The 55,678-nt window shown below is 69.6% G+C and carries 52 protein-coding genes (1 of these 52 cut by a window edge); 23 read left to right on the top strand and 29 right to left on the bottom strand.

The window, feature by feature from the left end:
• The coding region (locus ACX93N_RS11795) for a DUF3080 family protein (protein ID WP_459428624.1) at positions 1-886 on the bottom strand (886 nt) is incomplete at its 3' end.
• Between the two features lie 22 nt (positions 887-908).
• Positions 909-1,538 carry a glutathione S-transferase family protein gene (locus tag ACX93N_RS11800; protein WP_459428625.1) on the bottom strand — a complete coding sequence of 210 codons (630 nt, stop codon included), beginning with the start codon at positions 1,536-1,538 and terminating at the stop codon, positions 909-911.
• 196 nt (positions 1,539-1,734) lie between these two features.
• On the opposite strand from ACX93N_RS11800, the gene ACX93N_RS11805 reads away from it, so the two are divergent.
• Complete coding sequence (locus ACX93N_RS11805) at positions 1,735-2,184, top strand: c-type cytochrome (protein ID WP_459428626.1); 450 nt, start codon at positions 1,735-1,737, stop codon at positions 2,182-2,184.
• 34 nt (positions 2,185-2,218) lie between these two features.
• Here ACX93N_RS11805 and ACX93N_RS11810 read toward each other — a convergent pair whose 3' ends face one another.
• From ACX93N_RS11810 to ACX93N_RS11820, 3 genes are all read right to left on the bottom strand, one after another.
• On the bottom strand, positions 2,219-4,207 hold the full coding sequence (locus ACX93N_RS11810) for a UvrD-helicase domain-containing protein (protein ID WP_459428627.1): 1,989 nt from the start codon (positions 4,205-4,207) through the stop codon (positions 2,219-2,221).
• 67 nt (positions 4,208-4,274) lie between these two features.
• Positions 4,275-5,762: a YifB family Mg chelatase-like AAA ATPase gene (locus ACX93N_RS11815; RefSeq protein ID WP_459428628.1), complete on the bottom strand. Its 1,488-nt coding sequence runs from the start codon at positions 5,760-5,762 to the stop codon at positions 4,275-4,277.
• 61 nt (positions 5,763-5,823) lie between these two features.
• Positions 5,824-6,087: an accessory factor UbiK family protein gene (locus ACX93N_RS11820; RefSeq protein WP_459428629.1), complete on the bottom strand. Its 264-nt coding sequence runs from the start codon at positions 6,085-6,087 to the stop codon at positions 5,824-5,826.
• 357 nt (positions 6,088-6,444) lie between these two features.
• On the opposite strand from ACX93N_RS11820, the gene glnK reads away from it, so the two are divergent.
• The 3 genes from glnK to ACX93N_RS11835 all read left to right on the top strand — a co-directional run bounded on the left by glnK (position 6,445) and on the right by ACX93N_RS11835 (position 8,631).
• On the top strand, positions 6,445-6,783 hold the full coding sequence (gene glnK / locus ACX93N_RS11825) for a P-II family nitrogen regulator (protein WP_459428630.1): 339 nt from the start codon (positions 6,445-6,447) through the stop codon (positions 6,781-6,783).
• Positions 6,784-6,820: 37 nt separating this feature from the next.
• Entirely contained in the window at positions 6,821-8,059 is a 1,239-nt protein-coding gene (gene amt / locus ACX93N_RS11830) for an ammonium transporter (RefSeq protein WP_459428631.1), read from the top strand.
• Between the two features lie 233 nt (positions 8,060-8,292).
• A complete protein-coding gene (locus tag ACX93N_RS11835; RefSeq protein ID WP_459428632.1) occupies positions 8,293-8,631 on the top strand; it encodes a P-II family nitrogen regulator in 339 nt (112 codons plus the stop codon).
• 22 nt (positions 8,632-8,653) lie between these two features.
• On the opposite strand, the gene ACX93N_RS11840 is transcribed toward ACX93N_RS11835, so the two are convergent.
• The 6 genes from ACX93N_RS11840 to argH all read right to left on the bottom strand — a co-directional run bounded on the left by ACX93N_RS11840 (position 8,654) and on the right by argH (position 14,714).
• Positions 8,654-9,355 carry an HAD family hydrolase gene (locus tag ACX93N_RS11840; protein ID WP_459428633.1) on the bottom strand — a complete coding sequence of 234 codons (702 nt, stop codon included), beginning with the start codon at positions 9,353-9,355 and terminating at the stop codon, positions 8,654-8,656.
• A complete protein-coding gene (gene xerC / locus ACX93N_RS11845) occupies positions 9,352-10,299 on the bottom strand; it encodes a tyrosine recombinase XerC (RefSeq protein WP_459428634.1) in 948 nt (315 codons plus the stop codon). The genes ACX93N_RS11840 and xerC overlap by 4 nt, the downstream gene beginning before the upstream one ends.
• 4 nt (positions 10,300-10,303) lie before the next feature.
• Positions 10,304-11,017 (bottom strand): DUF484 family protein, encoded by a 714-nt coding sequence (locus ACX93N_RS11850; protein WP_459428635.1) that lies wholly within the window; start codon positions 11,015-11,017, stop codon positions 10,304-10,306.
• Positions 11,018-11,034: 17 nt separating this feature from the next.
• Positions 11,035-11,865: a diaminopimelate epimerase gene (gene dapF, locus ACX93N_RS11855; RefSeq protein WP_459428636.1), complete on the bottom strand. Its 831-nt coding sequence runs from the start codon at positions 11,863-11,865 to the stop codon at positions 11,035-11,037.
• A gap of 8 nt (positions 11,866-11,873) precedes the next feature.
• Positions 11,874-13,124 carry a diaminopimelate decarboxylase gene (gene lysA, locus ACX93N_RS11860; protein ID WP_459428637.1) on the bottom strand — a complete coding sequence of 417 codons (1,251 nt, stop codon included), beginning with the start codon at positions 13,122-13,124 and terminating at the stop codon, positions 11,874-11,876.
• A 180-nt stretch (positions 13,125-13,304) separates the two neighbouring features.
• Positions 13,305-14,714, bottom strand: coding sequence for an argininosuccinate lyase (argH, locus tag ACX93N_RS11865; protein ID WP_459428638.1), 1,410 nt, complete (start codon positions 14,712-14,714; stop codon positions 13,305-13,307).
• Between the two features lie 118 nt (positions 14,715-14,832).
• Here argH and ACX93N_RS11870 point away from each other — a divergent pair, with 118 nt between their 5' ends.
• Genes ACX93N_RS11870 through ACX93N_RS11900 form a run of 7 tightly spaced genes read left to right on the top strand, consistent with a single transcriptional unit; the run spans position 14,833 to position 22,854 of the window.
• The gene (locus tag ACX93N_RS11870) at positions 14,833-15,894 is read left to right on the top strand and encodes a sensor histidine kinase (protein ID WP_459428639.1); all 1,062 of its coding nucleotides are present in this window, start codon (positions 14,833-14,835) and stop codon (positions 15,892-15,894) included.
• Positions 15,891-16,610: a LytR/AlgR family response regulator transcription factor gene (locus ACX93N_RS11875; protein ID WP_459428640.1), complete on the top strand. Its 720-nt coding sequence runs from the start codon at positions 15,891-15,893 to the stop codon at positions 16,608-16,610. Before ACX93N_RS11870 ends, ACX93N_RS11875 begins: the two co-directional genes overlap by 4 nt.
• A gap of 55 nt (positions 16,611-16,665) precedes the next feature.
• Positions 16,666-17,601, top strand: a complete 936-nt coding sequence (gene hemC / locus ACX93N_RS11880; RefSeq protein WP_459428641.1) for a hydroxymethylbilane synthase — start codon at positions 16,666-16,668, stop codon at positions 17,599-17,601.
• Entirely contained in the window at positions 17,598-18,386 is a 789-nt protein-coding gene (locus ACX93N_RS11885; protein ID WP_459428642.1) for a uroporphyrinogen-III synthase, read from the top strand. Before hemC ends, ACX93N_RS11885 begins: the two co-directional genes overlap by 4 nt.
• Positions 18,383-19,762 carry a uroporphyrinogen-III C-methyltransferase gene (locus tag ACX93N_RS11890; RefSeq protein ID WP_459428643.1) on the top strand — a complete coding sequence of 460 codons (1,380 nt, stop codon included), beginning with the start codon at positions 18,383-18,385 and terminating at the stop codon, positions 19,760-19,762. The genes ACX93N_RS11885 and ACX93N_RS11890 overlap by 4 nt, the downstream gene beginning before the upstream one ends.
• Entirely contained in the window at positions 19,762-21,057 is a 1,296-nt protein-coding gene (locus tag ACX93N_RS11895) for a heme biosynthesis HemY N-terminal domain-containing protein (protein ID WP_459428644.1), read from the top strand. The genes ACX93N_RS11890 and ACX93N_RS11895 overlap by 1 nt, the downstream gene beginning before the upstream one ends.
• 21 nt (positions 21,058-21,078) lie before the next feature.
• Positions 21,079-22,854 carry an O-linked N-acetylglucosamine transferase family protein gene (locus tag ACX93N_RS11900; protein ID WP_459428645.1) on the top strand — a complete coding sequence of 592 codons (1,776 nt, stop codon included), beginning with the start codon at positions 21,079-21,081 and terminating at the stop codon, positions 22,852-22,854.
• Between the two features lie 14 nt (positions 22,855-22,868).
• Here the strand turns inward: ACX93N_RS11900 and ubiD are convergent, their stop codons facing one another.
• The 3 genes from ubiD to trxA all read right to left on the bottom strand — a co-directional run bounded on the left by ubiD (position 22,869) and on the right by trxA (position 26,252).
• Positions 22,869-24,353: a 4-hydroxy-3-polyprenylbenzoate decarboxylase gene (gene ubiD / locus ACX93N_RS11905; protein WP_459428646.1), complete on the bottom strand. Its 1,485-nt coding sequence runs from the start codon at positions 24,351-24,353 to the stop codon at positions 22,869-22,871.
• A gap of 92 nt (positions 24,354-24,445) precedes the next feature.
• A complete protein-coding gene (gene rho / locus ACX93N_RS11910; protein ID WP_459428647.1) occupies positions 24,446-25,714 on the bottom strand; it encodes a transcription termination factor Rho in 1,269 nt (422 codons plus the stop codon).
• A 211-nt stretch (positions 25,715-25,925) separates the two neighbouring features.
• Entirely contained in the window at positions 25,926-26,252 is a 327-nt protein-coding gene (trxA, locus tag ACX93N_RS11915; protein ID WP_350037615.1) for a thioredoxin TrxA, read from the bottom strand.
• An 85-nt stretch (positions 26,253-26,337) separates the two neighbouring features.
• Between trxA and ACX93N_RS11920 the strand changes: the two genes are divergently transcribed.
• Positions 26,338-26,589 (top strand): GIY-YIG nuclease family protein, encoded by a 252-nt coding sequence (locus ACX93N_RS11920; protein WP_459428648.1) that lies wholly within the window; start codon positions 26,338-26,340, stop codon positions 26,587-26,589.
• On the opposite strand, the gene ACX93N_RS11925 is transcribed toward ACX93N_RS11920, so the two are convergent.
• Positions 26,543-28,486: an ABC-F family ATP-binding cassette domain-containing protein gene (locus ACX93N_RS11925; protein WP_459428649.1), complete on the bottom strand. Its 1,944-nt coding sequence runs from the start codon at positions 28,484-28,486 to the stop codon at positions 26,543-26,545. The two genes, ACX93N_RS11920 and ACX93N_RS11925, sit on opposite strands and share 47 nt — an antisense overlap.
• A 115-nt stretch (positions 28,487-28,601) precedes the next feature.
• Between ACX93N_RS11925 and ACX93N_RS11930 the strand changes: the two genes are divergently transcribed.
• Positions 28,602-29,084 (top strand): TIGR02444 family protein, encoded by a 483-nt coding sequence (locus ACX93N_RS11930; RefSeq protein ID WP_459428650.1) that lies wholly within the window; start codon positions 28,602-28,604, stop codon positions 29,082-29,084.
• A 94-nt stretch (positions 29,085-29,178) separates the two neighbouring features.
• Positions 29,179-29,952 (top strand): FKBP-type peptidyl-prolyl cis-trans isomerase, encoded by a 774-nt coding sequence (locus tag ACX93N_RS11935; protein ID WP_459428651.1) that lies wholly within the window; start codon positions 29,179-29,181, stop codon positions 29,950-29,952.
• Positions 29,953-30,003: 51 nt separating this feature from the next.
• On the opposite strand, the gene ACX93N_RS11940 is transcribed toward ACX93N_RS11935, so the two are convergent.
• The 7 genes from ACX93N_RS11940 to moaA all read right to left on the bottom strand — a co-directional run bounded on the left by ACX93N_RS11940 (position 30,004) and on the right by moaA (position 38,055).
• Entirely contained in the window at positions 30,004-30,498 is a 495-nt protein-coding gene (locus ACX93N_RS11940; protein WP_459428652.1) for a disulfide bond formation protein B, read from the bottom strand.
• A 37-nt stretch (positions 30,499-30,535) separates the two neighbouring features.
• Positions 30,536-32,119 carry a glutamate--cysteine ligase gene (gshA, locus tag ACX93N_RS11945; protein WP_459428653.1) on the bottom strand — a complete coding sequence of 528 codons (1,584 nt, stop codon included), beginning with the start codon at positions 32,117-32,119 and terminating at the stop codon, positions 30,536-30,538.
• 86 nt (positions 32,120-32,205) lie between these two features.
• Positions 32,206-32,589 (bottom strand): PilZ domain-containing protein, encoded by a 384-nt coding sequence (locus ACX93N_RS11950; protein ID WP_459428654.1) that lies wholly within the window; start codon positions 32,587-32,589, stop codon positions 32,206-32,208.
• Positions 32,590-32,615: 26 nt separating this feature from the next.
• Positions 32,616-34,640 carry a DUF1631 family protein gene (locus ACX93N_RS11955; protein ID WP_459428655.1) on the bottom strand — a complete coding sequence of 675 codons (2,025 nt, stop codon included), beginning with the start codon at positions 34,638-34,640 and terminating at the stop codon, positions 32,616-32,618.
• Positions 34,641-34,659: 19 nt separating this feature from the next.
• Positions 34,660-36,081 carry a VWA domain-containing protein gene (locus tag ACX93N_RS11960; protein WP_459428656.1) on the bottom strand — a complete coding sequence of 474 codons (1,422 nt, stop codon included), beginning with the start codon at positions 36,079-36,081 and terminating at the stop codon, positions 34,660-34,662.
• Between the two features lie 6 nt (positions 36,082-36,087).
• The gene (locus ACX93N_RS11965) at positions 36,088-37,023 is read right to left on the bottom strand and encodes an AAA family ATPase (protein ID WP_459428657.1); all 936 of its coding nucleotides are present in this window, start codon (positions 37,021-37,023) and stop codon (positions 36,088-36,090) included.
• 21 nt (positions 37,024-37,044) lie between these two features.
• On the bottom strand, positions 37,045-38,055 hold the full coding sequence (gene moaA / locus ACX93N_RS11970) for a GTP 3',8-cyclase MoaA (protein ID WP_459428658.1): 1,011 nt from the start codon (positions 38,053-38,055) through the stop codon (positions 37,045-37,047).
• Between the two features lie 145 nt (positions 38,056-38,200).
• Between moaA and ACX93N_RS11975 the strand changes: the two genes are divergently transcribed.
• Together ACX93N_RS11975 and ACX93N_RS11980 are read left to right on the top strand one after the other, a co-directional pair.
• The gene (locus tag ACX93N_RS11975; RefSeq protein ID WP_459428659.1) at positions 38,201-39,580 is read left to right on the top strand and encodes an SLC13 family permease; all 1,380 of its coding nucleotides are present in this window, start codon (positions 38,201-38,203) and stop codon (positions 39,578-39,580) included.
• Positions 39,581-39,642: 62 nt separating this feature from the next.
• Positions 39,643-40,272, top strand: coding sequence for a paraquat-inducible protein A (locus ACX93N_RS11980; RefSeq protein WP_459428660.1), 630 nt, complete (start codon positions 39,643-39,645; stop codon positions 40,270-40,272).
• Here ACX93N_RS11980 and ACX93N_RS11985 read toward each other — a convergent pair.
• On the bottom strand, positions 40,269-40,748 hold the full coding sequence (locus ACX93N_RS11985) for a redoxin family protein (RefSeq protein ID WP_459428661.1): 480 nt from the start codon (positions 40,746-40,748) through the stop codon (positions 40,269-40,271). The genes ACX93N_RS11980 and ACX93N_RS11985 overlap by 4 nt on opposite strands.
• Positions 40,749-40,813: 65 nt before the next feature.
• On the opposite strand from ACX93N_RS11985, the gene ACX93N_RS11990 reads away from it, so the two are divergent.
• Positions 40,814-41,464: a class I SAM-dependent methyltransferase gene (locus ACX93N_RS11990; RefSeq protein WP_459428662.1), complete on the top strand. Its 651-nt coding sequence runs from the start codon at positions 40,814-40,816 to the stop codon at positions 41,462-41,464.
• Positions 41,465-41,472: 8 nt separating this feature from the next.
• On the opposite strand, the gene ACX93N_RS11995 is transcribed toward ACX93N_RS11990, so the two are convergent.
• The 5 genes from ACX93N_RS11995 to hslO form a co-directional block, all read right to left on the bottom strand.
• The gene (locus ACX93N_RS11995; RefSeq protein WP_459428663.1) at positions 41,473-42,135 is read right to left on the bottom strand and encodes a TetR/AcrR family transcriptional regulator; all 663 of its coding nucleotides are present in this window, start codon (positions 42,133-42,135) and stop codon (positions 41,473-41,475) included.
• A 16-nt stretch (positions 42,136-42,151) separates the two neighbouring features.
• Positions 42,152-42,628: a phasin family protein gene (locus ACX93N_RS12000; RefSeq protein WP_459428664.1), complete on the bottom strand. Its 477-nt coding sequence runs from the start codon at positions 42,626-42,628 to the stop codon at positions 42,152-42,154.
• A gap of 140 nt (positions 42,629-42,768) precedes the next feature.
• Positions 42,769-43,290 (bottom strand): hypothetical protein, encoded by a 522-nt coding sequence (locus ACX93N_RS12005; protein WP_459428665.1) that lies wholly within the window; start codon positions 43,288-43,290, stop codon positions 42,769-42,771.
• Positions 43,291-43,479: 189 nt separating this feature from the next.
• Positions 43,480-45,039: a phosphoenolpyruvate carboxykinase gene (locus ACX93N_RS12010; protein ID WP_459428666.1), complete on the bottom strand. Its 1,560-nt coding sequence runs from the start codon at positions 45,037-45,039 to the stop codon at positions 43,480-43,482.
• Between the two features lie 126 nt (positions 45,040-45,165).
• Positions 45,166-46,053, bottom strand: coding sequence for an Hsp33 family molecular chaperone HslO (gene hslO / locus ACX93N_RS12015; RefSeq protein WP_459428667.1), 888 nt, complete (start codon positions 46,051-46,053; stop codon positions 45,166-45,168).
• Between hslO and ACX93N_RS12020 the strand changes: the two genes are divergently transcribed.
• The 6 genes from ACX93N_RS12020 to ACX93N_RS12045 all read left to right on the top strand — a co-directional run bounded on the left by ACX93N_RS12020 (position 46,052) and on the right by ACX93N_RS12045 (position 55,038).
• Positions 46,052-47,017: a DMT family transporter gene (locus ACX93N_RS12020; RefSeq protein WP_459428668.1), complete on the top strand. Its 966-nt coding sequence runs from the start codon at positions 46,052-46,054 to the stop codon at positions 47,015-47,017. The two genes, hslO and ACX93N_RS12020, sit on opposite strands and share 2 nt — an antisense overlap.
• 54 nt (positions 47,018-47,071) lie before the next feature.
• Positions 47,072-49,774, top strand: coding sequence for a LuxR C-terminal-related transcriptional regulator (locus ACX93N_RS12025; protein WP_459428669.1), 2,703 nt, complete (start codon positions 47,072-47,074; stop codon positions 49,772-49,774).
• Positions 49,775-49,896: 122 nt separating this feature from the next.
• Positions 49,897-51,435, top strand: a complete 1,539-nt coding sequence (locus tag ACX93N_RS12030; protein WP_459428670.1) for a hydantoinase/oxoprolinase N-terminal domain-containing protein — start codon at positions 49,897-49,899, stop codon at positions 51,433-51,435.
• Positions 51,436-51,446: 11 nt separating this feature from the next.
• A complete protein-coding gene (locus tag ACX93N_RS12035) occupies positions 51,447-52,556 on the top strand; it encodes a DUF917 domain-containing protein (protein WP_459428671.1) in 1,110 nt (369 codons plus the stop codon).
• Positions 52,557-52,558: 2 nt separating this feature from the next.
• A complete protein-coding gene (locus ACX93N_RS12040) occupies positions 52,559-54,676 on the top strand; it encodes a TonB-dependent receptor (protein WP_459428672.1) in 2,118 nt (705 codons plus the stop codon).
• A gap of 83 nt (positions 54,677-54,759) precedes the next feature.
• Positions 54,760-55,038 (top strand): polyhydroxyalkanoic acid system family protein, encoded by a 279-nt coding sequence (locus tag ACX93N_RS12045; RefSeq protein WP_459428673.1) that lies wholly within the window; start codon positions 54,760-54,762, stop codon positions 55,036-55,038.
• Here the strand turns inward: ACX93N_RS12045 and ACX93N_RS12050 are convergent.
• Positions 55,031-55,678: the 3' portion of a patatin-like phospholipase family protein gene (locus ACX93N_RS12050; RefSeq protein WP_459428674.1), read on the bottom strand. 426 nt of this gene lie beyond the right edge of the window; the window shows 648 of its 1,074 coding nt (coding positions 427-1,074); its start codon lies beyond the right edge, outside the window; it ends in the stop codon at positions 55,031-55,033. The two genes, ACX93N_RS12045 and ACX93N_RS12050, sit on opposite strands and share 8 nt — an antisense overlap.

Raw genomic sequence — 55,678 nt, forward strand, 5'->3', positions numbered from 1 at the left:
CCAGCCCTGGTCCGCCGCCGTCGATCGTCGGCGGCAGCAGCTGCTGCCGCCGACGATCGACGGCGGCGGACCAGGGCTGGACGCCGCCGACGAAGAACTTGCGCACGACCGTGCGCAGCACGTCCACTTCCCCGGGCACCAGGCCGCCCGCGCAGAGCGGGCCCCCGGCTGCCCGCCGCGCCAGCACCCCGTCGGCGCGGGCGAGGGCCCCCTGCTGCAGGGTCAGCGCGGCAAGCAGCGCACCGCCATCGCCCCTTGCGACCGTGGACAGGAGCAGCTCGAAGCGCTCGTTGTCCGCCCGGTAGTCGCCGGACAGCCAGCGGGCCGCGAGGGCATCGATCGCCCGGAGGGCAGTCACCGGCTCGCTGCTGGTCTGCGCCGGGTAGTCGCCAAGGGTCGCCGGGGCCCGCCAGAAGGAACGGAACTCCTCGCTGCCGAGCGTGGCGTTGAAGATGCGCGCGGGCAGCTGCTCGCGCTTGCCGGCCGCCGCCCGGTCCAGGGTCGACGCCAGCTCGTCCCGGCCCTCGTCACGCAGCTGCTCGCTGCAGGCGGGGGCGAGGCGGAGGAACTCGAGTTCGAGCAACAGGCGCTGCGACGGTGCGGCAAGCCGCCCGAGGCTGCTGTTGCGCTTGCCCACAGTCACCTGCAGTGCACAGCCGCGCAAGGCCAGGAAATCGAGCGCGCCGATACTGTCCCGCGGTACCTCGACCTGTACCGCCCCCACCCGCGGGGGGCGCAGGGGGCCGCTGTCGCGGGCTGCGGGCGCCGCGCTGTCGAGGGCTCCCTCGAGGCGATTCACGTAGCGCTCGAGGTCGTCACCGGGGCCGCGGCTGCAGGCGCCGAGTATCGCGGCCAGCAGGAGCGCTGCGAGTACCCGGCGGGCCACGGTCTACCGGCCCCGGGGGACCTCAACCCTCGACGCCGAGGGCCTCGCGGATGCGGGCCAGCCAGCTGTGGAGGTGAGCGCAGCTCTCCGGCACCGCCTCCTTGATCCAGCCGGCAAATTCTATGGCCACGAGCAGGTCGATGTCCGCCAGGGTGACGCTGTTGCCCACGAGGAAATCCCGGCCGGCGAGGATCTTGTCCAGCGCCGGCCAGCTCTGCGCCAGCCGCTGCCGGCCGCGTTCGCAGAGCGCCGGGATCTGCGTCACCTTGAACGGGCCCGGCAGCGCGCGGTCCTCGAAGGCCGGGCTGCCGTTGCGCAAGGTCTCCGCGATGGCCATGAATACGCCGACGAACAGGTGGTGATCCCAGGACAGCACCTGCGCCCGGGCCAGGGGGCCGGCGCCGAAGAGCGGCTTGTCCGGGTGCAGCGCCTCAAGGTAGTCACAGATGCCGATCACCTCGGTCATCACCGTACCGTCCTCCAGTACCAGGGCCGGGACCGTGCCCGCCGGGTTGATGCCGCGGTAGCTCTCGCCCAGCTGTTCGCCCTTCATCAGATCGACCTGGGTGGTCGGGAGCTCGATGCCCTTGTAGGCGAGGAAGAGGGTCAGGCGGCGGGGGTTCGGGGCCGGATCGAAGGTGTAGAGGTGCATGCGGTGACTCCCTCGGGGGATGGATCGGGCCTGTAATGTAGCAGCCCCCGCAGGGCATGTCCTGCAGGCGCCCTGCGAGAGCCCTGCAGGAGGGCCGCAGGCGTTCTGAGCGCGTTCCGAACGGGTCTCGCGCGAGTTTCCGGCCGGCGGTCGAGTGGCTATAATGCGCGCCGATTAACAGGGAGGACACACCGTGTTGAAACAGATTTTTGTGGCGGCCGCGGCCGGCAGCCTGGCCCTGTCGGCCATGGCCGTTGACCTGACCGAAGAGCAGCGTGCCGAGATCGCCAAGCGGCTGGAGCCCGTCGGCTCCGTGTGCCTCCAGGGCGACAGCAGCTGCGTGAAGCAGGCCGGCGGTGCCGGTGCGGCAGCCGGTGGCGATGCGATGGCGGCGGCCACGGTGGACGGTGAGTCCGTCTACAACCAGGCCTGCGCGGCCTGCCACGGCACCGGTGCCGGCGGCGCACCGATGGTGGGCGATGTCGAGCAGTGGGCGCCGCGCATCGCCAAGGGCATGGAGGCGCTGCACAGCAGCGGTGTCAAGGGCGTCGCCGGTACGGCCATGATGGCCAAGGGTGGCCGCGCCGACCTGTCCGACGAGCAGGTGGTCGCCGCCGTCGACTACATGGTCGAGAACAGCCAGTAAGCCCCTCTCCCGGGCCGGCGGTCGCCGGCCCGGCTCAGTTGAACAGCGCCTGTAGCGAGGCCAGGGTTTCCTGGCCGCGCTCGCTGTTTTTCTTTGCGTCTGCGTCCGTTCCGCCCACCCGCTCGAGGTCGCCCTGGGGCAGCTCGTCGAGGAAGCGGCTCGGTGTCGTGTCGATCTTTTCGCCGTACTGGCGCCGCTGGCGCGCCCAGGTCAGCGTGAGCGTCTCCCGGGCGCGGGTGATGCCCACGTAGGCGAGGCGCCGCTCCTCCTCGATGGCGCCGTCGTCGAGGCTGTTGCGGTGCGGCAGCAGGCCCTCCTCCATGCCGATGAGAAACACGTGGGGGAATTCGAGCCCCTTGGCCGCGTGCAGCGTCATCAGCTGTACCGCGTCGCCGCTGGCGCGCTCTTCCTCCTGCTGTTCCATAAGATCGCGCAGCACCAGCTGGCCGACCGCGTCTTCCAGAGACCGGTTCTCCCGGCGCATGAGCTCGCCGAGGCTGTCCACCAGGAACCAGACGTTGCGCATGCGGCGCTCGGCGACCGCCTCGTCGGAACTCTGCTTCACCAGCCAGTCCTCGTAGCGGATTTCCCTGAGCAGCGTGCGCAGGGCGTCGGTGCCGCCGCCCTCGCGGGCTGCGCGCCGGGCCTTTCCGAGCAGGGTGGTGAAGGCGCGCAGCCGCTCGGCGGTCGCCGCCGGCAGCCCCTCGCCCTCGCAGGCGCGCGCCAGGCTGCTGCCTGAGGCCGCCGCGGCCCGCCCCAGCGCCGCCAGGGTTGTCGCGCCGAGGCCCCGCCGCGGCGTGTTGGCGGCGCGCAGGAAGGCGTTGTCGTCGTCCGGGTTCAGCAGGAGCCGCAGGTAGGCCATCACGTCCTTGATCTCGTTGCGCGCAAAGAAGGAGGTGCCGCCGCTCAACTGGTAGGGCACCTGCTGGCGCTGCAGCACCAGCTCGAGGAGCCGGGCCTGGTGGTTGCCGCGGTAGAGGATCGCGTAGTCGCCCCAGCGCGTGCGCCGGCGCAGCCGATGGTCGAGGATCTCGGCGACCACCTGTTCCGCTTCCGCGTCCTCATCGGCGCACTGCATGACCCGCAGTGGTTCGCCGGGGCCCAGTTCGCTCCAGAGGGACTTCTCATGCAGGTGCGGGTTATTGGCGATGAGCGTGTTGGCCGCGTGCAGGATGCGCGTGCGCGAGCGGTAGTTCTGCTCGAGCTTGATGACCCGGAGGGCCGGAAAGTCCCGGCCCAGCTGGCCCAGGTTTTCCGGGCGGGCGCCGCGCCAGGCGTAGATGGACTGGTCATCGTCGCCTACGGCGGTGAGCGCGCCGCGCGGGTCTACGAGCTGGCGCACCAGCAGGTACTGCGCTTCGTTGGTGTCCTGGTACTCGTCCACGAGCAGGTAATGCACCCGCTCCTGCCAGCGCTGCCGCGTTTCCGCGCAGCGCCCGAGCAGCTGCGTGGGCAGTGCCAGCAGGTCGTCGAAGTCCACCGCGTTGAAGGTGCGCAGCGCCTCGTCGTAGCGCTCGTAGGCGCGCGCTGCGAGCAGTGCCGCGGCGTCCTCTGCCCCGCTCACGGCAGTAGCGGGGGCGACCCCCGCGTTTTTCCACTGGCTGATGCGCTGCATGACCGCCGGGGCCTGGTCCGCCGCGCGGCCCCGTTCGCCGGCGAGGAGGTCCCGGAGCAGGGCGAGGCTGTCGAGGTTGTCCATGATGGAGAAGCCGCGCCGCAACCCGGCCCGGCCCGGTTCCGTGCGAAGAATGCGCAGGCCCAGCTGGTGGAAGGTGCTGATGGCAAGGCCCTCGGCCTGCTCCCGGGGCAGCAGCCGGCCCAGGCGCTCGCGCATCTCCCGGGCGGCCTTGTTGGTAAAGGTCACTGCCGCGACGCGGTCCGGGCGCAGACCACAGTCACGCACGAGGTAGGCGACCTTGCGGGTGATGACGCTGGTCTTGCCGCTGCCGGCGCCGGCGAGGACGAGGAGCGGGCCGTCGATGTAGCGAACGGCTTCGCGTTGCGGGGCGTTCAGGTCGTTCATCGCAGGGGCCGTGGCGGTCGGGGCGCGTAGCGTGTCACGAAGGCGGCTGCAGGGAAACCGCGAGCAGTCACTCTGTCGTCGGCTGCCGGTAACCCAGCGCCTCCACGAGCTGAGCCCGTCCGGGTGCGGTTGCCCCGGCGAGGTCCCCCAGGGTCAGCGCGACGCGCAGGCAGCGTTTCAGGGCCCGCGGTGACAGGCCGAGGCGCTCGGTCGCCTGTGCGAGCAGCTCGCGGCTGGCGTCGTCGAGGGGGCAGTAGTGGGCGAGCGTCTCGTCGTCCAGCTCGGCGTTGCAGCGGCCCTGCCGCGTGCGCTGCCGATTTCGCGCCGCGCGCACGCGTTCGCGCACCGCCGCACTGCCCTCGCCGCGGGCAGTCCGCGCGAGGAGATCGCGCGGTGGCGGCCGCGGCACGGGCACGTGCAGGTCGATGCGATCGAGGAGCGGCCCGGAGACCCGCTGCCGGTAGCGGCTGACCTGCTCCGGCGTGCAGCGGCAGGCGTGATCCGGATCCCCGTCATAGCCGCAGGGGCAGGGATTCATCGCCGCGACCAGCTGGAAGCGCGCCGGGAAGCTGACCCGGTGCCGGGCCCGCGCAAGGGAGATGCGTCCGGCCTCCAGCGGCTCGCGGAGCATGTCCAGCGCGTGGCGGCCGAACTCCGGTAGTTCGTCGAGGAAAAGCACGCCGCCGTGGGCGAGGGAGATCTCCCCGGGTCGGGGCACGCTGCCGCCGCCCACGAGCGCTGCGGCCGTCGCGCTGTGGTGGGGCGCGCGAAAGGGCCGCTCGGGCACGCTGCCCTGGCCTGCGAGGCTGTGCAGCGCGAGGCTCTCGAGCGCGAGGCGGGGTTCGGGTGGCGGCAGGAGGCCCGGCAGGCGGCTGGCGAGCATGGTCTTGCCCGTACCCGGCGGGCCGGTGAACAGAAGGTGGTGGCCCCCGGCGGCGGCGATCTCGAGCGCGCGCCGTGCGCCGGGCTGGCCGACCACGTCGGCGAGGTCCGGGGCGGGCAGGGGCGCGGCGGCAGCGGCCGCCGTGGCCTGCTCGAGGGGGCGGGTGCCGCGGAGCCCCGCGCAGAGCGAGAGCAGGTCCGGGGCGCCGAAGACCCGGCTGCCGGGTACACGCGCCGCCTCGCCGGCCGCGGCACCCGGCAGGGCCAGGCGGCGGCCGGCGTCGGCGGCTGCGATGCTGACCGGCACCACGCCGGGTACCGGCCGCAGCCCGCCGTCCAGGGCCAGTTCGCCGATGAACTCCCAGGCCCCGAGGCCCTCTGCCGGCAGCTGGCCGGAGGCGGCGAGGATGCCGAGGGCGATGGGCAGGTCGAAGCGGCTGCCCCCCTTGGGCAGGTCAGCCGGGGCGAGGTTGACGGTAATACGCCGCTCCGGGAAGGCGAAGCAGCTGCTGAGGAGGGCGCTGCGCACCCGGTCGCGGCTCTCGCGCACCGCGGTCTCGGGCATGCCGACGACCTGGAAGACAGGCAGCCCGTTTGCCAGGTGGGTCTCGACGCGCACCAGCGGGGCATCCAGCCCGGCGCTCGCGCGGCTGTAGATCATGGCGTAGTCCATCGCTCGTCCCTGAGCTGCTACGTTGCTGTGGGTCGCAGCGGCGTGCGGGCCGCCGGCCGCTTCAACCCCGGTTTTTCTCCAGCGCCTCCAGCTGTTCCAGCAGGTCGGCGAGTTCCGCCTCCAGCGCCTGCACCCGGGCCCGGGTGCGCGCCAGCTGCGCCGCCTGGGCATCGAATTCCTCGCGGCTGACCACGTCGAGGCGCGCCAGCGCGGACTGGAGCAGGAGTTTCGCGTTGCGGTCCACCTCCCCGCGAAGCCCCTCGGCCCCGACGAGCTCGTTGACCTGCTGGATGACCTCGCCGATCGGTGGTGGTTTCAGCGCCATGGGGTGCCCCCTGGTTTCACGGAGCCAGTGTAGTGGATCGCGACGGTCGGGCCCAGCGCTGCCACATGCACTATTTCAGTGCGCCGCATTCTTATGGTGCGTCGGCCCCGGCAGGTTGGCGTCGCAGGACGGCCCCGGGACCGCCCCTTTTTCTGTAACACATTGTTAGAACGATAAAAAATATTCACTGGCATACGCTCTGCTACGTCGCGGGCAGGAATCGCCAGCCGCTACCGGCCTGGCACGGTAAGCCGGCTGCGACTGCGGCGATCCGGGCGCTGTCGCGGACAGCGCCTCCTGCGAGGACACAGAACACGGGGCGCCGGTGCAGCGCCGCCAGGACATCGGGAGAGTTACATGAAACTGATCACGGCTGTGGTGAAGCCCTTCAAGCTGGACGACGTGCGCGAGGCGCTGTCGGAGATCGGCGTGCAGGGCATCACCGTTACGGAAGTCAAGGGATTCGGTCGCCAGAAAGGCCATACGGAGCTCTACCGGGGTGCGGAATACGTGGTGGATTTCCTGCCCAAGGTGAAGATCGAGGTCGCCGTCGGCGAGAGCCTCTTCGAGCAGACGATCGAGGCGATCACCAAGGCGGCCAACACCGGCAAGATCGGCGACGGCAAGGTGTTCGTCTCCCCCCTCGAGCAGGTTATTCGGATTCGCACCGGCGAGACCGGTGAAGAAGCCATCTGAACCCGCTTAACAGGACGTCGAGACGAGAGTGAATCCCATGGAAAACGATATCTTTCAACTGCAGTACGCGCTGGACACGTTTTACTTCCTGGTGTGCGGGGCGCTCGTGATGTGGATGGCTGCCGGCTTCTCCATGCTCGAGGCCGGCCTCGTGCGAGCCAAGAACACGACGGAAATTCTCACCAAGAACGTCGCGCTCTACGCGATCGCCTGCATCATGTACATGGTCTGCGGTTACGCGATCATGTATGGCGGCGACATCTTCCTGTCGACGATAGCCGGTGACGGGGTGGCCGGGGCGGACGAGCCCGCCACTTATGCGCCGTCGGCGGATTTCTTCTTCCAGGTAGTCTTCGTGGCCACGGCCATGTCCATCGTCTCCGGCGCGGTTGCCGAGCGTATGAAGCTCTGGGCCTTCCTCGCCTTCGCGGTGGTCATGACCGGCTTCATCTACCCCATGGAGGGCAGCTGGACCTGGGGCGGCAACCCCGTTTTCGGCCTTTATGCGCTCGGCGACCTCGGCTTCCTCGACTTCGCGGGGTCAGGGATCGTTCACATGGCCGGTGCGGCGGCAGCCCTGGCGGGCGTGCTGCTCCTCGGGCCGCGCAAGGGCAAGTACGGCGCCGACGGCAGCGTCAACGCCATCCCGGGCGCCAACCTGCCGCTGGCGACGCTGGGCACCTTCATCCTCTGGATGGGCTGGTTCGGCTTCAATGGCGGCTCGGTGCTGGCCACGGCCAGCGTCGAGAGCGCCAATGCCGTCGCGGTGGTGTTCATGAACACCAACACGGCGGCCGCCGGCGGCCTCGTCGCCGCGCTGCTGACCGCGCGCCTGATGTTCTGCAAGGCCGATCTCACCATGGCGCTGAACGGCGCCCTGGCCGGCCTCGTTGCCATCACTGCCGGGCCGGATACGCCGAGCGCGCTGCAGGCGACGATCTTCGGCGCGATCGGCGGCGTCCTGGTCGTGTTCTCGATCATCACCCTGGACAAGCTGCACATCGACGACCCGGTCGGTGCAATCTCCGTCCACGGCGTGGTCGGCCTGCTGGGCCTGCTCCTGGTGCCGGTCACCAACGGCGAGAACTCCAGCTTCACCGGGCAGCTCATCGGTGCCGCCACGATCTTCTTCTGGGTCTTCATCACCAGCCTGATCGTGTTCTTCGTGATCAAGATGGTGCTGGGCATCCGCGTCGGCGAAGAGGAAGAGTACGAAGGGGTGGATCTCGGCGAGTGCGGCCTCGAGGCCTACCCGGAGTTCGTCACCCAGAAATAGCACAAGCTTGCGGGCGCATTGAAAAATGCGTTTTTAGGGGGCCCCCGGGCCCCCTTTTTTTTGTCCGTGGCGACTGAGAGCAGTATCCCGCACCTGCCCCGGCCCCACGCGATGAACCTTTTTCCTCATCGCCCCGGAATCGTACGATCGGGTTTGTCATCTGTGCTTTTGTCCTTGCCACCCGCCCCCTTGCCTTCCTATCATCGCGGTTCAATCCCCGGAGACGCGCGACCATGAAGCTTGTTACCGCGATCATCAAACCCTTCAAGATGGACGACGTGCGCGCCGCCCTGTCCGATATCGGCGTGCAGGGCATCACCGTCACCGAGGTCAAGGGCTTCGGCCGCCAGCGCGGCCACACGGAGCTCTACCGGGGCGCCGAGTACGTGGTGGATTTCCTGCCGAAGCTGAAGCTCGAGATCGCGGTGGCCGAGGGTCAGCTCGACGCTATCATCGAGGCGATCATCAAGGCGGTCAACATCGGCAAGATCGGTGATGGCAAGATCTTCGTCACGGACCTCGAGCAGGTCATCCGCATCCGCACCGGGGAGACGGGCGAAGAAGCCGTCTGAGCCCCGCTATCCGCCGGCCCCGCTAGAGGGCCGCCAGCGCCGCCGGCAGTTCCGTAAGCTGCTTGACCGTCGCATCGGGACCGGCGCCCTGCGCGGGATCCCAGGGTGCGGCGCCCGGGTTGAACCACACCGTCTTCAGGCCCGCCTCCCGTGCCCCGGCCACGTCGTGGGCGGGGGAGTCGCCCACGTGGGCGATGGCCGTCGCCTCGACCCCCGCACGTTCGATGGCCGCCCGGAAGAGATCGGGCGCCGGCTTGCTGGCGCCGACCTCCTCGGCGAGGAAGGCGAAGTCGAAGTAGTCCCCGGCGTCGGTCCTGTAGATGTCGGCGTTGCCATTGGTCAGCGCGCCGATGCGGTAGTGGCGGGCAAGCTGCTCGATCACCGCCAGCGCCTCTTCGTACAGCTCCACCTTGTGCCGTTCGGCCAGGAAGGCGGTGAAGGCAGCCTCGGCGCCGGACCGCGCCTCCCGCTCGCCGTAGCCCGCCTCTCGCTGCAGCTCGTAGAGGAACTGCCGGCGCATGTCGCTCACGTGGTGCGCGAGCCGCGGCTCGCGGCGCAGCAGGGCCCGCTTGCGTTCGAGGAGAGCGTGGTCGTCAAGGCCGGCGAGGGCGCCGGGGCGGTGTCGCTCCAGCCAGGCGCGCTGGGCGGCTTCGGCGCGCAGGAGTGCGGGCTCGACGTCCCAGAGCGTGTTGTCCAGGTCGAAGGTGACCACGGCAACGGTCATTCGTCGTCTCCGCCCGCCCGGTCTCCCCGGCGACGGGCCCGGGGGTGGGCGGCATCGTAGACCTTTGCGAGGTGCTGGAAGTCCAGGTGGGTATAGATCTGGGTCGTGCCGATGTTGGCGTGCCCCAGCAGTTCCTGTACGGCGCGCAGGTCGCCGCTGGACTCGAGGAGGTGGCTGGCAAAGGAGTGCCGCAGCATGTGCGGGTGCACGTCCTGGCGCATGCCGCTGCGCCGGCCCTGCAGCCGCAACCGGGCCTGGATGTTGCGAAGGCTGATGCGACGGCCCCGGCTGCTGGTGAACAGGGCGCGGCTGCCATCCGCATCCGCCTGCAGCGAGGGACGGACCCGCAGCCAGGCCTCCAGCGCGTCGAGTGCGACGGTTCCCACGGGGACGGTGCGGGTCTTGCGGCCCTTGCCGGTTACCGTGACCAGGCGCTGCTGCCGGTCGAGATCATCGACGTCGAGGGCGACGAGTTCCGCTAGGCGCAGGCCCGAGGAGTAGAACAGCTCGGCGATGGCGCGATCGCGGACCGCCAGCGGTGAGCTGTCGTCGAAGGCGAGATACTGCTGCAGCTGGTCCGGGTCCAGGGTGCGCGGCAGCCTGCGCGCGCGCCGGGGCGCCTGCACGGCGGCCGCCGGGTTGCGCGGGTGCCCGGCCTCGCGGCCGAGGTAGTTGAACAGCGAGCGGGCGGCCGAGAGGGCGCGCTGGATACTGCCACCGGCGAGGCCGCGGCGGTGCAGGCCGCCGACCCAGTGGCGGATATGCGCCTCCTGAACCTTTTCGGGGTGGTAGATGCCCTGCCCCCCGAGCGCGTCGCCCAGGCCGGTAAGGTCGCGGGCGTAAGCGGCGACGGTATGCGGCGACAGCTGGCGCACTTCGCGCAGGTAGGTCAGAAACTCGTCCACCGCCGTGGCGAAATCCACGGCCTCCCGCGCGGCGCTCACGGCCTCAGGCGTCCGCTGCCGGCGCCCCCTCGCGCTCGAGGCGGGCGAGGATGCGGCCGATCACCGCGGCGAGGTGTTCGAGGAAGAGGGTCCCCATCTGGCTGTGGTAGCGCTTGGCGTCGTCGCTGCCGACGGCGACGAGGCCCCGGTCGCCGTCGAAGTCGAGGGGGGCGAGGGCCGCGGAGCCGGCACCGCGCGCGCCGGGGAACAGGTAGCCGAACTCCTCGGCGCGCAGCGCCCCGCAGGCGGGCTTGCCGCCGCGCAGGAGACTGCCCAGGTGCGCCTCCACGGCCCGGCGCTCGGCACAGCGGCAGGCGCCTTGCGCGGGCCCCTTGCCGTAGACCACCAGGGCCGCGTGGGGCGCGTCGAAATGCTCGCTCATGCCCTGCTCGAAGCGGGACAGCAGCTCTGGCAGGTCCCCGGCCTCGAGGAGCGAAAGCACCAGGGCGCGGGTACCCCCGTAGAGGGCCTCGTTTTCCCGCGCGGCCTCGGTGAGTTCCTTGAGGCGGTGGCGCAGGTCGACGTTGCGTTCGCGCAGCACGCTGACCTGGCGCTCGACGAGCGAGACCGCGTCGCCACTCCCGTGGGGGATGTGCAGGGTGCGCAGGAGTTCCGGGTGGCGCTGGAAGAAATCGGGGTTGTCGAGCAGGTAGTCGCGGAGCTGCGACTCGTCCGGTACCGCCTCGGCGGCGCTCTGCCGCGGGTTCTGTGCTGCCATGCGCTGCGTCCTCGCCGCTAGAGTCGGATCGTGCCCTCGAAGGCTATGGCCGTCGGGCCGCTGAGCAGGACGGGCTCGCCTTCGCCGGCCCAGCTGACTGAAAGCTTACCGCCGGGCAGGTGGACTGTCACCTGCGGGTCCAGCCAGCCCTGGAGCCGGCCCCAGACCACGGCGGCGCAGGCGCCGGAGCCGCAGGCCAGGGTCTCGCCGGCGCCGCGCTCGTAGACCCGGAGGCGCACGCTGCCGCGGTCCACCACCTCCAGGAAGCCGGTATTCGCACGCTCCGGGAAAGCCGGGTGCCCCTCGATGGCGGGGCCGAGGCGTTCCAGGTCGCAATGGGCCACGTCGTCGACGTGCAGCACCGCGTGCGGATTGCCCATGGAGAGGGCGCCGACGCGGACGGTCTCACCGTCCAGGGGGAGCTCGTAGCTGAGCGCGCGGGCCTCGCGGTCCAGGGGGATCTCGGCCGGCTCCAGCCGCGGCGCCCCCATGTTCACTTCCACCCGGTGCTTGTCGAGGACGCGCAGCGTCATAAGCCCGCCCCGGGTCTCGACAGTGATCTGCCGCTTGGCAGTCAGCTTGCGGTGGCGCACGAAACGGGCAAAGCAGCGCGCACCGTTCCCGCACTGGCCGGCCTCGCTGCCGTCGGCATTGAAGATGCGGTAGCGGAAGTCCACGTCCGGGCGCCCGGGGGGCTCGGCAATGAGCACCTGGTCACAGCCGACGCCGCGGCGCCGGTCCGCGAGGCGGCGCAGGTCCCGGGGCTTCAGCTGCAGATGCTGGGTCACCCCGTCGAGGACGACGAAGTCGTTGCCGATCCCGTGCATCTTGGTAAAGCGGATCGCCACGGCGAAGCTCAGGCGGGCAGGCGGCGCTCGCCGCGCAGGAGGTCGTCGATGGATTCGCGCTCGCGCACCACGTGCCAGCGCTCACCATCGACGAGGACCTCGGCGGCGCGGGGGCGGGTGTTGTAGTTCGAGCTCATGACGAAACCGTAGGCGCCGGCGCCGTGAACCGCCAGCAGGCTGCCGGGCCGGAGCGACAGCTCGCGGCCCCGGCCGAGGAAGTCCGCGGTCTCGCAGACCGGGCCGACCACGTCCCAGTGCCCGGTCTCGCCGCCGGCGCGATCGTCCACGGGCTCGATGTTCACCCAGGCTTCGTAGAGCGCCGGGCGGATGAAGTCGTTCATGGCCGCGTCGACGAGGGCGAAATTGTGCCAGGCGGAGTGCTTGAGATAGTTCACGGTGGTCAGCAGCACACCGGCATTGGCGACGATGGAGCGGCCCGGCTCGAAGACCAGCTCGAGGTCGCGTTCGCCCACGGCACGGCGCAGCGCGGCGATGTATGCCGCGATCGCCGGCGGCTGCTCATCGCGGTAGCGCACGCCGAGGCCGCCGCCGACGTCGAGATGGCGAAGGGTGATGCCCTCGTCGGCGAGCTGGTCCACCAGCTCGAGCATGCGTGCCACCGCGTCGAGGAAGGGGCCTGTGCTGGTGAGCTGTGAGCCGATATGGCAGTCCATGCCGACGATCCGCAGCCCGGCGCAGTCCGCCGCCCGGCGGTAGACGGCCAGGGCGCCGTCGCTGTCGATGCCGAACTTGTTTTCCTTGAGCCCGGTCGAAATATAGGGGTGGGTCTCGGCGTCAACGTCCGGATTCACCCGTACGGAAACGGGGGCGACGACGCCGTGCGCGCGGGCCACGCTGTCGAGCAGCTCGAGTTCCGCCGGCGATTCCACGTTGAAGCAGCGGATGCCGAGCTCCAGGGCGCGGGCCATTTCCCCGGCCTGCTTGCCGACCCCGGAAAAGACCACCTTGCCCGGGTCGCCGCCGGCGGCCACCACGCGCTCGAGCTCTCCGCCGCTGACGATGTCGAATCCCGCGCCCCGGCGGGCGAGGAGGTCCAGCACGGCGAGGTTCGAGTTCGCCTTCACCGCGTAGCAGACGAGGTGGCGGCAGCCGTCGAGGGCGGCGTGGTAGGCATCGAGCGCCGTCTCCATGGCGGCGCGCGAATAGACATAGCAGGGCGTGCCTTCGGCGCCGGCGATGGCCGCCAGCGGTACCCCCTCGGCCCAGAGCTCACCATCCCGGCGCGGGAAAGCGGTCACGAGCGCGCCTCCACCGCATCCTCGGCGGGCGGTGCCGGGTAGAGGGGGCCCAGCTGGCCGCAGCCGCTTCCGAGGGCGAGCGCCGCAAGGAGCAGGGCGCGGGAGAGGCATTTCACGATGGTCACTTCCGGAAACGTCAAACGGCGCAGTATAGCGCCGCGCCCGGAGGGGTGCGAAGGGCTAGCGGGCCTCGATGCGTGCGAGGGCGCGCTCGGCGGCGGCACGGACCTGCGCCGGGGCGGTGCCGCCGACGTGTTCCCGTGCGGCGACGGAGCCTTCGAGCGTGAGCACCGCGAAGACGTCGTCGTCGATGCTCGTGGAGAAGCGGCGCAGCGTCTCGAGGTCCATCTCGGCGAGATCCCTGCCGGTCTCCAGCCCGTGGGCCACGGCCTTGCCCACGACTTCGTGGGCGTCGCGGAAAGGCAGGCCCCGGCGCACCAGGTAATCGGCGAGGTCCGTCGCGGTGGCGAAGCCGCGCAGGGCCGCCTCGCGCATGGCGGAGGCATTGGGCTCGATCGCCGGCACCATGTCGGCGAAGGCGCGCAGGGCGTCGAGGACTGTGTCCACGGAGTCGAACAGCGGCTCCTTGTCCTCCTGGTTGTCCTTGTTGTAGGCGAGTGGCTGGCTCTTCATGAGCGTGAGCAGCGCGACCAGGTTGCCGTTGGTGCGGCCGGTCTTGCCACGCACCAGCTCGGGGACATCCGGGTTCTTCTTCTGCGGCATGATGGAGGAGCCGGTGCAGAAGCGGTCCGGAAGACGCACGAAGTCGAACTGCGCGGACGTCCAGAGCACGAGTTCCTCCGCCATCCGTGACAGGTGGGTCATGAGCAGTGCGGCGAAGGCGCAGAACTCGATGGCGAAGTCCCGGTCCGAGACGGCGTCCAGGGAGTTCTCGCAGGGGCTGTCGAAGCCGAGGGCCGCGGCCGTCTGCGCCCGGTCCAGGGGAAAGGTGGTTCCGGCCAGGGCCGCCGCGCCGAGGGGGCACTGGTTCAGCCGCGCCCGGCAGTCGCGGAGCCGGCCATAATCGCGTTCGAGCATCTCGTTCCACGCCAGCAGGTGGTGGCCGAAGGTGACCGGCTGGGCCGCCTGCAGGTGCGTGAAACCGGGCATGATGGTGTCGGCGTGGCTGCGGGCGAGGCCGATGGTGCCGCGCTGGAGCCGGCCCAGCTCGCTGGCGATGCGGTCGATGGCCCCGCGCAGCCACAGGCGGATGTCCGTGGCGACCTGGTCGTTCCGCGAGCGCCCGGTATGCAGGCGCTTCCCGGCGGGGCCGACAAGCTCGGTCAGCCGCGCCTCGATGTTCATGTGCACGTCTTCCAGGCGCTCGGACCAGGGGAAGTCCCCGGACTCGATCTCGGCGGCGACCTGGTCCAGGCCTCCCGCGATGCGCGCGTGGTCGTCGGCGCTGAGCACGCCGCGGTCCCGGAGCATGGCCGCGTGGGCACGGGAGCCGGCGATATCCTCCTGTGCGAGGCGCCGATCAAAGGCCACGGAGGCGGTAAAACGCTGCACGAAGGCATCGGTCGCCTCGCTGAAGCGTCCTCCCCAGACATTGCTCGTGCCGCCGTCGCCGTTGTCGTCGCTGCTCATGCCTTCGCCCCTGTTCCCATGCCTGCCTGCGCCCCGCCGCTGCCGGTGGCCGCCCCCTGCCTTGTCCGCCGCTGGCGGGCGTGCAAGTATAACAGCGCCGTTTCACCGGGAGCCGGCGATGCTGCGACGCGAGCCGCCGGGCGCGGCTGGGCCGCTGCCCGAAGACGATTTCTTCCTGCCCGACCTGTGCGCGCCACGGGCCGTCTTCTTTGCGGTACTCCTCGCGGAGTTGCTGGTGCTGGTTCACTACCTGGCCGACAGCGTGCCCGGGCCCTTCGACTGGCAGGGGCTCGGCCCGGCGTCTCTCTTCGTGCAGTGGTGCGTGCTGCTGTCGTCCGCGCTTCTCTGCCTGCTGCGCCCGCTCCTTGCCCGCCTCCGGCTGCCGCTCGTCACCCTCGCCGCCCTCGCCGTGGTCGCCACGGTGACGGCAGTGAGCAGCGGCCTGGCCCGTCTCGCCTACCCGCCCATGCTGGCCGCGGTCCAGGCCCCGGGCTGGATCCTCCGCAACGTGCTTGTGGCGGTGCTCCTGGCCGGCATTGTCCTGCGCTACTTCTACCTGCAGCAACAGCTCGTGCGGCAGCAGCGCGCGGGGCTGCAGGCGCGCCTGGCCTCCCTGCGCTCCCGCATCCAGCCTCATTTCCTGTTCAACACCCTCAACAGTATCGCCAGCCTCATCGCTGCCCGGCCCGGCGCTGCGGAAAGCGCCGTCGAGGACCTCGCGGAGCTTCTGCGCGCGAGCCTGCGCGAGGACGAGCAGGAGACGACGGTCGCCGAGGAGGTCGCGCTGTGCGAGCGCTACCTGGCCATCGAGGCCCTGCGCCTGGGTGACCGGCTCACCGTGGAGTGGGCCGTGGACGACGGCGCCCGCGGCGCGCGGCTGCCGACCCTGCTGCTGCAGCCACTGCTCGAGAATGCGGTCAATCACGGCATCGCCCGGTTGCCCGAGGGCGGCTGTATCCGTGTCGTGATCGAGGCGCGGGACGGCGAGCTGCGCCTGTCCGTGGTGAACCCGGTACCCGGGCATGGACCGGAGGCTGCCGGTTCCGGCGAGCAGCTGGCCCTGGACAACATCCGCCAGCGGCTTGCGGCGCTGTACCCGGGACGGCACCGGTTCCGCGCCGCACCGGCGGGTGACAGCTACGCCGTGGCCGTGCGGCTGCCGCTGGGCCGGCCGCCGTGAGGATCCTGGTCGTCGATGACGAGCCCCTGGCCCGGGAGCGGCTGCAGCGGCTCCTCGCGCGCCTGCGACCGGATGCGGCCGTGAGCGAGGCCAGTGACGGTGAGAGCGCCCTGCGGGCGGTGCAGGCGACGCCGCCGGATGTGGTGCTGCTGGACATCCGCATGCCCGGCACCGACGGTCTCGCGGTCGCGGAACGGCTTGCCGCCATGGCGCAGCCGCCGGCCGTGGTTTTCTGCACCGCCTACGACGCCTACGCCCTCGACGCGCTCCGCCACGCCGCGGCCGGCTACCTCCTGAAGCCGGTGCGCGAAGCGGAGCTCGCGCAGGCCCTGGCCGCCGCCGGACGGGTCAACCGCGCGCAGCTTGCCGCGCTGCGCGGCGACGAGGGGCGGCGGGAACTGGTGAGCAGCGGCCAGGACGGCATGCGGACTCTGCCCGTCGCTGCGGTGCGCTGCCTGCTGGCGGAGCATAAGTACGTGGTCGCCTACAGCCCCCGGGGTCCGCTGGTGCTGGACGAGACCCTGAAGGACCTCGAGCGGGAGTTTCCCCGGCGCTTCGTGCGCGTGCACCGCGGCGCCCTGGTGGCCCTGGCGCACGTCACCCGCCTCGCCCGCTGCGACGGCGGCTGGGTCGTGGAGCTCGACGGTGTCGACCAGCGGCCCGCGGTGAGCCGGCGGCACCTGGGGGCGTTCCGGGAGCGGCTCGCGGCGCGCTGACCCCCGGGGCGGTCGCTGGTATGATGGCGCCGCTTTCAGACACCGGGGGAACCACATGGGCCAGACAGTCACCATCGCGACCCGCGAGAGCGCCCTGGCGCTGTGGCAGGCGGAATACGTGCGCGATGCGCTCACGGCGGCGCATCCGGGCCTCACCGTCGAGCTTCTCGGCATGACGTCCCGCGGCGACCAGATTCTCGACGTGCCCCTCGCCAAGGTCGGTGGCAAGGGCCTGTTCGTGAAGGAACTGGAGACGGCCCTCCTCGACCGCAGCGCCGACATCGCCGTGCATTCCATGAAGGATGTGCCCATGGAATTCCCCGAGGGGCTCGGCCTCGGCGTCATCTGTGAGCGGGAAGAGCCCACCGATGCCTTCGTCAGCAACCGCTACGAGCGCGTCGAGGAGCTGCCGCCGGGCTCGGTGGTCGGCACTTCCAGCCTGCGCCGGGAGTGCCAGCTGCGCGCGCGGCGGCCCGACCTCACGGTGCGCTTCCTGCGCGGCAACGTGCAGACGCGGCTGCGCAAGCTCGATGACGGCGAGTACGACGCGATCATCCTTGCCAGCGCCGGCCTGCTGCGCCTTGGTCTCGGCGAGCGCATCCGCAATCACATTCCCGTAGCTGACTCCCTGCCTGCCGGTGGCCAGGGCGCCGTGGGCATAGAACTTCGCAGCGATGACAGCGCCACGCTCGAACTCCTGGGGCCGCTGCATCACGGGGCCACCGCCGAGCGCGTCTTGGCCGAGCGGGCCCTGAACCGGCGCCTGCAGGGGGGCTGCGAGGTGCCCATTGCCGCCTACGCAGAGCACGTGGATGGTGGCAGTGCGCTCTGGCTCCGCGGCCTTGTGGGGCGTCCCGACGGCACCACGGTACTGCGCGCCGAGGGCCGGGCGCCGGTGGCCGAGGCAGAGGCGCTCGGCATCGCCGTGGCAGAGGACCTCCTCGGCCAGGGCGCCGAGGCGATCCTCGCCGAGGTCTACAATCGCCAGTGACCGGCGGTTCCTATGCGCCGGCGGTCCTGGTAACGCGACCGGACGGTCAGGCCGACAGCCTCTGCGAGCGGCTCGAGGCGGCGGGCTTCGCGGTCACCCGCCAGCCGCTCCTGGCCCTGGAGCCAGTGGCCCGGCTGGCGCCGGCGCAACGCCGGCTGATACAGGACCTCGATCGCTTCCAGCACTGCATTTTCATCAGCCGCAACGCCGTGCGCTTCGGCCTCGAGCTGTTCTTTGACTACTGGCCGCAGTGGCCCGTGGGCGTGGCCTGCTACGCGGTGGGCGACAGTACCGCGGCTGCACTCCGCGAGGCCGGCCTGGCGGTGCGCACGCCCGGCGCCGACATGACCAGCGAGGGGCTCCTCGCATTGCCGGAACTGGCCGCCGTGCAAGGGGAGCGTGTGCTCATCGTCAAGGGGGAGGGGGGGCGGCAGGCCCTGCGTGAGACGCTAGGCTCCCGCGGCGCCGAGGTGGACGAACTGGCCTGCTACCGGCGGGTGGCGCCGGCCATCGACGGGGCAGCACTCGCGGACCGGCTGGCGCGGGATGCCGTGCGCCTGATACTCATTTCCAGTGGTGAAGCGCTCGCTAACCTGACGGCGTTGCTTAAGCCACGCGAAACGCATAAGTTAGCGGACATTGCGCTGGTCGTACCGTCGGCGCGGGTGGCGGAGGAAGCCGTCGCCGCTGGCTGGCAGCAACCGGTGGTCGCGGCCAACGCAGCAGATGACGCCATGCTGGCCGCGGCACAGCGCTGGCGGTCGGCCCTGGGGGAACGCGAGTGACGAAAGACGACGACCGCGCCGACGACAGCGCGGAACAGCAGGACAGCAGCGGCGGGACAGGTACACCCGCCGCGGTCGATGCCGGCAGCGAAGACCGGGCCGCGGCGGGCGAGGGCCCTGCAGCCGCGGCGCAAGGCGCAGGGAGCCAAGCAAGCGCTACCGGGGCGGCGGGTGCAGGAAGCGGCAACGGCAGCTCCGCGCCAGCCTCCGAAGCGCCCCGGCCGGAGCCTGCCGGCAATCCCCTCATCCCGAAACTCGCCCTGGCCATCGCCGTGCTGGCCGCCGGCGCCGCGTTCTGGGGCCTGCTCGACGGGCAGCGCCGCGACAGCGACGTGCTCCAGCGGCTCACCGGGCTGGAGGCCGTCTCGGGCCGCGAGAGCGCGACCCTCGAACAGCTCAACGCCGCCCTCGAGCGCCAGGTGGAACTGGCCGTCAAGGCCTCGGAGACACAGCTGCGCGGCGAACGCCAGGCCGCCGACGACGAACTCCGCGACCGGCTGGCGGAGGTTGCCGAGGAGGCCCGGGACGCCCGCAGCGGGCAGACGGAGACCGCAAAAGCGGTCGCCGGCCTGCGCGACACGATGGCCGGGCGCTTCGAGCGTCTCGACAGCCAGCTCGCGCGCCAGCGCAGCCAGCTGGAGGAGTTCCAGCAGGTCAGTGCCGGCGACCGCGACAGCTGGCTGCTCGCCGAGACCAACTATCTTCTGCGGCTCGCCAACCAGCGCCTGGTCATGACCGGCGACACTGCTTCCGCCGAAGCGCTGCTGCGCAGCGCCGACGGCGTGCTGCGCGAGCTCGACGACCCCTCGCTCCACGGCGTGCGCGAGGCCATCGCCGAGGACCTCGCCGCGGTGCGCGCGGTACCGAAGCTCGACCGGCAGGGCGCCTACCTGCGTCTCGCCGCCCTCATCGACCGCATCGACAGCCTCGAGGTCTTCGACACGCCTTCCCTGCCGGAGGGCGACGCCCCGCCGCCGGCCGAGGGCGACTGGCAGAGCCGGCTTCGCCAGGGCTACGAGCGCGCCCTTGCCAAGCTGTCTGACTACGTCGTGGTGCGCCGCCGCGACGAGCCAGTAGAGGTCCTCATGGACCCGCAGTGGGAGCGGCTGGTGCGCCAGAACCTGCGCATGCTGCTGGAGCAGGCCCAGGTGGCGCTGCTTTCCGGCAACGGCCGCCTCTACCGGGAGAGCGTGGAGCGCGCCACGGGCTGGGTGCGCGAGTTCGAGGCCAGCGATCCCGACGGCGCCGCTGCCATGGTCGGCGAGCTCGAGGATCTCGCCGGTGAGCGTGTGAGTGTCGACGTGCCCGACGCGACCGGCAGCCTGGCCGCCATGCAGTCCGTGCTCGCCGCGCGCGCGGGCCGGAGCGGCGACTGATGCGCAGCTTCTTCCTGCTCGCGCTGATCGCCCTGCTGCTGGGCGTGGGCCTGGTGGCGATGATCGAGAGCGAGCCGGGCTACCTGCTCCTCGCCTTCGGCGACTACACGGTGGAGTCGAGCCTCTGGGTCGGCCTCCTGCTGATCGCAGTGCTGGTCCTGGTGCTCTATGCGGTCGTCGGTACCATCGCCCGCCTGCTGGCAAGCCCCGGCACGGTCCGTTTCTGGGCGACGGCGCGGCAGCGCCGCCAGGCGGCACGGCTGACGAATCGTGGCCTGATCAGCTATATCGAGGGCGACTGGCGCAAATCCCGGCGCCAGCTGCAGCGCGGCGCCAGGCACAGTGCCTCGCCGGTCTTCAATCACCTGATGGCCGCCCGCGCCAGCTTCCAGCTCGACGACCCGGAGCAGATGCGGAGCGACCTCGAGGCGGCGCTGCGGGAGGACATCCAGTCCGCCGTGGCCGTGGACCTGACCCAGGCGGAGCTCGCCCTGCAGGGCGGCAAGTTCGACCGTGCCCTGACCTGCCTCGAGCGCGTGGCCCGGCGCAGCAACAGTCCGCAGGTCTCGCGGCTGCGCTGCAGGGCGCTGCTCGGCCTCGGCGACTGGGAAGGCCTCGCCGACCTGCTGCCGGTGCTGCGGCGGCAGGGTGCACTGCCGGACAAGGAACTTGCCCGCCTCGAGCGTGAATGTCACCTGCGGCTCCTCGAAGGTGCGGCCCTCGACCTCGGTGATGACACGGCCGCTGCCCTCAAGCTCACCTGGCGGCGCGTGCCGCCGGCGCTGCAGCAGGATGAATCACTGCTGCATCGCTACGTGGAATTGCTGGAGAAAGTCGGCGCCAAAGACGAGGCCGCGAAGCTCATCACGCGCACCCTGAAGAAACGCTGGGACCCGGAACTCGTCAACCGCTATGGGCGTCTCGCGCTGGAGAAAGGCAAGCGCCAGCTCACCCAGGCGGAACACTGGCTGGGCAAGCACGGCGACGATCCGCAGCTGTTTCTCTGTCTCGGCCGCCTCGCCGCCCGTCAGCAGGACTGGCAGCGCGCGCGCCAGTACTTCGAGCGCAGCATCCAGGCCGGCCCCACGGAGGAGGCCTGCGCGGAACTCGGCCGGCTGCTGCTGGCGAGCGGCGAGACGGGCCTCGCCGCGCAGTACTTCAACACGGGCATTACCCTGCAGGGCGATGCCCTGCCGGAACTGCCGCTTCCCGATGCCGTTGACGGGGAGGACCTCGTTCCCGAGGAGCGCCGCCTGGATGGCGAGGGGAGTGAACGGGCGGGCCGCGACGCCTGATCGCCGGGCCTGCGCGACACGATGCACACCGGCCGCAACGACCCCTGCCCGTGCGGCAGCGGCAGGAAGTACAAGAAGTGCTGCCTTGCCCGCGAAACCGCCGCCCCGGCGGCTGCGAGCCAGGTTGCGCCCCGGCGGGAGGATCCGGTAGCGGCGGCGAAGCAGGCGCTGGCCCGGGGGCAGCTGGACCGCGCGCGGGAACTCCTGGCGAAGGAGCTGACGCGGCGCAGGGTCCCCGCGGCAACCTGGTCCCTCGCCGGCGGTATCGAGCTGCAGGCGAAGGCCTTCGCCAGGGCGAGAGACTATTTCGGCAGGGCCCTGGCACTGGCGCCGGACAACGCGAGCTACCGCTACAACCACGCGACGGCACTGGCCCTCGCCGGCGAGCGCGAGGCGGCGGCGAAAGCGCTGAAGCAGGTCGTCCGGGCCCGCCCCGACCTCTACCAGGCCTACAACAACCTCGCCAACGTCCTCCGGGACCTCGGCCGTCCCGACGAAGCGCTCGGCTACTACCTGGAAGCGCTGGACTTCAACCTGCGTCAGCCCACGGGCCTCAGCCACCTGCTCTTTTCGCTACACCAGTTTGCCTTCGAGGATGACGACAGGCTCTTTGAGTTGCACTGCCGTGTCGGCGAGCGCCTCACCGCGCTGGCGCCGGGAGGTGCCGCACAGTGGCGGCCGACGGCACCCCGGGCCGATGGCCGGATCCGCATCGGCTACCTGTCGCCGCGCTTCTCGCGCACGATCGTCGGCTACTTTTTCAAGCCGCTGCTTGACGCGCAGGACCGGGACCGGTTCGACGTCTACCTCTACAGTGCCACCCGCGAGGAGGACGACCTGACGGCCTGGTTCCGCGAGCGCGCGGACGGCTGGCGCGATGTGTCCCGGCTGAGCGATCGCGAGCTCTGCCGCCGGGTGGCGGATGACGAGATCGACATACTCATCGATCTCGCGGGCCACGCGCCGGAGAACCGCCTGGTCGCGCTGGCGGCCAAGCCGGCGCCGGTGCAGGTCTCCATGCTGGATTACTTCGACACGACGGGCGTGCCGGCGATCGACTACCTGGTGACCGATCGCGTGTCGACGCCGCCGGAGAGCCCCCAGCGCTTCACCGAGTCGTGCCTGGTGCTGGACCAGCCGCGGCTGGTCTACGAGGCGCCGGCCTATGCGCCGCCGGTCACGGTGCGCCCGGCGACGGCAGGGGAGCTGGTGTTCGGTTCCTTCAACCGCCACGAGAAAACCAGCACGGCGGTCGTCGAAGCCTGGTCCGCACTGCTCCGTGCGGTACCTTCCGCGCGCCTGCTGCTGAAAAACCGGGCCTATGCGGAAGCGGAGCTTCGCGACAGCTTTCTGTCGCGTTTCACCGAACGCGGTATCGCCCCCGAGCGCATCGAGTTCCGCCCGGCGTCGCCCCATGCCGGGATGCTGGCCGAGTACGCCGACATGGATATCGCCCTGGACACTTTCCCCTACAACGGTGGCCTGACCACCTGCGAGGCGCTGTGGATGGGCACGCCGGTGCTCACGCTGGAAGGCAGCCGTATCATCAGCCGCCAGTCCTCTGCCATGCTGCAGAGTGTCGGCCTCGATGACTTCGTTGCGCGCACGCAGGAGGAATTCGTGAGCAAGGGTGCCTGGTGGGCGGCCCATCGCGACGGCCTCGTTACGCTGCGCGCAGGGCTGCGGGAGCGCATGGCCGCCTCGCCGCTCACGGACGGGGCAGCCTATACACGGGCGCTGGAGCAGAAGCTGTGCGAGGCCCTGGCGCGCTACTACGACGCCGCCGCGGAAGGCTGATCCGGACCGCTCCCCTAGAGCCCCAACTGGTCCCAGATTGCGTCGACGCGCGCCCGGGTAGCGTCGTCCATGCGTATCGGCTCGCCCCATTCCCGGTCCGTTTCACCGGGCCACTTGTTGGTCGCGTCGAGCCCGACCTTGGAGCCGAGGCCGGCAACCGGTGAGGCGAAGTCGAGGTAGTCGATCGGCGTGTTGTCGACGAAGGTGCAGTCGCGGCGCGGGTCCATGCGCGTGGTGATCGCCCAGATCACGTCCTGCCAGTTGCGCGCGTCGACATCATCGTCGGTGACGACGATGAACTTGGTGTACATGAACTGGCGCAGGAAGGACCAGATACCGAGCATCACCCGCTTGGCGTGGCCCGGGTATTCCTTGCGCATGGTCACTACCGCCATGCGGTAGGAGCAGCCTTCCGGCGGCAGGTAGAAGTCGACGATCTCCGGGAACTGCTTTTTCAGCAGGGGGACGAAGACCTCGTTGAGAGCCACGCCCAGAATGGCCGGCTCGTCCGGCGGGCGGCCCGTGTAGGTGCTGTGGTAGATCGGCGCCTCGCGGCTTGTGATCGCCTCCACGGTGAACACGGGGAAGCGGTCGACCTCGTTGTAGTAGCCCGTATGGTCGCCGAAGGGACCCTCGTCCGCCAGCTCGCCCGGCTCGAGGTGGCCCTCGAGGACGAACTCGGCACTCGCCGGGACCTGCAGGCCGTGCTCGCGGCAGAGCGGCGTCACGCACTCGGCAAGCTCCGTCTTGCCGCCGCGCAGGAGGCCCGCAAAGGCGTACTCGGAAAGCGTATCGGGCACCGGTGTCACGGCGCCGAGGGTGGTGGCCGGGTCCGCGCCCAGGGCGATGGCCACGGGGTAGCGCTTCCCCGGGTGCTGCTGCTGCCAGTCGCGGTAGTCGAGGGCCCCGCCGCGGTGCGAGAGCCAGCGCATGATCAGCTTGTTCCGCCCGATGAGCTGCATGCGATAGATGCCGAGATTCTGCCGTTTCTTCTGTGGCCCCCGGGTAATGACCAGGGGCCAGGTGACGAGCGGGCCGGCATCGCCGGGCCAGCAGGTCTGGATGGGCAGCGCGTAGAGATCGACGGCGTCGCCCGAGCGCACGTGCGCCTGGCACGGCGGATTGCGCACGACCTTCGGCCCCATGGCCATGACTTTCTTAAGCAGCGGCGCCTTGTCGATGGCGTCGCGGAAACTTTCCGGCGGGTCGGGCTGGCGCAGGTAGGCGAGCAGCTCGCCGATCTCGCGCAGGGCGTTGACGTCGTCGGCGCCCATGCCGAGGGCGACCCGGCGCTCCGTGCCGAAAAGATTGGCCAGCACGGGCACGGAAGACCCCTTCGGGTTGGTGAACAGGAGCGCGGGCCCGCCGCTGCGAAGCGTCCGGTCGGCGATCTCGGTCATTTCCAGGCGGGGGTCGACCTCCAGGTCGATGCGCTTCAGCTCACCCTGTTTTTCCAGGGCGTCGATAAAATCGCGCAGGTCTGCGTAGCGTGCGGCCATGGGCTGTCCTTCGCCGGGGGGCCGGAATTATAGCAGCGCCGCTGTCGCGACGGAGGGTCCCGAGCCGGACGGTTCGCTGTCCGCCGCGGGGGCTACTTCCGGCGCATGGACAGGAAGAATTCCTCGTTGGTCTTCGTGTCCTTGAGCTTGTCGATGAGGAACTCGATGGCGGGGAGGTCTTCCATGCCGTGGAGCAGTTTGCGCAGGATCCACATGCGCTGCAGTTCCTCTTCACCGGTGAGCAGTTCCTCCCGACGGGTGCCGGAGCGGCGGATGTTGATGGCCGGGTAGACACGCTTTTCGGCGATCTTGCGGTCCAGGTGCAGCTCCATGTTGCCTGTGCCCTTGAACTCCTCGTAGATCACCTCGTCCATCTTCGAGCCGGTGTCGATGAGGGCGGTGGCGAGGATGGACAGGCTGCCGCCCTCCTCGATGTTCCGGGCCGCGCCGAAGAAGCGCTTCGGCCGCTCCAGGGCGTGCGCGTCGACGCCGCCGGTGAGCACCTTGCCGGAGCTCGGGATAACCGTGTTGTAGGCGCGGGCGAGGCGGGTGATGGAGTCGAGGAGAATGACCACGTCGCGCTTGTGCTCGACGAGGCGCTTGGCTTTCTCGATGACCATGTCGGCTACCTGCACGTGGCGGGCCGGTGGTTCGTCGAAGGTGGAGGCGACCACCTCGGCGCCGCGCACACCGACGGAGCGCTGCATCTCGGTGACTTCCTCGGGACGCTCGTCGATGAGCAGCACGATGATGTAGCACTCGGGGTTATTGCTCATGATGGCCTGCGCCATGCTTTGCATCATGATCGTCTTGCCGGCCTTGGGCGGTGCCACGAGCAGGCCGCGCTGGCCCTTGCCGATCGGGGCGACGAGGTCGATGATGCGGCCGGTGAGGTCCTCGGTGCTGCCGTTGCCTTTCTCGAGCATCAGCCGCTCCGTCGGGAACAGCGGCGTCAGGTTCTCGAACAGGATCTTGCTCTTGGAGTTTTCCGGCCGGTTGAAGTTGACCTCGCCGATCTTGAGCAGCGCGAAGTAGCGCTCGCTGTCCTTGGGAGGGCGGATCTTGCCGGTGATCGTGTCGCCGGTGCGCAGGTTGAAACGGCGGATCTGGCTCGGGGAGACATAGATGTCGTCCGGGCCCGCGAGGTAGGAGCTGTCCGCCGAGCGCAGGAAGCCGAAACCGTCCTGGAGAATTTCCAGCACCCCGTCGCCGTAGATGTCCTCACCGCTCTTGGCGTGCTTCTTGAGGATGGAAAAGATGATGTCCTGCTTGCGGGACCGGGCCATGTTCTCGAGGCCGATGCCCTGGGCGATATCGATGAGGTCTTGGGTCGATTTGGTCTTCAGGTCGGTCAGGTTCATAGATTTGTTCTGGGGTGTGATTCGAGAGGGAAAGGATGCGTCGCGCGGGCAGCTGGGGGTGCGCCACGGGCACCCGGGTATCGGAGAAGCCGGTCGGGTTACGGGGTTATTATCGTTGCGCAGAGGTGCGCGACGAAAATGAATCTAGCACGGTGGGGTGGGGGCGTCTACCGGTTTTTTCCGCACCGGCCGCCGCCCCACGGGAAGGGCTTCAGAGCGCCTCTTCGATGAACTCGACGAGCTGCGTCTTGGACAGCGCGCCGACCTTCGTGGCCTCCGCGGCGCCGTTCTTGAACAGGATCAGCGTGGGGATGCCGCGGATGCCGAACTTCGGCGGAATCTCCGGGTTCGAATCCACGTCGACCTTGCACACCTTGAGGCGCCCGGCGTATTCGCTCGCGACTTCGTCGAGGATCGGCGCAATCATCTTGCAGGGGCCGCACCATTCGGCCCAGAAGTCGACGATCACCGGCACGTCGGCGCCGAGGACGTCCTGATCGAAACTGGCATCGGTCACGTGTACGATGTTCTCACTCATTGGGGTCTCCAGCTGGTAGGGGTATCGGGCAGAGGTGGCTGACGGGGCTAATGCTAACACCGGGCCGGCCAGCGACCAATCCGCAGTGGCAGCGTGGTGCGTCTACGTACTGCGCTGCGCCGACGGTTCACTTTACACGGGCGTGACCCGGGACCTGGCCCGGCGCCTGCGCCAGCACAACGGGGAAATCGCCGGCGGGCCGCGCTACACCCGCGGCCGGCGGCCGGTGGTGGTTGCCTGGAGCACCGTCGCCTCTTCGCGCAGCGAGGCCCAGCGGCAGGAGGCCCGCATCAAGCGCTGGCCGCGCCGGGCGAAGCTTCGCCTTCTTCGGCGCTGAACGCCGTCGCTGCCGCTTCCAGGGCCGCCTCCGCCTCCAGCCACGCCTCTTCCAGCGCCTCGGTCTCGCCGCGCAGTTCGCCTTCGCGGCGCAGCAGCGCCGTGAGCTCATCACCGGCTTCTGCAGCGTAGAGCGTTTCGTCGGCGAGCCTGCCCTGCACCGCTGCGAGTTCCTTCCCGCTGCGCTCGAGCGCACGCTCCAGTCGCTCCACTTCCCGCTGCAGCGGGCGAAGCCGCTCCCGCCGCGCCGCGGCTGCCTGCCGCCGGCTGCGACGGTCGTCGCCGGACGCGGCCGATGCCCGGTCGACACGCTCGCGGGCGGCCGGCCCCGCGTCGGCGAGGACCGCCGCCTCGTAGCCGGCGAGATCGCCGTCGTAGTCATGCACGGTTCCGTCCGCTACCAGCCAGAGCCGGTCCACGGTGGCGCGCAGGAGGTGACGGTCGTGGCTGACCAGCAGCACGGTGCCGTCGTAGCCCTGCAGAGCCTCGGCCAGTGCCTCGCGCATGGCGAGGTCGAGGTGGTTCGTGGGCTCATCGAGGACCAGCAGGTTCGGCGCCTGCCAGAGCACGAGAGCGAGGGCGAGGCGGGCTTTTTCACCGCCGGAAAAGGGTGCGATGGGTGCGGTGGCGCGGTCACCGCGAAAGTCGAAGCCGCCGAGGAAATCGAGGATTTCCTGTTCCCGGGCCTCCGGGGTAGCGCGCTGCAGGTGCTGCGCCGGGCTCGCCGCGAGGTCGAGGACTTCCAGCTGCTGCTGGTCGTAGTAACCGAGCCGGCAGCGGTCGGAGGCCTTGCGGTCACCGGCAAGCAGGGGCAGGCGGCCGACCAGCGCCTTGAGCAGGGTGCTCTTGCCGGCACCGTTGCGGCCGAGGAGCCCGACGCGGTCCCCCGGGGCGAGGCGCAGGGTCACGCCGTCCAGGACGGCCCGGTCGCCGTGGCCGAGGCGGGCCCGGTCGAGGGCGAGGGCCGGGTCGGTGAGGGGGGGCGCCGGCGGGAACCGGAAACGGAAGGGCGTATCGACGTGCGCGGCCGCCACCTGCTCCATGCGCTCCAGCGCCTTCAGCCGCGACTGCGCCTGCCGTGCCTTGCTGGCCTTGGCCCGAAAGCGGCGCACGAAAGCCTCTATCTCCGCTGCGCGCCGCTGCTGGCGTTCCTGCTTTGCCTGTTCCGTGGCCAGGCGCTCGGCGCGCTGGCGTTCGAAATCGCTGTAGCCGCCGCGGTAGGCTTCGAGGCTGCCGCCGGCGAGGTGGAGCACGCGGTTGCAGGTGGCGTCGATGAAGTCCCGGTCGTGGGAGATGAGCAGGAGAGTGCCGTCGTAGTCTGCCAGCCAGCCCTGGAGCCAGAGACTGGCATCGAGGTCGAGGTGGTTCGTCGGCTCGTCGAGGAGCAGCAGGTCGGACGGGGTCATCAACGCCCGGGCGAGGTTGAGCCGGATGCGCCAGCCGCCGGAAAAGGCGGCCACCGGCCGATCGCCGTCCCCGGGGGCGAAGCCGAGGCCGCGCAGCAGCCGTTCGACGCGGGCGTCGGCGCTGTAGCCGCCGCAGTCCTGCAGCGCCGCATGAGTCGCCGCGGCGCCGTCGAAGTCGCCGGCCGCCTCTTGGCTGCGCAGGCGGTTGCAGAGGTCGGCAAGCCCGGCGTCGCCGGCGAGGACATAGTCCGACGCCGGCTGGTGGCTGGCCTCGACTTCCTGCGCCATGTGCGCCAGGCGCAGTCCGGCGAGACCGTCGACCTCGCCGCTGTCGGCACCGAGCTCGCCGAGAAGGAGGGCAAAGAGGCTGCTCTTGCCGCTGCCGTTCGCCCCTATCAGCGCAATGCGCTCGCCGCGGGTGAGCGTTGCCCGGGCCCGGTCCAGGAGCAGGCGGTCGCCGCGGCGCAGGGAAAGTTCACGTAAGATCACCATGGGGGCAGCATTCTACTGGGCGAGCACCCCGGGGGGCGAGCGGGGGCAGCAGCGGACCAGGCCCGGCAATTAGCCCCCCCCCGAGCAGGCCGGGTAGACAGCTAGGGCACGACGCATGACCGATGACAGCGGACACGGGACACTCTGGGCCGGCATCACGGCGCTCTATGGCGAGCCGGGGGTGGCAGAGGCCTGTCTCGTCGCGCAGGATGAGGCGGGTGCCGATGTGCTGCTGCTCCTCGCCGCCGCCCTGATGGCCCGCCGGGGCGTGAGCCTCGACGGTGCCGGCCCTGCCCTGGCCGCCGCCGTGGAACCCTGGCGTTCCGAGGTGGTGCGTCCGCTCCGCGCCCTGCGCCGGCGCTGGCGCGGCCTCGACGGCGTCGAACCGCTCCGCGAGCGCCTGAAGGCCCTCGAGCTCGAGGCCGAGCGCGCGCAGTTCGAGCGCCTGGCGCCGCGCCTGGCCGGCTCCCCTGCCGAGCCCGGTGCCAGGCTCCTGCGTGAGAACCTCGCAGCCGTTGAACCCATGCTCTCCGCCGGCAGTCTCGATGCGCTGGCGGCTGCGTTGGCGCGGGGGTGGCGACCGGCCCCCGGCGGGTAGTACCATGCGGCGCAGTAGCGTCGGCGCGAACCGCGCCCGCAGGGCTCCCGCGCGCCGGCACCCGTTTCCCCCCGCAAACGATGGAAAGCACGCTATGAAAAGATTCGTCACGCCCGTGGCCGCGGTTGCCCTCGTCCTCGGCCTGCAGGCCTGCAACCAGCAGCAGTCCGGCGGCAGCGACAGCACCGCGGGCAGCGAGCCGGTGGCCCTCGATACGCCGACCAAGCGCCTGAGCTACGGCGTCGCTCTCGGCCTCGGCCGCAACATGAAGAACGACGGCATGGAGATGGACATCGACGCGTTCACTCTCGGCCTTCGCGATGCCTTCAGCGGTGCCGAGCAGCGGCTCACGCCGGAAGAGATCCAGGCCGAGATGGTGGCCTTCCAGGAGAAACTCCAGGCCGAGCAGGAAGCGAACCAGCAGGCGCTGGCCACGGCCAACGCCGAGGCGGCCGAGATCTTCCTCGCCGAGAACGGCGCGCGCGAGGAAGTCACCGTCACCGAGAGCGGTCTGCAGTACGAGGTTATCGAGGCCGGGGACGGCCCCGTCCCCGGCGCGGACGACAGTGTCGAGGTGCACTACCGCGGCACGCTGCTCGATGGCACGGAGTTCGACTCCTCCTACAAGCGCGGACAGCCCGTGACCTTCGGCGTCGACCAGGTCATCGCCGGCTGGACGGAAGCGCTGCAGCTCATGCCCGTCGGTTCGAAGTGGAAGCTCTACATCCCGCCGGAGCTGGCCTATGGTGCCGGCGGCGCGGGTAACGTGATCGGGCCGAACGCGGCGCTCACCTTCGAGGTCGAGCTCCTGTCCATGCCGAGCCAGGCCGAGGAAGCGGCCGCTGAGGACGCAGCGGCCGAGGGTTGATACCCGCGACGGCCAGGGCCGTTCCACCCGCCCCACCCGGGGCGGGTTCCCTCAGCGTCGCAGCAGCTGCCAGAGGCTGAGCAGGCAAAGCACGAGAAACCCCGCCAGCGTCTGCTCCGGGATGCTGAGGCCGAGAAAGGACCAGACCGTTTCCGCGCAGTTGCCGTCCCCCATCATGATCACCGAGAAGGCCTCCGAGAGGGGCAGCGTATCGAGCAGGTAGCCGAGGCTCGGGCCACAGGCCGGCACCTGGTCTTCAGGCAGGTGCTGCAGCCAGACATGGCGCCCGGCGACGGCCGCGCCGCCGCCCGCGGCGAGAACGCAGAGGCCGGCGTAAATGCGGCGTCCCGTGATGCCGGGGTTGTGAAGCGCCGCCAGCAGCGCGAACAGTCCGGTGAGTATCATGAAGCCGCGCTGGGTGACGCAGAGCGGGCAGGGGGCGAGCCCGAGGTGCTGCTGGAGGAAGAGCACGGCGAACAGCATTGCCCCCACGGTGCCGAGGAACAGCAGGAAGAATACCGGGCGGGGGGACGTGAGCGCAGGCATGGGGCGGTTTACCTCCCGTGGTTATGCTGAAGGGCCACTAGAGCGCCTGGTACTGCTCGTAATAGGCCGCGAGATAGCTGGCGAAGTCCAGCGTATCAGCCGCCTCCAGCTCCCGCTGGGCGGCCAGGGAGCGTTGGCTCTCCGTCTCGAGAGCCGCGAGGGCCGCCTGGCCCGGCGCCCGCTCGCGAAAATGCCGGGCCCAGCGCTCGCTGTAGCGCAGACCGAAGCGGTAGAAGGGCAGCCCGTCGCGGGACATCTCCGCGAGCATGCGCGCCGAAGGCGTGGCTTCCGGGTCATGAACCTTCGCTTCCTGCGCCGCCACGGCGTCACGGTAGCCGCCATCACCCTGGGCGCCATCGAGGAGCGCGGCGGAGCGCGCCACGCCCTGCAGGCGTTCCCCGGCCAGGGCCGAGAGCGGCCGGCGGTCGCCCGCGCTGGCCAGGGTCAGCCCCGGTTCACGGCCCCGGTCGACCACCGTCGCGAGGTTTTCGTCGAGCAGGGCCTGCTCCGCCGGCGAGCAGGGCGGGCTGTCTTCCACCAGGCAGTGCAGCAGGAACGCATCGAGGAAGCGGATCGTCTCCTCGTCGAGCCCCAGGGGCAGAAAGGGGTTGACGTCGAGACAGCGAACCTCGATGTACTCGATGCCGCCGCGGCGCAGGGCGGTCAGCGCTGTCTCGCCGGAGGCCGCAACGCGCTTCGGGCGGATGGTGCTGTAGAACTCGTTCTCGATCTGCAGCAGGCTGTTGTTGAGCTGCTGGTACTCCCCGCCCTCGCCGCTCGGGAACTGCGCATAGTCCGGGTGCGGGGTGAGAATCGCGTTCTTCAGCGTCTGCAGGTAGCTGTCGAGATCGTTGTAGCAGACCGCCAGGCCGCGCTGCGCCTCGCTGTTATAGCCGAGGCCGCCCATGCGCAGGGAGGTGGCGTGCGGCCGGTAGAGCGTGTTGCCTTCCGGGTCCATGGGCGCGAGGCCGTGCCCCTGGCGTCCGCGGAGGAAGCTCGCGCACACCGCCGGTGAGGCACCGAAGAGGTAAATGAGGAGCCAGGACCAGCGGTGGAAGTTGCGGATGAGGCCCAGGTAGCGCCCGGTGATGTAGTCCTGCCGGGTACCGGGCGCGCCATCGTCCCGCCACGCAGCTTCCCAGAAGGCCTCGGGGGGAGAGAAGTTGTAATGGATCCCGGCGATGGCCTGCATCATGCGGCCGTAGCGGTGGCCGAGACCGAGGCGGTAGACCGTCTTCATGCGCGCCACGTTGGAGCTGCCGTAGCGGGCAACGGGGATGCCGGCGTCGCCGCTGACGATGCACGGCATGCTGAGGGCCCAGAGCCGCTCCTCGCCCAGTTCGCGGTAGACGAAGCTGTGGATGTCCGCGAGCGTTCCGAGGGTCTCATCGATGCCCGTGCTCACGGGGGTAATGAACTCCAGGAGCGCTTCCGAGTAGTCCGTGGTAATGCTGCCGTGGGTCAGGGCGGAGCCGAGCCCCGGAGGATGCGGGGTCTGTGCGAGGGTGCCCTCCGGGCTGATGCGCAGGCTCTCTTTCTCGACGCCGCGCCGGATTCCCGTGAGCAGCGACGGCGTCCCGGCCGCCAGCCGCTCGAGCTGTGTCTGCCAGTGCGATGTCACAGGGTATCCTTTGCCGCGGGCCTCGAGGGAACGCGGGAGTTTAGCGGCGAAGGGAGAGCGAGTACAGGACGGGACACGGGCCTGGCTCAGCCATCCTCCGGCACGTCGATGTACTCGAGGGCCGCTTCCCACTGGGGGATGTCAGAGCCCGCCGCTTCGAGAATCTCGAAGCCGGCGATCCAGCTGCCCGGGCGGTCCTTCTCGCGCATGCGCCAGCGTACCTGGCCGACGAGGTAGAACGGGTCCGCTTCCCCGGGGATGTCCACGCCCACCTGCAGGATCGCGCCGACCGTTACCCGCTGGTCCAACTGCACCCGCAGTCCGCGCCGCGAGACCTCCAGCGTATGGCAGCGCACGACCTTGCCCGGGCCGACGGCCCCGGGTGGTGGCGACTCGATCTCGATGAAGACCGTGCTGGCCAGCGGTAGCCGGCAGTAGCGGCGCATGTTCCTGCCCTGCTCATCAGCCATGGCGCATCCTCCCGCCCCCAGCCCGGTCAGTCATCGCGGCGCTCCCGGGCCCGCTGCACCTCGTCGCGGAAGTAGCTGCGGGTCTCGAGGATATCCACCAGCCCCTCGTCGATGAGGGCCAGCAGTTCGGCACGGCTCAGCTCGCGCAGGGCGATGCCCCGGCGGTTCACGAAGATGTAGTTGTCGCGGCGCGGGTCATAGACCGCGAGCTTGGCCATGATCGGGGTCTCGCCGTCGTGGAAGCCGAGCCACGCCCCCATGGGCACGTCCATTTCCGGCCCCGGCGGTGCGCGCAGGGGGCGCTCCGGTGTCGCCGGCTGCCGGTGGGGAGCCGGGGCGATCGTGCGCTGCTCCAGCGCGGCCGCCTCTCTTCCCGGGCCGCGCTCGCTTCCGGCCAGCTCCAGTTCCGGGGACAGCGCGGTGCGTTCGACGTCTGCTGCCCGGGTGTAGGCCGTCGGCGCCGGTGCCTCCCGGGGCTCCGGCTCCGGCTTCGGTGCCCGCTCCGGCTTCGGTGCCGGCTCGCGCTCCTCCTCCCGGGGTTGCGGCGGCGGGGGTGGCTCCCGACCGGCGGGGGGCGGCGCATCCGGTGCCGCTCCCGGGCCGGTGGATGCCGGAGCCGGCTTCCCGGCTGCGCGGCCTTCGTCCGCGGCGGCCGCGGTGCCGGGCACCGGCTCCTGCCCGGGGCCGGGACCCGTTTCCGGGGCTCTCCCGGGCTCGGGCGGCCGGTACCCCGGCTCCACGAGCGCGCGCAGCTTGTGATGGTCGTCGATGCCCGCCGCGTGGCTCAGGGAAAGACTGAACGTGTCTTCTGCCGGCAGGGGCCGGACACTGCCGTCGCGCAGTTGCTCGATGAAGGCGGCCCGGTCGAGGTCCATGGCCTTCAGCCCGACCGCGTTGGTGAACAGCAGGTGCCGCCCGTCCTCGAGCTGCAGCGACAGCTGCGCGCGCAGCTCGCCGTCATCGTCCTGGAGCAGGTACCACTGCCCGGTATCCAGGCTGGCGGCGGCGTCGCTGGCGTCGCTGCTCTCCTGGTCGCCGGGTACGGGCAGCGGGCGGATGTGGGTAAGGCCGAGGTCCTGGCCGTGGCTCATGCGCAGGTGCACGTACTCCACGAGGCCGATCGCATCGTCGGCGGCCGCGCTGTCGTGTTGCAGGCTCAGGAGCCAGTGGCGGAGTTCATTGGAGAGTCGGCGCAGCGCGTCGCTGCTCTGATCTGCGCCGGCCGATGCGGGCTGGACCGACCGCATGAGCTGCTCGGTGACGCGGCTGATCTCCCGCCACTCCTGCGAGTTCGTGCTGTGGCGCAGCGCGACCAGCTGCAGGCTTTCGTACCAGGGGCCCTTGAGGAACTCGCCGATTGCCGTTGGCAGTTCGCAGCTGGCAAGGCCGCGGTTGATCAGGCCCGCCGCTTCGCGCCGCGCCTGCCGCGTGCGGGCCGCGGCCTGTTCTGTCTCCTCGAGGCGGTGGATCATGCGCGCGGCGCGCTCCTGGTCCCGGCGGGCGGCGGCTTCGAGTTCCTCGGTCACGGCGGCGAAGTCCGTGGCCGGGTCCTCGAACCACCTGAGGGCGCGCTGCACCGCCCGTTGCACACGCTGTTCCAGCATTTGTCCGGCGCGGTCCAGGCGCGCCTGCCAGCCCACCGCGCTGTGCTGCAGCCGGTCGAGGAGCGTGTGCAGCGGATGGGTGCCGGGGGTGAAGAAGCCCTGGTCCCTCAGGGCGACCGCGATTGCCAGGGGCAGGAGGCGGTGGAGGGCATCGCGCAGCGGTGCCTCCACAGGGAAGTCCCGGTTCCAGCAGTCGAAAGCGAGCGAGACCCATTCGATGGTCGATGCATCGGCCGGGGCGAGCTGGGCACCGCCGTCATCGCCGGCGCGACGGCGGATGAGCCTGAGTGGTGGGTCGTCGGCATCGATCGCATCGCGCAGGTATGCGACGAGGCGCTCCCGGTCGAGGAGCTTCACCTCCGGCCCGGGTTCCGCATGAGGAAAGCAGCGATCCACGACCTCGCGGAGCGAGCAGGGAAGCGGCAGGTGTTCGTTCGGCAGCGTCATCGCGACGAGCCGCGGGGCCTCAGTGGACGCTGCGCAGCAGCTGGTCGACTACCTTCTCCAGCTGGCGCAGGTTGTGGCATTCGGCCGCGAGATGGCAGGTGCTCAGGTAGCGGTTCATCTCGGAGTCACCGGTCCCCCAGGCGCGCCGCGACTCCGGGTTCAGCCAGATAACCTGTTTACTGCGCTGGTAGATGCTCTGCATGATCGGAAGCTCCGGATCACCCCGGTTATTGCGCGCGTCGCCGAGGATGATAACCGATGTATGCCGGTTTATGTCATTGAGGGCCAGGCGTGCAAAGTCCCGCAGGCTCGCACCGTAATCGGTGGCGCCGCCGTAGCGCCAGTTCGCGAGTTCCACGGCGCGCTCGACGGGCTCGTCCTCGAACAGCCCGCTGACCTCACCAAGGTGGCTGGAGAAGGCGAAGCTGCGCATGCGGGGCAGTACATCCTGGAGGCTGTAGAGGAACAGCAGCAGGAACTTGGCATAGGCGGCCACGGAGCCGCTGACGTCGCAGAGGGCGAGCACCTGGGCGCGGTCCCGGCGCCGCTGTCGCCAGTGGGTCTGCATGAGCACGCCGTCGTGGGGGATGCCGGCGCGCAGCGTGCGTGCCATGTCCAGGCGCCCGCGGCGCCGGGGTCGCGGGCGCGGGCTGTGGCGGCTGGCGAGCTTGCGCGCCATGCGCTGTACCAGTTCGCGAACGCGCGCGGTGTAGTGCTGCTCGATGTTCGACAGGCGCGTCTTCGCCAGCACGTCATCCATGAACTGCCGGTTGTGCCCTTCCGCGTGCAGCAGGTATTGCGCGTCCACGTAATCGCGCACCTGCTCCCGGAGGAGGTCACGGTAGCTGCGCAGCCGGTCGAGGGCCGGATCGCCGCGGCGCTCGAGGTCAATGATGGCGCCGCGGAGCTGGTCCTCCCCCATGGCGGTGAGGATCCGCCGCGTGTACTGCCCTTTCTGCGTGAACAGGCGGATGTCGGCGATGCCGGCGTCCCTGCCGGCGCGCCGGAGCCGCGTGCTCAGTTCGCCGCGCCGTCCGTCCTGCAGGGCCTGCATGAGTGGCGAGGCGAGGAGCTCACGCACGGGCTCGCTGACCGCCGCTGCGCGGTCGAGTACCGGGTCGCCGCTCCCGCCGCCCTCACCCTCGCCGGGGCCCTCCGCGGAGGGCGGCGGTTGGGCGCCACCGGGTCCGCCCTCGGCCGGCGTGCCGGCGGCTGCGAAGTCGCCGGCGCTGTGATCAAAATAGCGGTCGAAGAGTACGCGGAAGATCTCCTCTTCGCGGCGACTCTTGGCGAGCGTCGCGGCGAGGCCGTCGCGCAGCTGTTCCCGGTCGTCATAGCCCAGCGCCTGAAGGGCCGCTACCGCGTCCAGCGTCTCTGCCGGGGACACGCGCACCTCGTGGCTGCGAAGGATGTGCACGAAGGCGACAAGCGAGCTTTCCATCGCCACTCAGGCCCCGGCGCGCAGCAGCTCCGGGAGGGACGCCTCGGCGGTCTCGATGTCCTGCTCGAACTTGAGCAGGATGTTGAGGGTACTGCGGGCCACATCCTCCCCCAGCTCGTCGACGTGCAGCAGGACCAGGCTGCGGGCCCAGTCGATCGTCTCGGAAATGGCCGGTGTCTTTCTCAGGTCCAGCTCCCGGAGCGAGTGCACGAAGGCCACCAGCTGCTCGCGCAGCGCGGCAGCGACCTCCGGCACCCGGCTCTTGACGATGCGTTCTTCCAGCGCCTGGGACGGGAAGGGGATGAAAAGGTGCAGGCAGCGCCGTTTGAGTGCGTCGGAGATCTCCCGGGTGTTGTTGCTCGTGAGAAACACGAGGGGCCGGCTGCGGGCGCGGATCGTACCGATTTCCGGGATGGAGACCTGATAGTCGGAGAGGGTCTCGAGCAGCAGCGATTCGAATTCGTGGTCGGCCTTGTCGATTTCGTCGATGAGAAGCACGGCCCCGCGTTCCTGGCGCATGGCGGTGAGCAGGGGGCGCGGCTCGAGAAAGTCCTCGGAGTAGAAGATGTCGCCGAACTCGTGCAGCCGTTCCACCGATTCCGCAAGCCCCCGGGCGCCCTGGAGAAGATCGCCGAGCTGCTCCTTCAGCACCTGCGTGTACAGCAGCTGCTTGCCGTACTTCCACTCATAGAGCGCCTTCGCCTCGTCCAGTCCCTCGTAGCACTGCAGCCGCAGCAGGGGCAGGGACAGGAGGGACGCCGCGGTCTTGGCCAGCTCGGTCTTGCCGACTCCCGGGGGACCCTCGACGAGCACCGGCTTGCCGAGGCGGGCGGCGAGGAACACCGCCGTGGCGATCTTCTCGCTGCAGATATAGCCCAGGCCGTCGAAGCTCGCCCTGATGGCGTCGACGGAGGCCAGCTCGCTGAATTCGGGGATGTGCACGGCGTCTCCTCGTCGGGGGTGTCAGCCGCCGGTGGCGTTCATGAAGCGGACGATTTCCGGTTCGTCGCCGTGGCTGAAGTGGTGGCGCTCGGGCTTGCGGCCCATGGCGCCCGCGATGGCGCGGTGCAGGGCCAGGGGGTCACCCTGCGGTCGCCGCAGGAGTTCGCGCAGGTCGAGGGAATGCTCGTTGCCGAGGCACAGCAGCAGGCGCCCTTCCACCGTCACGCGGACCCGGTTGCACAGGTGACAGAAGTTATTGCTGTGCGGCGATATGAAGCCGACGCTTGAGTCGCTGCCGGCGATGCGGAAACGCCGGGCGGGCCCGGCGGCGCCGGCCGGGTCGCCGAGGGCCTCCAGGGGAAAGTGCCCGGCGAGGTGCTCGCGCAGGTCGGCACTGCTGATGAAGGCCTCGGCGCGGCTGTGTTCATCAATCTGGCCCAGGGGCATCTCCTCGATGAAGGCGATGTCGAGGCCGCGGTCGCGGGCGAAGGCTACCAGGTCGACCACTTCGTCGTCGTTGCGTCCGCGCAGCACGACCGTGTTCAGCCGGATGCGGTCGAAGCCGGCGGCGAGCGCTGCTTCGATGCCGGCCAGCACCCGGTCCAGCTCACCGGTGCGCGTGAGCGCCCGGAAGCGCTCCGGCCGCAGGCTGTCGATGCTGATGTTCAGCCGGCGCACGCCGGCATCGCGCAGCGGTGCCGCGAGGGTTGCCAGGCGCGAGCCGTTCGTGGTGAGCACCAGTTCGTCGAGGCCCGGCAGGCGGCCGAGGCGCTGTGCCAGGTCGACGATGCCACGGCGCACCAGGGGCTCGCCCCCGGTGAGGCGGACCTTGCGCACGCCGAGGTCGACGAAGGCCGCTGTCACGCGCTCCAGTTCCTCGAGGCTCAGTACTTCCCGCCGTGGCAGGAAGGTCATTGTCTCGGCCATGCAGTAGACGCAGCGAAAATCGCAGCGGTCCGTGACGGACAGGCGGAGGTAGCGAATGTGCCGGCCGAAGGCGTCGACCAGCTCTTCCGGGAGCGGCTCGGACATTGCCCGAGTCTACCCGGCCAGCCACCCCCTCTCCAAGCGGTGACGACCTTTACTTGCTACCGCCGCTGGGCCAGCATGGCGCGATTTTCAGGGAAGCGAGCGGCATGATGAGAGCAGCAACCCGGCCCCTTCGCGGGGCGGCGCCTTGATCAGCCCGGCGCGCCTCGCCCTCCCCGGCGGTCCCTTGCTGGCCGCCGCAGCGGTGGCCTGGCTGGCGGCGGCAGGGCAGCCGGCGCCGGTGCTCGTGGTCGCGGCGGTGGCGGTGCTCTGCGTGGTGTGGTGGATCTTCGAGCCGCTGCCGATACCCGTGACCTCGCTGCTGCCCCTGGCGGTGCTGCCCCTCGCCGGCGTGCTGACGCCCGCCGAGGTCGGCCAGGCCTATGGCTCTCCGCTCATTCTCCTGCTCCTCGGCGGCTTCCTGCTGTCGCGGTCCATGGAAGCGGCCGGTGCGCACCGCCGTATCGCCCTCGGCATGATCCGCCTGTTCGGGGCGAGCAGCGGGCGCCGCCTGGTCCTCGGTTTCATGGCCGCCGCGGCGGTGTTGAGCATGTGGATCAGCAATACCGCCACCACGCTGATGCTGCTCCCGGTGGCGCTGGCCGTGCTCGAGGGCACGCGCGAGCGCGAGCGCCTGGCGCCGCCCCTGCTCCTCGGCATGGCCTACGCGGCCAGCGTGGGTGGGGTCGGCACGCCTATCGGTACGCCACCGAATCTCATTTTCATGCAGGTCTTTGCAGATACGACCGGCGAGGCCGTGAGTTTTCTGACCTGGATGAGCTGGGCCGTGCCGGTGGTGCTGGTGCTGGTCCCGCTCATGGCCCTGGTGCTCACCCGCCAGCTCGGGGGGGCCATCGCCGTCGAACTGCCCGCAGTCGGTCCCTGGCGCGTCGCCGAGCGCCGCGTGCTCGCCGTCTTCGCGGTCACCGCGCTGCTCTGGATCACGCGCAGCGAGCCCTTCGGTGGCTGGAGCGGCTGGCTCGGGCTCACCCAGGCCAACGATGCGTCGGTTGCGCTCCTGGCGGTCGTGGTCATGTGCCTGCTGGGGGACGGGGAGGGCGGGCGTCTGCTCGACTGGGAGCGCGCCAGCTCCATTCCCTGGGGGGTACTGCTGCTCTTCGCGGGCGGTATCTGCCTGGCGCGCGGTTTTGTCAGCTCCGGGCTGTCGGACCTCCTTGGTGGCTGGCTCGCGGGGCTCGCGGGGCTGCCGCCACTCGCGCTCATCGCCGCCATCTGTCTCGGTGTGACTTTCATGACCGAGGCCACGTCGAACACGGCCAGCACCTCGCTGCTCATGCCGGTGCTCGCGGCGGCGGCGCTGGGCGCGGGCCTGGCCCCGGAGCTGATGATGGTGCCGGCCGCCATGAGCGCCAGCTGCGCCTTCATGCTGCCGGTCGCCACGGCACCGAACTCCGTTGTCTACGGCTCCGGCCTCGTCACCACTGCCCGCATGGCCCGGGAGGGCCTGCTGCTCAACTTTCTCGGCGCGGCGGTGATCAGCGTCGCCTGCTATGTCGCGCTCGGCTGAAGCCCGGTGCCGCCGCGAGTAGCATAGAATGGGCGGTCCAGCCCCGTCCGGAGTTCCGAGCCATGTCCCCAGGCCGTCGCCTCGCCCTGCTGCTGCCCATTGTCATCGCCCTCGGTCTTCTCTACCCCGGGATCACCGAGCCGGTTCTCACGCTCAGCGGGGAGCTGGAGAAGAGCGAAGTCGCGGAGCTCGGCATCGAGCTCATCGCCGGCCCCGAAGCCGAGGGGCAGTCGCGCCAGGTGCTGAACATGATCTCTGCCTTTCTCGGCCTCGACCAGCTCGACGGGCGCGTCGAGGCCTACCGCAGCACCCGCTCCCTCGCGGGTATGGCGCGGGAGCTCGCCGACGGGGGCAACACGCTGGTGGCGGTGCTCATCGTCACTTTCAGCGTGGTCATCCCGGTGGTCAAGCTGCTGTTGCAGGCGGCCGCGGTACTCGCACCGGTGCCGCTCACGCGGCAGCTGCTGGTGGTCAACGGGGCCCTGTCCAAGTGGTCCATGGCGGATGTCTTCGTGATGGCCATGCTGGTGGCCTGGCTCGCGGGCAAGGCGTCTGCCCATGATGGCGGCCTGCTGATCATGCAGGCAGAACTGGAGCGGGGGTTCTGGTTCTTCCTGGCCTATTGCCTGTTCGCGATTGCCGCGGGCATCCTGGTCCTGCGCCAGGTGCCCGCGGCCAGGCAGCCGTGCTAAAGGAGGGCGAGAATCGCCTCGGCGGCGCTCACCTCGACCCCGGGGCCTTCCTCCACCTGCAGGTGGGTGACCAGGCCGTCGTCCACGACCATGGCGAAGCGCTGGCTGCGCATGCCGAGGCCGAAGCCGCGGCCGTCGAGCTCCAGGCCGAGGGCTTTTGTGAAATCGCCGTTGCCGTCGCCGAGCATGAGGATGTCATCGGCGTTCTGCGCCTTGCCCCAGGCGTCCATGACGAAGGCGTCGTTCACGGCCATGCAGGCGATCGTGTCGACGCCCTTTGCCTTGATCCTGTCCGCATTGACGACGTAGCCGGGCAGGTGCGTCATGCTGCACCCGGGGGTGAATGCGCCGGGCACGGCGAAGAGAACCACCTTCTTTCCGGCAAAGAGTTGCGCCGTCGTGATGTCTTCGGGGCCGTTGTCGCCCATGACCTGCAGTTTGCCGTCGGGGATGCGATCGCCCACGTTGATGCTCATTGCCTTCTCCTTCGTCTGCTCGGGGATGATGGACGCCGGGCGGGTCCGGGCAGGAAGCATAGCAGATGGCCGTGACCCTCTGCCCACTCTGTGCCGGGGCCGCTACCCGTCCCTTCAGCGAGGACCCGCGGCGCCCCTACCGGCGCTGTGAGCGCTGCGCGCTGGTCTTCGTGCCGCCGCCCTGGCGCCCGTCGGCCGCGCAAGAGCGGGCCGAGTACGACCGGCATGAGAACCACCCGGGGGATGCCGGCTACCGGCGCTTCCTGGGCCGCCTCGCCACGCCCCTGCTCGCCGCGCTGCCGCCGGCGCAGGCGGGGCTGGACTTCGGCTGCGGACCCGGGCCGGCGCTCGCCGCGATGCTGCGCGAGGCGGGCCACCGGGTCGATCTCTACGATCCCTTCTACGCACCGGACGCGGCGGCGCTCGCCCGGGGGCAGCGCGATTTCATCACCGCGACGGAAGTCGTCGAACACCTCCACCAGCCCGGGCTCGAGCTTTCGCGGCTCTGGGCCCGGCTGCGGGTCGGCGGCGTGCTCGGCGTCATGACCAAGCTCGTGCGTGACCGCCGGGCCTTTGATCGCTGGCATTACAAGAATGATCCCACGCACGTGTGTTTCTTCAGCATCGAAAGCTGGCGCTGGTGGGCGGGGGCGCGGCGCGCGCGGCTCACCTTCGTCGCCGACGACGCCCTGCTGGTTCACAAGCTCGGCTGCTGACGGCGTTGTCAGCGGTCTTCCTGCTCCTCGATCATCTGCCGGTAGATGGCCTCGCAGTCGCGATAGAAGGCCAACTCCCGCTCGCCGAGGTAGGGCGCGATCATCGTCAGCAGCTGCAGCACGCCCTGGTGGATGGTGATTGCCTGGGACCGCGCCGGGTGCAGGAGCCGTTCGTAGTTGAACCAGAAGGTCAGGGTGAGCGTCAGGTTGTCGACCAGCCCTACCAGCTGCTGGTCCCGGGCGCCGATGACCTCCCGCTGCAACAGGTTGTCGCAGATCGCGTAGAGCGCCGCGCGCTTGAGCTGCAGCAGGCGCTGGAACCCCTTGTGGATCGCCGGATAACGGCGCAGCAGGTCGTCGAGGTTGTGGTAGAGAAAGCGGTACTGGAACATCTCCTCCAGCACCACGTAGAGGTAATACCAGTTGTTCTCCACGCCGTCACGGCCGCTGTCCAGGGGCCTCTCCAGGGGCGCCGCCAGCGTCTCACCCAGCGCGACCTCGTACTGGTGGAAGAGCTCGGCGATGATCTGGTCCTTGCCCTTGAAATGGTAGTAGAGGTTGCCGGGGCTGATCTCCAGCTCGGTGGCGATATCGAGGGTTGTGGTATGGGCTTCGCCGGCCTCGTTGAACAGCTCGAGGCTGGTGACCAGGATGCGGTCACGGGTCTTCACGGGCCGGCGCTATCAGCTAGCTGCTTTTTCGCGCCGGCGCTTTCCTGCGGGTCGGTGCCTTGCGGGCCGTTGAGCTGCGGGCCGGGCTCTTCTTGCGGGTTGCGGCTTTCTTCTTCGGCGCCTTCACGGCGCCGCTGGCAGCGAGCGCATCGGCGAGGGCATCCACCTTGTTGGTGAGCCGGTCGATCTTCTCGTGCAGGGCCAGGAGGTCCTCGCCGCGCACCGGACGCTGCAGGTTGAAGTTGTCACGCACCCGGGTGATGCGGTCCTCGACCGACTGCCGGGCGTTCTGGCTGGCACCGCGGGCCTCCTCCTCCAGGGCAGCACCCGCCTTCACCAGGTCCTTGAACAGCTTCGGTGGTTCCACGCCGGCTTTCTCCAGCCGTCCCTGGGCCTCGTCGACGGCGCGGCCGTAGGCGCCGACCCCGGCCAGCCAGATATTCTTGGCGATCTCGCTGGCCTTGTCCGAGACCTTGCCCTTGTCATCAGTCATGGCGGTACCTCCTCGTTATTATGCGGTGGTGGCTGACGCCGGGGCGACCATTAAGGCAGAAGCGGCAGGCAAAAAAAAGGGCCGCAAGTGCGGCCCGGGGGTCCCAGAAAGGGACAAGTGAACCTGGATGGGTACGGCCCTCAGGCCGCGGTCCTGAAGCCTACGGACTCCTTCAGCTCGCTGAAGCGTTCGCGGGCCTTGTCGAGGCGGGCCTCGAGTTCCTTGCGGTCGGCCAGGCCGTCGAGCTTCGGCAGCTCGAGGTCGTCGAAGGCGCTGCGCGCCTGCTTCTCGACTTTCTCGCCGCGCTTGACCAGGTCGGCGTAGAGCTTGTCGGCCTTCTTGCGGCGCGCTTCCAGCTGCTTCTGGACGCCGTTGAACTGCTCTTCCACCTGGTCGTAGGCCTTGCCGTAGAAGCCGAGGCCGGCCAGGAAGGCCTTGCGACCGGCTTCCCGGGCGCGGGTTGCGAAATCATTGCGCGGAGCGGCCTTGCGACGCGGCGCGGTCTTGCGTGCGGTACCGGTCTTGCGTGCGGTACCGGTCTTGCGGGCCGTCGTCCTGCGCGCGGTGGTCTTTGCCGCGGGGCGCTTGCGGGCCGTCGTCTTGCGCTTCGGGGCCGCCTTGGCGGCGCCAGTGCTCTTTGCTTGCGTGTTGGCTTCTGCCATGACTGCTTCCTCCGTGTCGCGGGCGGCACCTTGCCGCCCTGAAACTGTGGTGGTGTCTACCACTCACCGGAGAAGATAGGGGAAAAAATTAGAGTAAACATACTAGAGCGACAGCACGGAACTGCCGTCGGCGGGGAGGGTGGAGTGCCGCGGGCGGACGCCGGGCGCCCGCAGGGCCCGGCCGGCGCTTCAGTCGGCCCGCGGGCCGGCGGCCACGACGGCCGCTGCCGGGTTGAACTGCTGGATGTTGTCCTGGAACAGCCGCGCCAGCTTGCGCGCCTGCTCGTCGTAGGCCGCCGCGTCGCCCCAGTTTTCCCGCGGGTTCACGAAGCGGTCGTCGACGCCGGGGATCGCGAGCGGGAAGTCCAGGTTGAGAATAGCCAGGTGCCCCGTATCGGCGCCGATCAGCCTGCCGCTCTGGGCCGCGTGCACCACGGCGCGGGTCACGGGGATCGGGAAGCGCGAGCCGGTGCCGCCGGGCGCGCCGGAGCCGCCGGTCCAGCCGGTGTTGACCAGGTAGACCTGGCTGCCGAAATCCTCGATGCGCTTCATCAGCAGCTCGGCGTAGTCGTTCGCCGGGCGCGGCATGAAGGGCGCGCCGAAGCAGGTGGAGAAGGTGGGATGGATGCCCGCCGCGGCACCGACTTCCGTGGAGCCGACGCGTGCCGTGTAGCCGCTCAGGAAGTGGAAGGCGGCCGCCTCCTTGGACAGGAGGGCGATGGGCGGCAGTACCCCGGAGACGTCGCAGGTGAGGAAGATGACGCAGTTCGGCTCGCCGGCGGCGTTGGCCTCCACGCGCTTGGGCACGTGTACCAGGGGGTAGCAGCAGCGGCCGTTCTCGGTGAGGCTCGTGTCGTCGTAATCCGCGTGGCCGCGCTCGTCGACCACCACGTTCTCGACGATGGCGCCGAAGCGGATCGCGTCCCAGATGATCGGTTCGTTTTCCTTCGACAGGTTGATGGTCTTGGCGTAGCAGCCGCCTTCGAGGTTGAAGACGGAGCCGCGGGTCCAGCCGTGCTCATCGTCGCCGATGAGGTAGCGCTCCGGGTCAGCCGACAGCGTGGTCTTGCCGGTGCCCGAGAGGCCGAAGAACAGCGTGGTTTCGCCGTCCTCGCTGACGTTCGCGGAGCAGTGCATGGCCATGACGTCCTTCTCGGGCAGAAGGAAGTTCTGCACGGAGAACATGGACTTCTTCATCTCGCCGCCGTATTGCATGCCGGCGATGAGGATCTTGCGCTGGCCGAAGTTGACGATCACCGTGGCGTCGGAGTGGGTGCCGTCGCGCCCGGGCTCGCAGGCGAAGCCGGGGGCATTGAGGACGGTCCATTCGGGCTTGTGGCCGCCGTTGTACTGCGCCGGCTTGATGAACATGTTGCGGCCGAACAGGCCGTGCCAGGCCCACTCGGTGATGACTTTCACGGGCAGGTAATGGTCGCTGTGCGCACCGACGTGCAGGTGCGAGACGAAGCGGTCGCGGCAGCCGAGGTAGCTCTCGACCCGGTCCCAGAGCGCGTCGAAGCGGTCGGCCTCGAAGGGGCGGTTGACGCTGCCCCAGGCGATGGCGTCCTCGCTGGAGGGCTCGCGGACGATGAAGCGGTCAGCCGGGGAGCGCCCCGTGCGCTTGCCGGTGGTGACCAGGAGTGCCCCGGTATCGGTGAGTGTGCCCTCGCCGCGCTTCAGCGCCTGCTCAACAAACTGGGCGGGTTCCAGGTCGACGTATTCCTGGCCTAGCTGCGTGTCTGCGGTCATCGATCAATCCTGTCGGCTGTCCCGCCACGCAGCGGGACCGGAGGGCGGCCGGGGGCCGGGTCGGTTTTTTCGGGGTCGCGATTATGGCAGATTCCGCGGCGCCGTGCGAACGGCCCCGGCGGGCGTTCAGTGCACCGGGTCGGCCCGTTCCGGGAGCAGTTCCGGCGCCTCGAAGATGTACTGCTGGTTGCAGAATTCGCAGTCCATGGTCACTGAACCCTGCTCTTCGAGAATGTCGCGGATCTCCGCCTCGCCGAGGGTGGCAAGGGCCTGGCGGCTGCGCTCCCGCGAGCAGCTGCAGCGGAAGCGTACCGGCTGCGGGTCGAACAGGCGCACCGGGTCCTCGTGGTAGAGGCGGTAGAGCAGCGCCCCCGCGTCGAGCGCCAGCAGCTCCTCGCGGGAGACGGTCGCGGCGAGCGTGCAGGCGTGTTCCCACTGCGCCTCGCGCTCCAGCGGGTCCGGTGTGAGCTGCGTGGGCAGTTGCTGCAGGAGCAGCCCCGTGGCGCGGGTGCCCTCGCAGGCCAGCCATACCCGGGTGTGCAGCTGTTCGGACTGTTCGAAGTAGGCGTCGAGGCTCTCTGCCAGCGAAGCGCCGTACAGGGGCACGATGCCCTGGTAGCGGCGGCCGCGCTCGGGCTCCACGGTGATCGCCAGCTGGCCTTCCGTAAGCAGCTCGCCGAAGCGCAGGGCAGTGGCTTCCTGCGCGCCGCGGGCGATCGCGCGCACGGCGAGGTCAGAGGTGCATTCGGCCATGATCAGCGGGACCTGGCCGCTGCTGCGGGCCTGCAGCGTGAGGCGGCCCTGGAACTTCAGCGTCGTTGCCAGCAGCACGGCGGCGGCCAGAAACTCGCCGAGCAGCACGCGGACCCCGGGAGCATACTGGTGGTTCTGCAGGATCGCGGCGAAGGCGTCGTCGACGCGTACCACCTCGCCGCGCAGGTCCGCGTCCTCGAAGAGGAAGCGGCGCACGGCGCTGGGGGCGGGAGTCGCGGCGTTGGGGCTGGGTGTATCCATGGTCGCAATGGTACCGCATTCGGACGCCGGCCTGTGGTACCTTCGCCGCTCCGCGCCGGAGGGCTTCGTGAACACCGCCATCCTCTACCTGTCGACGGTGCTCATCTGGGGCACGACCTGGATTGCTATCCGCTACCAGCTGGAGGGCGCGGCGCCGATGGTGTCCATCGCCCATCGCTTTGCGCTCTCCGCGGCCGTCCTGCTCCTGATCACCGTGCCCGCACGGCGCCTGGCCCGGCTCGCGCCACGGGACCACGGCTTTGTCTTTCTGCAGGGCCTGTGCCTGTTCTCCGGCAACTACCTCTTCATCTATGCCGGCGCGGCCGACCTCGCCAGCGGCCTCATCGCCGTGGTCTTCTCCACCATGGTGATCTTCAACCTTGCCGGGGGCGCGCTGTTCCTGCGGCTGCCGGTAAGCCCCTGGGTGGCCGTGGGCGGGGTGCTGGGTCTCGCCGGCATGGCCGGTATCTTCCTGCCGGAGCTGTCACAGCTGGATACGTCGGGAACGACCCTGCGCGCGCTCGCGCTCTGCCTGCTGGGCACCGTGTGTGCCTCGGCCGGCAATATCATCGCGGCCCGCAACCACCGCCACCAGCTGCCGGTGCTCACCTGCAATACCTGGGGTATGCTCTACGGCTGCCTGACACTGTACCTGGCGGCCCTGGTGAGCGGCACGCCGATCGTTCTGCCCCTGGAGCGCGACTACCTCCTGTCGCTCGTCTACCTGGCGCTTTTCGGGTCGGTGATCGCATTCTGGGCCTATGTCACGCTGATCGGCCGCATCGGCCCGGACCGTGCCTCCTATACAACGCTCCTCTTTCCGCTGGTCGCCCTCGCCGTGTCGACGGTCTTCGAGGGCTACCGCTGGAGCCTCTCTGCGGCCCTCGGCCTGGCGCTGGTGCTCGCCGGGAACTGGCTGGCCATGCGGCGAAACCGCGGCGGACAGGCGGCCGACGCCGGCTGAGTTGCCCGCCGGGAGGCCGTGCTATGCTCGGCGTCGAGCGGAGAGACAGAGACGGTGACCGGCCAGGATCCACACAGTACGCCGCTGCTGCACTCGCGGCTGTCGCCCTCGACCGCCGTCGGGGACTTTTGCCCGCGCGATGCGCTCCTGGCGCGGCTGGAGCGGGCGCAGGCGCCGCTCCGTCTGCTGCAGGCTCCCGCCGGTTTCGGCAAGACGGAGTTGCTGCGGCAGTGGAGCGAGCGCCTTCACGGCGCCGGTGCGGTGACCGCCTGGCTGACGCTCGATCGTCACGACAGCCCGCAGGACCTGCTTGCCTACCTCGCCTTTGCCCTGCACCGCGGCGGCGTTATTGCGGCGAGTCCCGGCGAGCTAGCCGGTGAAGCCGTTGACGGCGAGGAGCCTGCGCGGGGAGTGGCGCGCCTGCTCCTGGCGGTCGAACGTGACGGCGTGCGCTGTACGCTCGTCCTGGACGCAGTGGACGAGCTCCCAGAGCCCGTGTTGTGGCAGGTCATCGATCCGCTGCTCCGCCTCCGGCCGGCCTTGCTCGAGATCTGCCTGGCCTGCCGGCGGCCGCCCGCGTTACGGCTGTCGCGCTATCTTGTCGACGGCTCGCTCCAGCTGATCGACGCACGGGCCCTGCAGTTCTCCCGGCGCGAGCTCCGCGACTGGCTTGCGGAGCGTCTGCCGCGGCGCGAACTGGAGGCACTCGTGGAAGCTGTCGAGGGCTGGCCCGTTGCTCTTCGCCTGCTGCAGTCGGGGGGTGCAGGCACGGCTGCCTACCTGGAGGAGCAGGTCCTCTCCGGCCTGAGCGATGAGGCCCGCTGCTTTCTTCGCGACAGCGCGTTGCTGGAGCGGGTCGAGGCCGACGCTGTGGCCTTCGTCCGCGAGGCGCCGACGCCGCCCGGACTGTGGGAGGAGCTGCGTTCGGCGCTGGACGGGTTGTGGACCCGCAGGGATGGCGACAAGGGTTTTCGTCTTCACGGGCTGCTTCGGGAACAGCTGCGGGACGCCCTGAGCCGGGAGGCGCCGGCACGCCACGCCGTGCTGAACCACCGGGCGGCATTGTGGATGGTGCAGCGTGACTGGCCGGTTGAGGGTATCCACCACGCGATCGCAGCCGGTGACCCGGAGCACGCCGCGCGGATCTTCGAGCAGCTCGGCGGCGCCCGGCTCTGGCTGCATGAGGGCATGGATCGCATCAACCGGATTCTGGCGCTGCTCGAGCCCTACCCCCTGCGCGCCTTCCCGAGGGTGCAGCTGGCGCGCAGCCTGGCCCATGCCAAGCAAGGACAGATGGAAAAGGCCCGCGCCGCCTTCGAGGAGGCGTCCCGCGTATCGGAACATTTCCGCCGCGATCACGGCGACGGCGATGCGCTCGCCCTGCTCGTGGATGGCTGTTTCATCGAGCTCCTGTTGACCGAGTACGGTTGCGCACCCAGGCCGACGGCCCTTGACGGTCCGGCCTGGGAGCGCGTGCTGCGCTTCTCGGAGCGCGAGCCGGCGCTGATGGGCTATATCCGGACCCTGCGCTGCCTGTGGCACACGCAGACCGGGCGCTTTTCCCTTGCCTTTGAGCATGGCCAGGCGGCCATCGATATCTTCCGGCGCGGGGACTCTCCCTACGGTGAGCTTTTCATCCACATGCATCTGGGTATGACCGAGCTCGGCAGGGGACGGGTTGGCGCGGCGCTGGAGGAACACCAGCGCGCCCTGCGCATAGTCCGGGCCGTGTTCCCCGGTGACCGGGGAGTCCGCCGGATCTGCAACATCGCCCTCGGCGAGGCTTACTGGGAACTCGGTGACGACGCCAGCGCCCGTCGCTACCTGCGCAACGTGATCCGGCACATCAACCAGCCTGAGGCCTGGTTCGACCTTTATATGGCGGCATACCAGACCTCCCTGGAGTTCCTGTTTGCAGAGGGCGGCGGCGCCAGTGCCGACCAGTTTTTTCGCGAGGCCAGCGAGCACGCCTCGCGCCAGGGGCTGTCCAGGCTCGAGCGCTTCCTCGGCGCCGCCTACATCCTCTGTCTCTTCAGGGTCGGGAGGGAGGAAGAGGCCCGGGCGGCGGCCAACCGGCTGGGCGCTGCTGTCCTGCCCCGTGCGGATGAACTGGAGGGACTCACCTGGCGGGAGGCCGAGGTGCTGGTGCTGGCGGCCAGCGAGACGGCGAGGGCCGCCGGCGATCTCCACGGAGCCCGGGCAGCCCTCGCCTGGGGCGAGGACTTCGCCGGCGAGCGGGCTGTCACGCGTATGCAGCTGCACTGCCTGGTGCAGAGCGCCTGCCTTGAGCACGGAGCGGGCAATGAGGCGCAGGCCCAAGGGCGCTTGCGCGAGGCCCTGGCGCTTGCCAGTGGCAGCCGGTACCTGCGGCCGTTCCTCCGCGAAGGGCGCCGCCTCAGAGCGCTCGCGGCGACCCTCGAGGGGGACCGGGGCACGGTGTTCGGGCCGGCGATCCTGCAGCGCCAGCTGTTGGACCCGGAAAGCGGGCATCGCGGGGCCCGGGGCCGCTCGGCACTCAGTCGCCGGGAGCAGGAAGTACTGGCAGCGCTCGCCCGGGGCGAGCCGGACAAGGTCATCGCCCGGAACCTCGGTTTGTCGGCCCACGGCGTGCGCTACCACCTCAAGAAGTTGTACGGGCGTCTCGGTGTACAGAACCGGACCCAGGCGGTGTCCCGGGCAAGAGAGCGGGGGTGGCTTGACGATGAGCCGGGTAAGCAATTGATTTCCCGTGAAACTACTGAAATACGTAGTAAATGAAGAAATGCCGTTTTCCGGGCGCTACTACTAACCCTAGAGCCTGAACTACCGATTCCCCGCCTGTCGGCGGCCGATAGCCGGCGCTAACTTGTTGCCTGCAAGACGCAGCAAGAGTGACGCACATGAGAATCGGTGTGGACGTGGGTGGCACCAACACGGATGCGGTCCTGATGGACGGCGCCCGCGTCCTGGCCAGTCACAAGGCGGAGACGTCGGCCAACATCAGTGACGGCATCGTCGCGGCCATCGGCGACGTGCTGCAGCAGGCCGGGGTCGCCCCGTCGTCGCTCACCGGCGTAATGGTGGGAACAACGCACTTCACCAACGCCTTCGTGGAGCGCAAGCACCTCCTGGAGGTGGGCGTGCTGCGCTTGGGGCTGCCCGCGAGCCGCGGTCTGCCGCCGATGATCGACTGGCCCCCGGACCTCGCCAGCGCCGTCGGGAGGCACCACTACCTGCTTGAGGGCGGCTACCAGTTTGACGGCCGCGAGATCTCGCCGCTGGATGAGGGCGGCGTCCTTGCCGCCGCGCGGGATCTCAAGCGCAAGGGCATCCGCTCCGCCGCGATCAGCTGCATTTTCTCCCCGGTCAAGGACGCTATGGAGGAGCGGGCGGCGGCGCTGCTGCGCACGGAGATTCCCGACCTGGCGATCAGCCTCTCCTCGCGCATCGGGCGCATCGGCCTGCTGGAGCGGGAGAATGCCGCCATCATGAACGCCAGCCTGGCGCAACTCGCGCGCGAGGTCGTGGACTCGTTCCGCACCGCCCTGGACCGGCTGGCAATTACGGCGCCTTTCTATATCAGCCAGAACGACGGCACCCTGATGACCGCCGAGTTCGTGGCGCAGTATCCCGTGCTCACCTTCGCCTCGGGGCCGACCAACAGCATGCGCGGAGCCGCCTATCTCTCGGGCCTCGAGGACGCCATCGTGGTCGATATCGGCGGTACGACGGCGGATGTCGGTGTACTGGCAAGCAGCTTCCCCCGGGAATCCACCGTCTCCGTGGATATCGGCGGCGTGCGCACCAATTTCCGCATGCCGGATATCCTCGCCGTGGGGCTGGGCGGCGGCAGCGAGGTCAGCGAGGACGGCGAGCAGGTCGGCCCCCGCTCCGTCGGCTACCAGCTGCGCCGCAGGGCCCGCGTCTTCGGCGGCGACGTGCTGACGGCGACCGACATTGCCGTGGCCGCCGGTTACGCCGACATCGGCGACGCGAGCCGTGTGTCGGCGCTGCCGCGCCCGGTGGTCGAGCGCGCCGTGGAGCGTATCCACGCGCTGGTCGCGGAAGCGGTGGACCGCATGAAGACATCGGCGGCGGCGATGCCCCTGATTCTCGTTGGCGGCGGGGCCGTACTCGTGCACCGGGCGATCCCCGGCGCATCGGAGGTGATCGTCCCGGAGCACGCCGGGGTGGCCAATGCCATCGGGGCCTCCATCGCCCAGGTCGGCGGGGAGGTCGACAAGGTCTACGCCTACGACAACACCAGCCGGGAGCAGGCGCTGGCGGAGGCAAGGGCGGAGGCCTGCGCCAACGCGGTGGCAGCCGGCGCTGCGGAGGCAACGGTGCGCGTCATGGATCTTGAGGAACTGCCCCTCAACTACATGCCGGGCAATGCGGTAAGGGTTCGCGTAAAGGCGGCGGGAGATCTCGAGCAATGAGCGGAGTTGGCATGGACCGGTCACGACAGCTGGGCATCGAGGACATCGATGACCTGGCCGCAGGCGCTGCGTTCCTCGGCACCGGGGGCGGCGGCGATCCCTACCTGGGCCAGCTGCTCGCCCGCAACGCGGTCCTCGAGTACGGCATGCCGGAGCTTATCGAGCCGGAGGAGCTTGCCGACGACGCTGCGGTGTTCACCTCGGCCATGCTCGGTGCGCCCACGGTGCTGGTTGAAAAGGCGGCCTCCGGTGATGACATCGACCATTCCATCAATCGGCTGGCCGAGGTCGTCGGTCGCCGCCCCGATGCCATCGCGCCGATCGAGGTCGGCGGTATCAATTCCACCATTCCCATCGTGGCGGCGGCGCGGCTGGGTCTGCCGCTGGTGAACTGCGACGGCATGGGCCGGGCCTTCCCCGAGATACAGATGGTCACCTACAACGTTTACGGGGTGTCCGCGACGCCCGCGGTCATTGTCGACGAGCACCTCGAAAGCGTCGTGGTCGAAACGGGCAGCTGCAAACGCGCCGAGGACCTTGTGCGGGCCTCGGCGATCGTCATGGGTCTGTCCGTGATGATTTCCTGCTATCCGCTGACGGGGCGACAGGTCAAGGACTACGGTGTCGCGGATACGCTGCGCATTGCGCTGGGTATCGGCCGTGCGCTCAGGGAGGGCCGCCAGGAGGGAGATCCGGTGGACGCCGTCATGCGCTTCCTGCGCACCACCCGCTATTACCGCCACTGCTATCAGCTCTTCGACGGCAAGATCACGGACCTGCGCCGGGAAACGGCGCGCGGTTACACGCTGGGCTTCTGTGACCTTGAGGCTATCGATGGCAGCGGCAGCCACATGCAGGTCGAGTTCCAGAACGAGAACCTCGTGGCCCGCCGCGACGGACGTACCGTTGCCATCGTCCCGGACCTGATCAGCATCGTCGATCGCGAGACCGGCGCCGCCATCACCACGGAACACCTGCATTACGGTCAGCGCGTCAAGGTGATCGGCACCAGCGCAGCACCGGTGATGCGGACTGATGCCGCACTTGCCGTCTTTGGGCCCGGCGCCTTCGGTATAGAGGAGCGGTTCGTGCCGTTGGAAACCCTGCACACAGGAGAATAACCATGAAAAACAGACTGCTCGTCACCATGACAGCCGCTGCGCTTTCCAGTCCGGTCGCTGTCGCCCAGGCAAAACTCGAGGAGGTGGTCGTCACGGCCCAGTACCGCCAGGAGCGTCTGCAGGATGTTCCTGTGGCGGTCACGGCTTTCACCGCCGAGGATATCGCCCGGGCAGGTATCGAAAACACGCAGGATTTCATCAACCTCACGCCCAATATCACGATGGATGACTCCTTTACGCTGGGGAACACCTTCGTGCAGGTTCGCGGCGTAGCACAGATCAACAATGCGGACTCGCCGGTCGCCATCGTGGTCGACGGGGTGCCGCAGAACAACCAGAAGCAGTTCAAGCAGGAATTGGTGGATGTCGAGCGCATCGAGGTGCTCAAGGGGCCGCAGGGCGCGCTCTACGGCCGCAACGCGATCGGCGGTGCCATCAACATCGTCACGCGCCAGCCGACGAACGAGCTGGAGGGGTTCCTGAAGGCCGGGGCCGGTAACGGCGGGTTACAGAAGCTGAGCGGCGCCGTGAGCGGCCCGATCATCGATGATCGCCTGCTGTTCCGCGTGACGGGGGCCTACAAGGATTTCGACGGTGTCATTGACAACTCCTTCCTCGACGAGAAGGTGGACTTCTACACCACCAGGGACCTGCGCGCCAAGCTGCTCTGGCGGGTCACCGACGCCCTGGATGTGGACTTGCGCTATGCCTGGTCCGATGCGGACGGCGGCTGCTGCTACGACACCTTCGTCGTCAATCCCGCGGGCGCCGGCCCCAACCCCGCGCGCGACAACTTCGCCGAGCCCTACACCAACGTACTGGGGGATACCACGAAGAAACGATTCAACGAGGCAACGCTGAAGCTGGGCTGGGAAGCGGGCTTCGGCCGCGTGGACTACATTCTCGGTTACTCCGATGTCGAGGAGTCCTACTTTGGTGATCTCGACTTTACCAATGGCACCGAGACGAGCCTGAGCTCCGTGCTCGGTCTCGGTCTCGGCCTCGGGCAGGCGCAGGCCCTGGAGGTCGACCTGCTCAGCCATGAATTACGCTTCACCTCGCGCGACGATGCGAGCGTGCGCTGGGTGGGCGGCCTCTACTACCTGGAGACGGACCGGGACCTGACCACCAACGTTTATGGCGATCTGCCGGGGACCGAACCCGTGTTCAGCCCCGACGGCTTCCTGACCCTCAATGTCATCGACGAGACCAACGACAATAAGGCCTGGGCGGCGTTCGGACAGGTCGAGGTCGATCTCGGTGAGGCGCTGGAACTCACCCTCGGCCTGCGCTACGACGAGGACGAGCGGGATCACACGGGGCTCTCGCCGGTCTCCACCGCCAGGAAGAAGACCTACGACGATCTCCAGCCAAAGGCGGTACTTACCTACCACTTCAGCGACGACGTACTCGCCTACGGCGGCTACAGCCGCGGTTTCCGCTCCGGTGGCTTCAACGGTCCCGGCACGGACAACAGCCGCGAATTCAGGGAGGAGACGCTCGACAACTTCGAGGTTGGCTTCAAGTCCACCTTCTGGGGTCAGCGGCTGCGTCTTAACGGCGCGCTGTTCTACGCCGAGAGCGAGAATTTCCAGTTTTTCTTCGTCGATATTGCCTTAGGCGCGCAGGTGATCGACAACATCGACGAAGTCGAAATGTTCGGTCTCGAACTCGATGTGCAGGCGGCGTTGAGCGAGGGGCTGCTGCTGTTCGGCTCCTTCGGGTATACGGACACGGAGATCATCCGCTCTAGCCGGCGCCCACAGGACGAGGGAAACCGGACGCCGAAGAACCAGGAGTACACCCTGAACGCGGGTATGGAATACCGCCGCCCGCTCGTGAGTGGCTTCGAGCTGGCCCTGCGCGTGGACTACGAGCACCGGGGTGACAAGTACTGGCATCCGGACAACCTGAACCCCATGGGCGCTTTCGGGCTGCTCAATGCCCGCGCAAGCCTTGAGGGCGAGCGTTTCGGGGTTGCGCTGTGGGGCAAGAACCTTACTGATGAGCTGTTCTGGCAGGACTACAACGCGTCGGCCTTCTCCGGCCTTCCCTTCGGCGACCTCGGCTTCCTGTCGCGCGGTATCACCTGGGGTGCGGATGTCGAGTACCGCTTCTGAGGGCGGCCGGCCCTGTGCGCCTGGAGGGCAGGGCAAGGCTGTGCCCGCTGGCTTATACTGCCGGGATTTACCCGGAGCAAGCCATGGCCAGCTTCCGCCTGCGCAAGGCGACCACCCAGCCCCGCCCTGAACTCCGCGCCACGGCGGCCGCCCTCGCTGCCGAACTGGAGGCGGCGCATGGGGTGCGGGCGCGCTGGGAGAGCGACGACGTGGTCGCGATCCGGGGAGCCGGCGTCGAGGGCCGGTTGGTCCTCGCTGACGACGCGGTGGAGGTGTCCGTGCGCCTGGGGCTTCTCGCCTCGGCCTTCCAGGGGCCCCTGCGGGCCGAGATCCAGCGTTACCTAGACGAGCACGTCAGCTGACGCTGACCCCCGCCAGCGGGTCCCGCCCCGCCACCTGCGCCGCGAAGGCATCGGCCAGTTCTTCGCCCCTGGCCAGGCAGGTGTGCCAGTTGTCCAGCCGCTCTTCCCTTTCCAGCTTCGTGAAATCACCGCGGTCCGGGATCTTGCCGAGCGGGAGGCTGGCGACAAAAGCGGGGTGCGGCGCGACCAGCACCAGCCGGTCCACGAGCTCCGGGGCCAGGCGGCGCCAGGGCAGGAACTTGTCGAACCAGCCGGGGGTGAGGTCGCCGCGGAAGTGGGGATAGAGAATGAGCCCCTCCGCGGGCAGGGGACGGGGGTCGAAGTGGTAGTCGATGATGCCGCCGTCCCAGTAGTGCCCGGGTGGTGCGCCGGGGATGTCGCGCTCGCCCGCCAGCAGGAAAGGGATGGAGCCGCTGGCGTGGAGCACCGCCCGGACGTTGCCCGCGGTGAGCGGCGCCGCCGCGGTGGCAAAGCCCCGCAGGGCCGGCGCGCCTGCGCGGTCGCCGCTGGTGAACAGGACGCGCTGGAACGCGGCGGCGAGCCCCGGCCGCGCCAGCGCGTTCGCGCCCGCCGCGGCAGCGAGGCCGAGGGCGAGCAGCGGCCCGCCCGCCGCGGCGCAGGGGCCGCGGCCCCGGGCCGT

This window comes from Pseudohaliea sp. (assembly GCF_054552115.1).

What these genes read in the sequence shown, in the direction of transcription:
- ACX93N_RS11800 (WP_459428625.1), bottom strand. Translation starts at nt 1,538, where the DNA reads ATGCACCTCTACACCTTCGATCCGGCCCCGAACCCCCGCCGCCTGACC.
- ACX93N_RS11810 (WP_459428627.1), bottom strand. Translation starts at nt 4,207, where the DNA reads ATGAACGACCTGAACGCCCCGCAACGCGAAGCCGTTCGCTACATCGAC.
- ACX93N_RS11815 (WP_459428628.1), bottom strand. Translation starts at nt 5,762, where the DNA reads ATGGACTACGCCATGATCTACAGCCGCGCGAGCGCCGGGCTGGATGCC.
- ACX93N_RS11820 (WP_459428629.1), bottom strand. Translation starts at nt 6,087, where the DNA reads ATGGCGCTGAAACCACCACCGATCGGCGAGGTCATCCAGCAGGTCAAC.
- glnK (WP_459428630.1), top strand. Translation starts at nt 6,445, where the DNA reads ATGAAACTGATCACGGCTGTGGTGAAGCCCTTCAAGCTGGACGACGTG.
- amt (WP_459428631.1), top strand. Translation starts at nt 6,821, where the DNA reads ATGGAAAACGATATCTTTCAACTGCAGTACGCGCTGGACACGTTTTAC.
- ACX93N_RS11835 (WP_459428632.1), top strand. Translation starts at nt 8,293, where the DNA reads ATGAAGCTTGTTACCGCGATCATCAAACCCTTCAAGATGGACGACGTG.
- ACX93N_RS11840 (WP_459428633.1), bottom strand. Translation starts at nt 9,355, where the DNA reads ATGACCGTTGCCGTGGTCACCTTCGACCTGGACAACACGCTCTGGGAC.
- ACX93N_RS11850 (WP_459428635.1), bottom strand. Translation starts at nt 11,017, where the DNA reads ATGGCAGCACAGAACCCGCGGCAGAGCGCCGCCGAGGCGGTACCGGAC.
- argH (WP_459428638.1), bottom strand. Translation starts at nt 14,714, where the DNA reads ATGAGCAGCGACGACAACGGCGACGGCGGCACGAGCAATGTCTGGGGA.
- ACX93N_RS11870 (WP_459428639.1), top strand. Translation starts at nt 14,833, where the DNA reads ATGCTGCGACGCGAGCCGCCGGGCGCGGCTGGGCCGCTGCCCGAAGAC.
- hemC (WP_459428641.1), top strand. Translation starts at nt 16,666, where the DNA reads ATGGGCCAGACAGTCACCATCGCGACCCGCGAGAGCGCCCTGGCGCTG.
- ACX93N_RS11895 (WP_459428644.1), top strand. Translation starts at nt 19,762, where the DNA reads ATGCGCAGCTTCTTCCTGCTCGCGCTGATCGCCCTGCTGCTGGGCGTG.
- ACX93N_RS11900 (WP_459428645.1), top strand. Translation starts at nt 21,079, where the DNA reads ATGCACACCGGCCGCAACGACCCCTGCCCGTGCGGCAGCGGCAGGAAG.
- ubiD (WP_459428646.1), bottom strand. Translation starts at nt 24,353, where the DNA reads ATGGCCGCACGCTACGCAGACCTGCGCGATTTTATCGACGCCCTGGAA.
- rho (WP_459428647.1), bottom strand. Translation starts at nt 25,714, where the DNA reads ATGAACCTGACCGACCTGAAGACCAAATCGACCCAAGACCTCATCGAT.
- trxA (WP_350037615.1), bottom strand. Translation starts at nt 26,252, where the DNA reads ATGAGTGAGAACATCGTACACGTGACCGATGCCAGTTTCGATCAGGAC.
- ACX93N_RS11925 (WP_459428649.1), bottom strand. Translation starts at nt 28,486, where the DNA reads ATGGTGATCTTACGTGAACTTTCCCTGCGCCGCGGCGACCGCCTGCTC.
- ACX93N_RS11930 (WP_459428650.1), top strand. Translation starts at nt 28,602, where the DNA reads ATGACCGATGACAGCGGACACGGGACACTCTGGGCCGGCATCACGGCG.
- ACX93N_RS11935 (WP_459428651.1), top strand. Translation starts at nt 29,179, where the DNA reads ATGAAAAGATTCGTCACGCCCGTGGCCGCGGTTGCCCTCGTCCTCGGC.
- ACX93N_RS11940 (WP_459428652.1), bottom strand. Translation starts at nt 30,498, where the DNA reads ATGCCTGCGCTCACGTCCCCCCGCCCGGTATTCTTCCTGCTGTTCCTC.
- ACX93N_RS11950 (WP_459428654.1), bottom strand. Translation starts at nt 32,589, where the DNA reads ATGGCTGATGAGCAGGGCAGGAACATGCGCCGCTACTGCCGGCTACCG.
- ACX93N_RS11955 (WP_459428655.1), bottom strand. Translation starts at nt 34,640, where the DNA reads ATGACGCTGCCGAACGAACACCTGCCGCTTCCCTGCTCGCTCCGCGAG.
- ACX93N_RS11960 (WP_459428656.1), bottom strand. Translation starts at nt 36,081, where the DNA reads ATGGAAAGCTCGCTTGTCGCCTTCGTGCACATCCTTCGCAGCCACGAG.
- moaA (WP_459428658.1), bottom strand. Translation starts at nt 38,055, where the DNA reads ATGTCCGAGCCGCTCCCGGAAGAGCTGGTCGACGCCTTCGGCCGGCAC.
- ACX93N_RS11980 (WP_459428660.1), top strand. Translation starts at nt 39,643, where the DNA reads ATGTCCCCAGGCCGTCGCCTCGCCCTGCTGCTGCCCATTGTCATCGCC.
- ACX93N_RS11985 (WP_459428661.1), bottom strand. Translation starts at nt 40,748, where the DNA reads ATGAGCATCAACGTGGGCGATCGCATCCCCGACGGCAAACTGCAGGTC.
- ACX93N_RS11990 (WP_459428662.1), top strand. Translation starts at nt 40,814, where the DNA reads ATGGCCGTGACCCTCTGCCCACTCTGTGCCGGGGCCGCTACCCGTCCC.
- ACX93N_RS12000 (WP_459428664.1), bottom strand. Translation starts at nt 42,628, where the DNA reads ATGACTGATGACAAGGGCAAGGTCTCGGACAAGGCCAGCGAGATCGCC.
- ACX93N_RS12005 (WP_459428665.1), bottom strand. Translation starts at nt 43,290, where the DNA reads ATGGCAGAAGCCAACACGCAAGCAAAGAGCACTGGCGCCGCCAAGGCG.
- ACX93N_RS12010 (WP_459428666.1), bottom strand. Translation starts at nt 45,039, where the DNA reads ATGACCGCAGACACGCAGCTAGGCCAGGAATACGTCGACCTGGAACCC.
- ACX93N_RS12020 (WP_459428668.1), top strand. Translation starts at nt 46,052, where the DNA reads ATGGTCGCAATGGTACCGCATTCGGACGCCGGCCTGTGGTACCTTCGC.
- hslO (WP_459428667.1), bottom strand. Translation starts at nt 46,053, where the DNA reads ATGGATACACCCAGCCCCAACGCCGCGACTCCCGCCCCCAGCGCCGTG.
- ACX93N_RS12030 (WP_459428670.1), top strand. Translation starts at nt 49,897, where the DNA reads ATGAGAATCGGTGTGGACGTGGGTGGCACCAACACGGATGCGGTCCTG.
- ACX93N_RS12035 (WP_459428671.1), top strand. Translation starts at nt 51,447, where the DNA reads ATGGACCGGTCACGACAGCTGGGCATCGAGGACATCGATGACCTGGCC.
- ACX93N_RS12040 (WP_459428672.1), top strand. Translation starts at nt 52,559, where the DNA reads ATGAAAAACAGACTGCTCGTCACCATGACAGCCGCTGCGCTTTCCAGT.
- ACX93N_RS12045 (WP_459428673.1), top strand. Translation starts at nt 54,760, where the DNA reads ATGGCCAGCTTCCGCCTGCGCAAGGCGACCACCCAGCCCCGCCCTGAA.